The following is a 56,247-nucleotide window of genomic DNA, read 5'->3' on the forward strand; positions in this document are numbered from 1 at the left end:
CCATCCAGCACCGCGCCGGCATGCAGACCTCCAAGACCATCGTCGCCGTCAACAAGGACGCCGAAGCCCCCATCTTCGACCTCGTCGACTACGGCATCGTCGGCGACCTCTTCGACGTCGTCCCCCAACTCACCCAGGAAATCAACACCCGCAAGGGCTGACCTCTCACCGGCGGCAGCGGCAGAACGGCCGGAGGCCCGGGGACCGATTCGGTCCCCGGGCCTCCGGCCTTCGTGCGAAACGCGTCACCCGGCGCGGCGGACCCGCGCCGCCTTGCGGGCCTCGGCGAGCTGGCGGGCCTCGGCGGACTGGCGCGAGCCGCCACCCGCGCGGCCGGGACGCGAGCCCATGCCACGGAACGGGGCGCCGCCGCGCTTGGGCTTCTCCGTGGCCGGCGCGCCGCCCGTGATCGGAACGCCGGACGGCGCCTGCGCGCCGGTGATCCGGCTCAACTCGGCCTCGCCGGAACGGACTTGGGTGATCTTCGGACGGATACCGGCGTCGCGCATCAAGCGGCTCATGTCGCGGCGCTGGTTCGGCAGGACCAGGGTGACGACGCTGCCGGACTCACCGGCACGGGCGGTCCGGCCACCACGGTGCAGGTAGTCCTTGTGGTCGCTCGGCGGGTCGACGTTGACCACGAGGTCGAGGTTGTCGACGTGGATGCCGCGCGCCGCGACGTTCGTGGCGACGAGCACCGAGACCGTACCGGCCTTGAACTGGGCGAGGGTCCGGGTGCGCTGCGGCTGGGACTTCCCGCCGTGCAGTGCGGCCGCCCGCACACCGCTGCCGAGCAGGTGCTTGGTGAACTGGTCGACGGCGTGCTTGGTGTCCAGGAACATGATGACGCGCCCGTCACGGGCCGCGATCTCGGTGGCGGCGCCGAGCTTGTCCGCGCCGTGCACGTGCAGCTCGTGGTGTTCCATCGTGGTGACGGCGCCGGCCGACGGGTCGACCGAGTGGACGACCGGGTCGTTCAGGTAGCGGCGCACCAGCAGGTCGACGTTGCGGTCGAGGGTGGCGGAGAACAGCATCCGCTGCCCCTCCGGGTGCACGAGGTCGAGGAGCTCGGTGACCTGCGGCATGAAGCCCATGTCCGCCATCTGGTCGGCCTCGTCCAGGACCGTGATCCTGACCCGGTCCAGGCGGCAGTCCTTGCGCTCGATGAGGTCCTTGAGGCGTCCGGGCGTCGCGACGACGACCTCGGCGCCACCGCGCAGCGCGCTGGCCTGGCGGCCGATGGACATGCCGCCGACGACGGTGGCCATCCGCAGCCTCAGCGACCGCGCGTACGGGGTGAGGGCCTCGGTGACCTGCTGGGCGAGCTCCCGGGTGGGGACGAGGATCAGTCCGAGCGGCTGCTTGGCGTCGGCACGCTGACCGGCCATGCGCGCGAGGAGCGCCAGGCCGAAGGCGAGGGTCTTGCCCGATCCGGTGCGCCCGCGTCCGAGGACGTCCCGGCCGGCGAGGGAGTTCGGCAGGGTGGCCGCCTGGATGGGGAACGGCACGGTCACGTCGAGGCCGGTGAGTGTCTTGAGGATCTCGGCCGGCAGGTCGAGCTCGTCGAACGTCTCGACGGCGGGGAGCGCGGGGGTGACGGTGACGGGGAGAGCGAACTCACCCTGCGGCGCGGCGGGCCTGCGTCCCGGGCCACGCGATCCCTGGCCGGGTCGTCCCTGGCCCTGGCCCTGCGGGCGGAACCGGGCGCCCCGGTCGCCGCCGGCGGATCCGCGGCGGGGGTTGGAGTAACGGTCGTTCGTGCGAGCTGAACGGTTCAAGAGAACCTTCCTCGATATGGCACGTATCGAGGAATTCCCGGCGGAGGCGCCGGACGAATTGCAAGAACGAGCCGAATAACAGACTGAAAATCAGCCGGCGCGCCGGTGCGGAGAATGGCGGCGCCTGATGGAGGAATACGGGGATTCCGTGCGGCGGCCGGATCTCGGACGGGCCGGGCCAATGAGGTGCGGGTCGTGCGTACCCCGCGGGGGTGGTGTGTCACCCGGTGGACGTGCCTACCCGGGCGGGAAACCCCTCAAACAGCAACGAGCTGGTACCCGCACCACGAGGGTGCGGGTACCAGCTGTGCTCAACGCTTCAGCGTCAGGCGGGAACGATGTTCTCCGCCTGCGGGCCCTTCTGGCCCTGCGTCACATCGAAGTTCACCTTCTGGCCTTCCTGAAGCTCACGGAAGCCCTGGGTGGCGATGTTCGAGTAGTGGGCGAAGACGTCGGGGCCGCCACCCTCCTGCTCGATGAAGCCGAAGCCCTTTTCCGAGTTGAACCACTTCACGGTGCCAGTAGCCATATGCAAATTCTCCTTCGGGGCAGTGCCCGAAGCCCGCACTGTGCGAGCCTCGGCGTCGCCGCAATGATTGCCCCGCCCGGAAAACTGCATCCGGAAATAGAAAAGTGCCCGGCAACGTGAAGTCACCTAAGGCACTTGAAGTATCTATGGGAACCACAACTGCAACTGACATCAACAGTAGCACGGAACGAGCTTCAGGGCACGGTGCGCCGGAATATTTCGCGCGTCGTCATCGGCCTTCACCCGCACCTTCACTCCACATTGAGCAAAATCCAGGGTCTCCGTAGGCGAATATTCAATGATGGATCGGTGTGCGCGAGCCCGTCAGGGGTAGGCCCGTGCCCCCCTGCCTGGCCGCGACGATCTCCGCCGCGATGGACAGGGCCGTCTCCTCGGGCGTGCGGGCGCCGAGGTCGAGGCCGATCGGCGAGCGCAGGCGCGACAGCTCCTCGTCGGTCAGGCCGGCCTCGCGCAGCCGCGCGTCGCGGTCCTCGTGGGTGCGGCGTGAGCCCATCGCCCCGACGAACGCGACGGGCAGCCGCAGCGCGACCTCCAGGAGCGGGATGTCGAACTTCGCGTCGTGGGTGAGCACGCACAGGACCGTGCGGTCGTCTGTCGTGGTGCGCTTCAGATAGCGGTCGGGCCACTCGACCACGATGTCGTCCGCCGACGGGAACCGGGCCCGCGTGGCGAAGACGGGGCGGGCGTCGCACACCGTGACGTGGTAGCCGAGGAACTTGCCGGCGCGCACCAGTGCCGCCGCGAAGTCGACCGCTCCGAAGACGATCATCCGGGGCGGCGGCACGCTCGACTCGACGAAGAGCGTCAGGTCGGTGTCGCAGTGGGTACCGCTCGCCGAGAGGTGGAAGGTGCCGGTCCGGCCGGCGGCGAGCAGGGCGCGCGCCTCGGCGGCCACGGTGCGGTCGAGGCCGGTGTCCCCGTCGAGCTCTCCCTCGTACGATCCGTCCGCGTGGACGAGCAGTGCTCTGCCCAGCAGGTCGGCCGGGCCGCGGGCCACGCGGGCGAGCGCGGCCGTGCCGCCCCGCGCGGCGGCCGCGAGGGCCGCCGCGAGAACGGGACGGTCGGGCGTGTCCGCGCGCACCGGCGTGACCAGGACGTCGATGACCCCGCCGCAGGTGAGCCCCACGGCGAAGGCGTCCTCGTCGCTGTAGCCGAACCGCTCCAGGACGGTGACGCCGTCCTGGAGCGCCTGGGCGCACAGCTCGTAGACCGCCGCCTCGACGCAGCCGCCGGAGACCGAACCGATGACCGTGCCCTCGCTGTCGACGGCGAGGGCGGCGCCGGGCGGGCGGGGTGCGCTGCCGCCCACCGAGACGACGGTGGCGACGGCGAAGTCCCGGCCCTGCCCGGTCCAGCGGTCCAGCTCGTCGGCGATGTCAAGCATCGCTGTCCCCCGCGGCCGGTGCCCCGGCCGACAGGACGCGGTCGGGCCGGATCGGCAGGTGCCGGTGGCGGGCGCCGGTCGCGTGCCAGACCGCGTTGGCGACGGCCGCCGCGGCGCCCACGATGCCGATCTCGCCGATGCCCTTGATCCCGACGGGGTCGTCCGCGTCCGGGTCGTCGACCCAGTCCGCCTCGATGAGCGGTACGTCGGCGTTCGCCGCGAAGTGGTAGCCGGCGAGGTCGGCGCCGACGTGGCCGCCCGTGGCCCGGTCCCTGATGGCCTCCTCGTGCAGCGCCATGGACAGGCCCCAGGTCATGCCGCCCACGAGCTGGCTGCGCGCGGTCAGCGGGTTGACGATCCGGCCCGCGGCGAAGATGCCCAGCATCCTCCGGACGCGCACCTCGCCGCTGGTGATGTCCACGGCGACCTCGGCGAACTGTGCCCCGTAGGAGTGCCGTTCGCGCTCCGCGAGCGTGCCGACGGCGGCGCTGGTGTCGGACCGGACGGTGATGCCCTGTGGCGGGATGTCGCCGCCGAGGGCCAGTTGCTCACGCAGGTCGCGGGCCGCGGCCGTGACGGCCCAGCCCCAGGAGCGGGTGCCCATGGAGCCGCCCGAGATCGCCGCCGGGCCGAAGTCGCTGTCGCCGATGCGTACGTGGACGCGTTCCCCGGGAACGTCGAGGGTCTCCGCCGCGAGCAGGGTCAGCGCGGTGCGCGCGCCCGTACCGACGTCCGACGCGGTGATCCGGACGGTGAAGGTGCCGTCGGCCTCCGCGGTCACGGCCGCCGTGGACGGCATGACGATCACGGGGAAGGTGGCGGCGGCGACGCCGGTGCCGAGCAGCCAGCGCCCGTCGCGCCGCAGGCCGGGGCGCGGGTCCCGGTCCGCCCAGCCGAACCTGCGGGCCCCTTCCTCGAAGCAGGCCAGGAGATTGCGGGAGCCGAACGGCAGCCCGGAGACGGGGCCCACGTCGGGTTCGTTGCGGGCGCGCAGCGCGATCGGGTCGAGGCCGCACCGCTCGGCGAGTTCGTCGAGCGCGGACTCCATGGCGAAGGATCCCGGAGCCTCACCGGGCGCGCGCATGAAGGTGGGGGTCGGCACGTCGAGGCGGACCACGCGGTTGACGCTGCGATGGGCGTCGGAGGCGTACATCGGACGGGCGAACCCGGCGCTGCCCTCGACGAATTCGTGGACCGTCGACGTGAGGGAGTGCGCCTGGTGGTCGAGGGCGCGCAGCCGTCCGTCGGCGTCGGCGCCGAGCCGGACACGCTGGGCGGTGGGGCTGCGGTAGCCGACGAGCGAGAACATCTGGCGCCGGGTCATCACGACCCTGACCGGGCGGTCGAGCGCGGTCGCCGCCATCACGGCGAGGATCTGGGTCACGCGTACGCCCTTGGACCCGAATGCGCCGCCGACGTGCTCGGACCGTACCCGTACCGAGTCCGGGTCGAGGGAGAACAGCTTCGCCAGTTCCTGCGCGACCCAGGTGCTGCCCTGGTTGGAGTCGACGACCTCCAGGCGTCCGTTGTCCCAGCGGGCCATCGCCGCGTGCGGTTCCATCGAGCTGTGGTGCTCTTCGGGGGTGGTGTACTCCTCGTCCACGAGGTGGGCGGACGCGGCGAGTCCGGCCGCGAGGTCACCCTTCTCCACCAGGCTGCCGTCCGGCGTGTAGATGCCGGGGTGCGCGGAGGAGAACTCGACGTCGTGCGGCTCCTCCTCGTAGTGCACCACCAGTGCCTCGGCGGCCTCCCTGGCCTGCTCGGAGGTCTCGGCGACGACCAGGGCCACCGGCCAGCCGACGAACGGCACGTGGTCGTGCTGGAAGACCTCGACGATCGGGTCGGGCCGCCCGAGCATGCCCATGTAGTCCCCGTCGACGCGCGGCGCGTTGCCGTGGTGCAGGACGGTCAGGACTCCCGGCATCGCGCGGACGGTGTCCGACTCGACGGAGAGGACCCGGCCGCGGGCGATGGTGGACAGCACCAGCCAGCCGTGGGCGAGTTCGGCGAAGGGGACGTCTCCCGCGTACCGGGCCGCCCCGGTGACCTTGTCGCGGCCCTCGACGCGCGTGTACGAGGTGCCGACGGCGCCGGTCACCGGGACGTTCGTGGTCGTCGTGGTCATCGTGCGGCCCCCTCGGTCGGCTCGGACGGCTCAGTCGGCTCGGTGAGCTCGGTCAGCATGGCGACGACGAGGTTGCGCATCAGCGTCACCTTGTAGCCGTTGTGCGGCAGTGTCTTCGCGGCGGCCAGTTCGGCGTCCGCTGCGGCGGCGAACGCCTCGGCGGTCGCCGGGCCGCCCGTCAGCACCCGCTCGGCCTCCCTGGCGCGCCAGGGCCGGGACGCCACCGCGCCGAAGGCGAGGCGCACTTCGTGGACGACGCCGTCCCGGACGTCGAGCGCGGCGGCGATCGAGCCGATCGCGAACGCGTAGGACGCGCGCTCGCGCACCTTGCGGTAGCGGGAGTGGGCGGCGACCGGGGCCGGCGGCAGCGTGACGGCGGTGATGAGCGCGCCGGACGGCAGCGCGGTCTCCAGGTGCGGGGTGCTGCCCACGGCCAGGTAGAAGTCGGCGAGCGGCAACTCGCCGGTGCCTTCCGCCGTTTCATAGGAGACGACGGCGTCGAAGGCGGCGAGCGCGACCCCCATGTCGGAGGGATGGACGGCCACGCAGTGTTCGGTGGCGCCGAGGATCGCGCCGTTGTGGTGTTCGCCCTCGACGGCGGGGCAGCCGCTGCCGGGGGTGCGCTTGTTGCAGGCCTTGGTCACGTCGGTGAAGTAGCCGCAGCGGGTGCGCTGGAGCAGGTTCCCGCCGACGGTGGCCATGTTGCGCAGCTGGCCCGAGGCGCCGGCGAGGACGGCCGCGGCCAACGCCGGGTAGCGGCGCCGTACTTCGGGGTGGGCCGCGAGATCGCTGTTGGTGACGGTCGCGCCGATCCGCAGTCCGCCGTCGTCCGACACCTCGATGCGGTCGAGCGGCAACTCCCGTACGTCGATGAGCAGTCCGGGGCGCTCGACGCCGGTCTTCATCAGGTCGACGAGGTTGGTGCCGCCGCCGAGTACCCGCGCCTCGGGCTCGGACCCGAGCAGCGCGACCGTGCCGGGGACGTCGGACGCCCGCCGGTAGCCGAATTCCCTCATGCCATGGCCTCCGTGCCCTCGGTCGAACCCTTGGTGCCGGCCGCCGCCGCGCGGGCGACGGCCTGGACGATCGACACGTACGCGCCGCAGCGGCACAGGTTGCCGCTCATCCGCTCGCGGATCTCGTCGGCGGTCAGCTCCGGGACGCCCGCTTCGGGCCGTACGTCGGTGGTCGCGGCGCTGGGCCAGCCCGCCGCGTGCTCCTCGATCACGGCGATGGCCGAACAGATCTGTCCCGGCGTGCAGTAGCCGCACTGGTATCCGTCGAGGTCGAGGAAGGCCTGCTGCACCGGGTGCAGCCCGTCGCCGTCCGCCACGCCCTCGATGGTGGTGATCGCCCGCCCCTCGGAGGCGACGGCGAGCTGCAGGCAGGAGACGGCGCGGCGGCCGTCGACGAGCACGGTGCAGGCGCCGCACTGGCCCTGGTCGCAGCCCTTCTTGGTGCCCGGCAGTTCGAGGCGCTCGCGCAGGGCGTCGAGCAGGGTGGTGCGGTGGTCGACGGGCAGCGTGTACTTCTCGCCATTGATGTTCAGCGTGATGACGCTGGACGTCGATGGGGCCATGATCAGCCTTCTTTCGCTCATGGGGTGCGAGGGCTGTGCGTAGCGGGAGGAATGTCGGGATTCCGGGTGCGGCGCGTCCTCGTCGGCCGAAAAACCGCTTGCGCCGGCGACCGGCTGTCCACTCGAGCCGGGTCTGCCGCTATGGTGGACCTAAGCGGACAGGTGTCCGCTCCTCAGAAAACCTAACGGACAGCTGTCCGCTTAGCAAGGCGTATCAGTAAGGCCGTATCAGCAAGGCCGTATCAGCGAGGGCGTACCGGTTCGCGATTCCCGGAAGGGGGACGGGTGCAGCAGAAGAAGGGCGCGCCGCTGCGCTCCGACGCGCAGCGCAATCGCGACCGCATCCTGGAAGTGGCGCTGGCCGAGCTGACGCGGTCGGCGGACGCCCCGCTCAGCGCGATCGCGAAGAAGGCGGGCGTCGGGCAGGGCACGTTCTACCGGAACTTCCCGAACCGCGAGTCCCTCGTACTGGAGATCTACCGCCACGAGGTGCAGCAGGTCGCCGACACCGCGTCCCAGCTCCTGGAGACCCGCCCGCCCGAGGAGGCGCTGCGCGCCTGGATGGACCGCCTCGCCCGGTACGCCATGGCGAAGGCGGGCCTCGCCGACGCGCTGCGCAAGGCCACGGCGTGCGGCAGCAGCCTGGCGGGCCTCAGCCACGGCCCGGTGACGTCGGCCGTGACGCTTCTGCTCGAGGCGAACGAGAACGCGGGCACCATCCGCCCGGGGGTGACCCCGGAGGACTTCCTGCTCGCGATCGCCGGCCTCTGGCAGATCGATCCGCACGGCGACTGGCAGACTCGCGCCGGACGGCTGCTCGACCTCGTCATGGACGGCCTGCGCACCGGCGCCCCGGGGTCCTGAGACACGTTCCGTGCGGTCCCGTCGGCTACCTGCCGTGGACGAGTGCGGCGCGAAGGCGGCTCAGGGTGCGGGACAGGATGCGGGACACGTGCATCTGCGAGATCCCGAGCTCCTCGCCGATCGCGCTCTGGGTCATGTCCGCGCCGTAGCGCAGGGCGAGGATCCTGCGCTCGCGGGCCGGGAGCGCCGCCACCAGCGGCTGGAGGGTCTGCAGGTCCTCGACCTTCTCCAGGCCGGGATCCGCGAATCCGATGTGGCCGGAGAGTGTCTCCTCCGGGTCCCCGGTGTCGTTCGGATGCTCCAGGGAGGACGCGCGGTAGCCGTTGGCGGCGACCAGGCCCTCGATGATCTCTTCCTCGGACAGGCCCAGATGCGCGGCGAGTTCGGGCACGGTCGGCGCGTGTCCGCGGGTCTGTTCGAGGTGGGCCGAGGCCCTGGTCAGGTCGATGCGCAGCTCCTGGAGTCTGCGCGGGACGCGTACGGCCCAGGTGCTGTCGCGGAAGTACCGCTTGATCTCTCCGAGGACGGTGGGCAGGGCGAAGGTGGGGAACTCGACGCCCCGTCCGGGGTCGAACCGGTTGATCGCCTTGATCAGCCCGATCGTGCCCACCTGGACGACGTCCTCGTACGACTGACCGCGCACGCCCGTCCTGCCGACGGCGAAGCGGACCAGGGCGAGGTTGAGTTCGACCAGGGAGTTGCGTACGTAGGAGAACTCCGCGGTGCCCTCCTCCAGGGAGTCGAGCCGCGCGAACAGGGTTTTCGACAGTGCCCTCGCGTGCGTGGTGTCGACGCTCGCCGGGTCGGCGGGCAGCGGCGGGAGGTCTCGCGGGGCGGACGGGGCGGCCTTCGTGGTGCGGGGCGTGGTCGCCATCGTCTCTCCCCGAAACGATCAGGGCACCCCTGACACGGAGCGCGTCGTGAACGGGCTGCTACCCGGCCCGTGCCGTGCTACTCCCGTGACATGACGCACCGTCGGGCCCGCGCTCACCGGTGGGCGGGCGTGCGGTAGGTGGGTGTTCGGCAGGCGGGCCTGCGGGGGGGGCGGGTGTTCGGTCACGGTGAGGGCGGCCGCGGCCGCGGAGGTCTGGGGCCGTCGTCCAAGGCTTCGGGACTCGCCGCGGGCGGCCAGACCGGGCGGTGGGACGCGGGGAGCGACAACAGGGCCTGGCCCACGGACCGTTGGGCGGGCAGCAGCTCGACACTGCCGGTCTGGGTGAGCAGTTCGGTCAGCCGCCGCCCCGCCCCCGCCAGCAGCAGTCGGCCGCCCCTGCGGTCCAGCAGCCACCGCATGGCCAGCAGGCAGTACAGGCCCCGCGAGTCGCAGAAGGTGAGCGCGGTGACGTCGAGGACGAGGTACGGGTGACCCGCGTCGACGCAGGCACCGAGCGTGCCCAGGAAGAGTTCCTCGCCACTCTGGTCGAGTTCGCCCCTGACCCGCAGCACCGCGCAGCCGTCGCAGCTCGCCAGTTCGGTGATGATCAAGCGGTGGCTCTGCGTGGACATCGCACCTCCATCGGGCGGGCGTACGAGGGCCCTTGACGTCGGGCCTCGCCCACACCGGCGGCATCGGAGCGCGGGCCGGACGCGTGTTCCCGGGGAGAAGCGATCAGGCCGGGGCGGGCCCCGGTGCACGGTCGGCACGGCTGCCGGGCGGCCGATGCGGCGAGGTGCCTCCCACCATGCCTCGGATCGCGCGGCGCGTCACCGGTCCGGTGGCGAACACGGCGATCGGACGCCCCGCCGTCCACTTCGAGGCCCGACCGGTGGGGCGCCGCCCGAAAACGGCGGCGGCCGGAGGCCTGGGACGGTTCTCGTCCCGGGCCTCCGGCCGCAGTTACGCCAGGAAGGGTCAGGCCGCGGCGGCGGTGGCCTGCTCGCTCAGGCGGCCGAGGACCTCGGTCAGGGCGGTCGCGACCTCGGCGTCGTCGGCGGGGTGCGTCTCGGCGAAGCGCGTCACCGAGCCGGGGATGGACAGCTTGACGTCCTCGAGGACCTTGGCACCGGCGACGCCGGCGGACTTGCGCACGTCGTCCTGCGCCCACACGCCGCCGTACTGGCCGAACGCGGTGCCGACGACGGCGACCGGCGTGCCGGAGATCGCGCCGGCGCCGTAGGGACGGGACAGCCAGTCGATCGCGTTCTTCAGGACGGCCGGCATCGTGCCGTTGTACTCGGGCGAGAAGAGGAGGAAGGCGTCGGCCTGGGCGGCGGCCTCACGCAGGCGCACGGCGGCGGCCGGGACGCTTCCCTCGACGTCGACGTCCTCGTTGTAGAACGGCACGTCGGCGAGGCCCTCGAAGATGTCGATGTCCACGCCGGCGGGGGCGTGCTTGGCGGCGGCCTCGGCGAGCTGACGGTTGTGGGAACCGGCACGGAGGCTGCCGACGAGGGCGAGGATACGAACAGACATGGCGAACTCCAGATAAGTGCGAACGGATCTCATACGCGGCCCAACCGGACCGAAGTCCGTTTAAAGTTGTACCACCAATCCGGACCGCGGTCCACTTATTGATTTCCGGCGCTACGCTGAACCCATGACCGGCCCGATCCCCCCTCTCGACACGACGCCCGGCGCCCTGGGCGGACCGACCGACCTCACCCTCACCCCCGCCGGCGAGGGGCCTGCGCTCCGCGCCGACGCCGCCCGCAACCGCACACGCCTCCTCGAGGCCGCGTCGTGCCTGATGGCGCAGTGCGGGGCCGCGAACCTGACCATGGAGGCGGTGGCGTCCGCCGCCGGCGTCGGCAAGGGGACCGTCTTCCGGCGCTTCGGCGACCGCACCGGGCTGCTCATCGCCCTCCTGGACCACCGTGAGCAGCTGCTTCAGGCCGCGTTCCTGACGGGCCCGCCGCCGCTCGGCCCGGACGCGCCCGCCCTGGAGCGCCTGCACGCCTTCGGGCCCACGCTCGTCCGCCACGAGCGGGACCACCACGAGCTGATCCTCGCCGCCCGCACCGACCCCCGGCGCAACTACGCGGTCCCCGCGGCCCGCCTGCGCCACACCCACGTCATGCTGCTGCTGCGCCAGGCAGGCGTGACGGGTGACACCGATCTCCTCGCCCACACGCTGCTCGCCACGACGGACGCGGCGCTCGTGCACCATCTGACGGTCGGGCGGGGCATGCCGCTGGAGCGCGTGGAGGCGGCTTGGCACGACTTGGTGGACCGGGTGGCGGGAACGACATCCTGACCCGGGCCTGACCCGGGGCAGGCAGCGCCGAGGCGGGGCAGACCGCCGCCGCTCCTCAGCTCAGGTCAGGTCAGGTCACGGAGCCGAATCCGAGCCGTCTGCAGGGCCGTCTCCGGGGCCGTTCTCCGGCCCGTCCGGCCCCCAGTAGTCCGGTCCCGCGCTGTGCCAGTCGATGAGTTCCGGGTCGTCGATGGTCGTGTCGGTCTTGGGAAGGCCCGCGGTGTGCAGGAATTCCAGGACATCGAGCAGGTTGTAGGCGGTGCCCACGTCGGCACCGCGGATCGTCACCCGTCGACCGCCGTCCGGCGAAGGCGGGTACACGCTCACCGGCGCGCCTTTGGCCATACCTCCAGAATGATCCAACCGGTCCGAATGTGCACGCGGAGCACTACCCGGAGTACCGGCCCGCCTACGCCGCCCCCGCCGCCCTGGCCTGCCGCCGGTAGCCGCCCGGGGCGAGCCCGTACTCCCGTTTGAACGCCTTGGCGAAGGCGAACTCCGAGCCGTACCCGGTGCGGGCCGCGACCGTCGTCAGGGGCGCGTCGGACTCCCGCAGGAGGCGGGCCGCCGTCGTCATGCGCCAGCGGGTCAGATAGGCCATCGGCGGCTCGCCCACCAGTGCGGCGAACCGCCGGGCGAACGCCGCGCGGGACAGCCCCGCCCGGCCGGCAAGCGCCTCGACCGTCCACGTGGCCGACGGATCGTCGTGGATCGCCGACAGCGCGGGCGCCACCGCCGAGTCACCGAGGGCCGCGGCCCAGCCGTGGGCGGCGGACGCGGGCTGGTCGTCCAGCCAGGCCCGCAGGATGTAGAGGAGCAGCGAGTCGATCAGCGTGGGCACGATGCCGTCCGATCCGATGCGGGGGTTCTCCAGCTCGGCGCCGAGGAGTTGCACCGCCGCGCTGAGCTCCGGGTGGCGGCCGTTCCTTGTCGGCAGATGGATCACCTCGGGCAGCTGGCGCACCAGGGGGTGCGGGCGGCCCTGGTCCAGGTGGTAGTTGCCGCACAGCAGGCGCGTCTCGGGCCCGTCCCCGCCGAGGCTGACCGAGCCGATCGGCGATCCCTCCCGGACCTGCTCGGCCGTGGGCACCACGGCCGGGCTCGACGGGTGGTCGGCGAGGATGTGTCCCCGCCCGTCGCGCAGGAAGACGACGTCGCCGGCGCCGAGCGGGATCGCCTTCAGGTGCGGGGCGGAGTCCTCCAGCGGGATCAGCCAGCAGCTGCCGTACAGGACCACGTGGAATCCGGCGCCGACGACCGGTGGGAGGCGCAGGCCCCAGGGAGCGCGGCCGTTCGTGCGGACGGACGCGGGGTGTCCCGTGCGCATCGAGGCCAGCGCCTCGGTGAGGATGTCCATCCGGTCCCGCCTCCCTGCTGCGGCCCGCCCCGGTCAGACCGTCAGGACAATCTTGCCCTGTACATGTCCCCCGGCGACGAGTTCGTGGGCCTTGCCCGCGTCCTCCAGCGCGAATGTCTCCTCGACGTGCGGCCGGATCGCGCCCGCGTCGACGAGAGCGGCGATGGCCTCGAGGGACGCGTAGTCCGGCTCGACCGAGATGCCTGCGAAGCGCCGCCCCGCCGCCTCCACCCGCGCGGCGAGTTCCGGGTTGCCGTGTTCCAGGACGCTGATGAGTACGCCGCCCGGCCGCAGCGCCCGGAGCGAAGCGTCTCCCTGCGCAAGCGAGTCGAGGACGATGTCAGCATCGTCGACTACGTCGGTGAAGTCGGTGGTCCGGTAGTCGATGACCTCGTCGGCGCCGAGACCGCGGACGAAGTCGTGCCGCCCTGCACTGGCGACGGCGATCACGTGGGCGCCTCGCGCCTTCGCGATCTGTACGGCGAAGTGGCCGACCCCGCCCGCCGCCCGCTGGATCACGACCCGGTCCCCCGCCTTGACGCCGGCCGCCTGGACGAGGCCCTGCCAGGCGGTGAGAGCGGCCAGGGGGACGGCGGCGGCGTGCACGTGGTCGACCGAGGCGGGCTTACGGGCCAGTTGGCGGGACGGGGCCGCGACGTACTCGGCGTATCCCTGGGCGGCGCGGGGGAAGAACGGCATGCCGTAGACCTCGTCGCCCACGGCGAACCGGCTGCCCGGGGCGGCCTCCTCGACCACACCGGAGATGTCCCAGCCGACGCCGAACGGCGGCTCGCCGAGCAGCGGGAAGGCACCGGCCCTGACGGCCACGTCCACCGGATTGACCGCGGCGGCACGGACCTTGACGAGGACCTCACCGGAGAGCGGCCTGGGCCGTTCGGCCTCGACGACCTCGAGCACCTCGGGACCACCGAAGGACTTCTGAATCACTGCACGCACGATAACTCTCCCTTGTCCGGGCCGGGTTGAAGGGCCAGCCCCTCTCGATGCCTCCACCCTAGGAAGCCGGAACGAGCGCCTGAATAGCCTTCCGTCTCGCCTACATGTCCCAGCGTCTTGATCACGGTGGGCGAGGTCAGCGCGGGCGCCGCTTCCACCTCCGCGGCCGAACCGCACAGACCGGCTCCTCGTCCGGGGAAGCCGAACCGCACAGACCGGCTCCTCGTCCGGGGAATGCGGCACCCCGCCCCCGGAATTCACGCCGGAGCCGTCCACCGAGTTCGGCGACGAACTGAGGAAACGGCGACTGCAGGCCGGGCCGGGCCTCACTCGTGCAGCAGTCGCGCACGGCCGCCAGGACCCGATGCCGGACGCACCTGCAACACCTCATCGGTACGGGCTCCGTCACCACCGCCGAACTCCGCGCCCTGATCTACGCTCTGCGGGACCGGCCACGGACTCGATGCCCCGCCCCGGCACCGTCCACAACGAGATCGACGGCGGGGTCCACCACGCCCCGATCATCCAGTCGGGCCACATCAGCGGACTCCCTGCACGTCCACCGGCCCTAGGCAGGAACCATGCTCCGAGCGGGCGGCCGCCCTGAGCAGGAAACCCGGCGGGTTTGCCGCCGGGTTCCCCGCCTTGGGCCCAAGTGGAGTCGCGTGACGCCTACTTGGCCGAGCCCGTGAGGTGTGCCGCCCACGGGTAGTAGACGTAGTCGAACGCCGCCGGTGCGCCGGTGATCTTGCTGCCGAGCCACACGTCGTTCGTCAGCTGGATGCCGGAGAACATCGGGTTCATCTCGTCGTGCAGCTTCGTCTCCATCTGGACGACCAGCTTGGAGCGGGCGCTCTCGTCCTTCGTGCCGACCGCCTTGGCGTAGAGCCCGTCGATGCCCTTGTAGCCGGACTGGTTGAAGGTGCCGCCGGTCACCGCGGTGAGGCCGAGCCAGTCGAGCGGGTTCGGGATGTTCGGCCAGAACTGCGTGTACAGCAGGTCGGTGCTGCCGCGCGTCGCCGGGTCGTAGAGGTAGTTCGAGTAGCCGGTCGCGGGGACGACGTCGAGCTTGAACTTCAGGCCGATCTTGTCAGCCGCGTCCTTGATCCCGACGCCCAGCTGCTGCGTCTCCGCCTGCTGCGGGACCACGAGGCTGATCTGCTTCGACTTCACGTCGGCCGGGACGCCGGCGAGCAGCTTCTTGGCGGCGTCTATCTTCGCGGTGCCGTCGGTCTTGACCGAGTCGGCGTACGGGGTCAGGCCGTCCTTCGCGAAGCCGTACACGGCGGGAACGGTCTGCAGCGAGGCAGGGGTGCCCTCACCGCCGTACACCTGCTTGCCGATGCCCTTCCAGTCGATGGCCATCTGGAGCGCCTTGCGCACGTCGGCGTTGCCCATCGCGCCCTTGTGGTTCGCGACCACGAGCGTGACGGCCAGGGGTGCGGGGCCCGAGTAGAGCTTGCCCGCCGAGGACGCCCGCAGCTGGGACAGGCCGGCCATCGGCGGACCGTACGTGCCGTCGATCTGGCCCGAGAGCAGGCCTGAGGTGATCGCGGAGTCGTCGGTCAGGAAGGTGAAGTCGATGTTCTTCACCTTCAGGGGCAGCGACTTGTTCCAGTAGCCGTCATAGCGGCTGGCCGTGATCGACTGACCCCGCGTCCACTTGGCGAACTTGTACGGGCCCGTGCACATGACGCCGACGCCGGGCGTGCCGACCTTCTTGCCGTGCTGCTCGTAGAACTTCTTCTGGACGACCACACCGGCGTAGCTCGCCAGTTCGTCGTTGAAGAGGTAGTCGGGCTTCTTGAGCTTGACGGTCACTTCGGCGGTGCCGCTCTTCGTGACCGAGGCGACGTTCGCGTACAGGTAGCCGTAGAAGCTCGACTTGTCCGTCATGTTGTGGCGCATGCTCCACACGACGTCGTCGACCGTCATGGGCGAGCCGTCCCAGAAGGTGACGCCGCTGCGCAGCTTGTAGACCCAGGTCTTCGGGTCGGGGTTCGTGTACGACGTCGCCAGATTGGGCTTGATCTTGAAGTCGGGCGTCTGGGCGAGCAGGGTCTCGCACATGTTCGAGTTGATCATGTTCGGCGTGTAGTCGGCCGACTGGAAGGGGTCGACGGTCTGCGGCTCGCCCTGGAAGACGTTCCAGGTGATCTTGTCGACCGAGCCCGAGCCCTTCGGCGTGAAGGTCGTCAGCGCGTCGGAGGACTTGGCCGCGTCGGTGCCGGTGGTGCCGCCTCCGCCTCCGGAACAGCCGGCCAGCACGAGAGTGGCGGCGACGACGGCGAACGCCGCTGTCCGTCCGCGCGGGTGGGGTGAGTTCATGGCGCAACTCCTGGTCAGTGTCGAGCGGTGAGGGTTTCGGGGTCCCATCCGCCGCGCGGGACGCTGTCGCGCAGCAGGCGGGTGTAGGGGTCCTGGGGGTTGTCGAGCACGTCGGCGGTGGGCCCTTGCTCGACGACTGCGCCGTGCCGCATGACGATCGTGTCGTCGGTGACCTGGCGGATGACGGCGAGATCGTGGCTGATGAACAGGTAGCTCACGCCACGCTTGCGCCGGATGTCCGAGAGCAGATTGAGGATCTGGGCCTGGATCGAGACGTCCAGGGCCGACACGGCCTCGTCGAGGATGAGGACGGCCGGATCGGCGGCGAGCGCGCGGGCGATGGCGACGCGCTGGCGCTGCCCTCCGGACAGTGACCTCGGCAGTGCCGCGAGCTGCCGGTCGTCGAGTCCGACGAGCTCGGCGAGTTCGCTCACGCGCTTCCTGGTCTCGTCGCGGCCGAGCCGGGAGTGCACGCCGACGACCTCCGCGAGGCAGTCGCCGACGCGCTGGCGGCGGTCGAGCGAGGTGTACGGGTCCTGGAAGACGATCTGGATGTCCCGGCCCCGCTCACGGCGGCTGCGGGCGGAACGCGCCGGATGGGTCCGGTCCTCGCCCCGGTACGTGATGCGGCCGCCTGAGGGACGCTCCAGGCCGATGATCATCCGCGCGGTGGTCGTCTTGCCGGAGCCGGACTCGCCGACGATGCCGAGGGATCCGCCCGGCGCGAGGGCGAAGCTCACGTCGGCGACCGCGGTCGCCTGGGCACGCCCGTGGCCGAACGTCTTGGTCAGGTGCTCGACCACGAGCAGCGGTTCGGTCATCGCTGGACCTCCTCGTTCGAAGCGGAGCCGACGTGCTCCTGCGGCACCAACTGGCCGCGCAGTGCGGGCATTCGGACACACCGGGTCTGCGACGGGCCGATCTGCAGCAGGGGCGGCACCCCCGCCCTGCACTCCTCCTCGGCGAAGCGGCAGCGCGGGGCGAACGCGCAGCCGTCCGGCGCCTCGTACGCGGTGGTGGGGTGACCGGCGATGGCGGGCAGCCGCTCGACGCGCCGGTCGATCTCGGGCCGAGCCTGCACCAGTGCGGCGGTGTAGGGGTGGAGCGGGTCCTCGTGCAGCCGCTTCGAATCCTGACGCTCCATCACCTGGCCCGCGTACAGCACGATCGTCTCGTCGCACACGGCGCCGGCGAGTTCCAGGTCGTGCGTGATGAAGAGCATCGCCATGCCGTACTCGCGCTGCATGCGCCGCAGGATCGCCATCACCTCCGCCTGCGTGGTGACGTCGAGCGCGGTCGTCGGCTCGTCCGCGAGGATGAGCCGGGGCCGCGCGGCGACCGCGGCGGCGATCATCACACGTTGCAGCAGACCGCCGGAGAGCTCGTGCGGGAACTGCCGCAGCCGGCGCTCCGGGTCGGAGATCCCGACCTCGGCGAGCAGCTCCTGCGCGCGCTTGCGGGCGGCGGACTTCGGCATCTTGTCGTTGATGCGCATCGCCTCGGTGAGGAAGTCGCCGATCGTGCGGACGGGGTTCGTGTAGGCCCGCGCGTCCTGGAAGATCATCGCGACGTCCTTGGCCCGGTAGGACCGCAGGGCGTCGGTGCGCAGGTCGAACACCTCGGCGCCGTCGAAGCGGACACCGCCCCGGACGTCGGCGCCGTCGGGGAGCAGGCGCGCGATGGTGCGCACCGTCATCGACTTGCCCGAGCCGGACTCGCCGACCAGGCCGAGCGTGCTGCCGCGGTCGAGCGAGAACGAGACGTCGCGCAGTACGGTGCGCAGCTCGCCCCCGACGGGCAACTGGACTGTCAGATCCTCGACTTCGAGAAGTGCGTTCACGAGCGGGCCTCCCAGCGCTCCGTGAGCCGGTCGCCGAGCATGTTGACGGCGCCGACGGTGATGACGATGAGCGCGCTGGCGTACAGGGCCTCCTGCGGGTGCTGCTGCAGCACACCGGCCATGCCGGTGCCGACCATCGCGCCCCAGTCCGAGGTCGGCGGCTGCACCCCGAGGCCGATGAAGGAGAGACCCGCGAGGTCCATCAGGGCGAACCCGAAGGCGAGGGTGGCGTTGGCGACGATCAGGCCGCCCACGTTGGGCAGGATGTGCCGCAGCGCGATCCGCATCCCGTGCACGCCCTGGACCTGCAGCGCCGCGATGTAGGGCAGGTTGCGCTCGCGCAGCGCGGCGCTCCGCACGATCCGTGCGATGTAGGGGATGTAGGCGATGGACAGCGCCACGACGGCGGCCGGCAGGCCGGAACCGAACAGGGCGGTCGCCAGGATCGCGAGGAGCAGGCCGGGGAAGGCGAACACCGCGTCGACGACGCGCACCACCATCTGGTCGAACCATCCGCCGAACCACACGGCCGCGAGCGCGAGGACCGTCCCGAGGAGCGTCGAGATCACCACGACGAGGAACGGCCCGACGAGGGCGGTCCGGGAGCCGTGGACGAGGCGCGCGAGCAGGTCCCGCCCGCTCGCGTCGGTGCCCAACAGGTGCGTACCGCTCGAACTCTGGTAAGCGCCCGAGAGATCGACGGTGTTCGGGTCGTGCGGCGAGAGGAGCGGCGCGAGGAGGGCGCAGCAGACGACGAGTCCGAGGAGCGTGACCGCCACCCAGCCGGACATGCCGATGCCGCTCGTGCGAAGCGTCGTCCGCCGGCCGGCCTTCCGGGCCCCGGTACGGCGTACCGCTGCTGTTGCGCTCATGAGTCCTTCTTCCCGATCGACACGCGCGGGTCGAGCAGTGTGTAGGCGATGTCGATGAGGGTGTTCAGCACGATGAAGGCGGCGACGTACAGCAGACAGATGGCCTGTACGACGGGGAAGTCCTTCTGCTGGACCGAGCTGACGAGGAACTGGCCGAGCCCGCCGAGCTGGAAGACCTGTTCCACGACGACGCTGCCCGCGATGAGGCCCGCGATCGTGAGGCCGGCGACGGTGAGCACCGGCATCGCGGCGTTGCGCATCACGTGTCTGCGCACGACGGCCCCGCGGGGCAGTCCGCGGCTGATCGCCGTCTGCACGTGATCGGCGGACAGCTCCGCGCGGACCGCGGTCTGGGCGAGTCGCGCGACGAACGCGACGGACGCGAGGGCGAGCGCGACCGACGGAAGGACCAGGTGGTAGACCTCGTCGAGGCCCGCGCGGCCGGCGCCGAACACCGGGAACCACTCCAGGTCGACCGCGAACACGACGATCAGCACGACCGCTCCGACGAAGGTCGGTACCGCCATGACCCCCGTCGCGCCGGCCATGGCCGACCGGGACAGCCAGCCGGGCCTGAGGCCGGCGAGCGTGCCGATGGCCAGACCGACCACCAGGACGATCGCCGCGGCCATGATGACGAGCAGTGTGGTCACCGAGGCGCGGCTGCCGACCAGCGACGACACCGGCTGGTTGTAGATGATCGAGGTGCCGAAGTCGCCGTGCAGCACGCCGCCCAGCCACCTCAGGTACTGCTGCCAGATGGAGTCGTCGAGGTGGTACTCGGCCTTGATCGCGGCGATCGCCTCGGGGGTCATGGTGCGGCCGTGCGTGAGATACGTGAGCGGGTTTCCCGGCGCGGCGTAGAGCGCTCCGAAGACGACCAGGCTCGCGATGAACAAGGTCACCACGAGGCCCGCGACGCGAACGGAGACGAACCGCAGGATCGCCCCGCCGTGCCGCCGCTTCGCCTTCGCCTCGGCCTGTCCTGACGGGACGGGTGAGGACGAGGGTGAGGGTGAGGGTGGGGTCATGGTCGCGTCGCTCATCGGGTCACCTCCGGCTGCGTGTGATGGACCGCGCGGCCGCCCACGACGGTTCGCAGCACGCGCGTGTCGAGCAGTTCCTCGAGCGGCCGGGCGAAGATGTCCCGGTCGAGCACGATGAAGTCGGCGTACAGCCCCTCGGCGAGGCGGCCGTGCAGGTGCTCGGAGCGGCTCGCCCAGGCGGCGTCACGCGTGGCGTGCACGATCGCGTCGGCGAGCGGCAGCGCGTAGTGCGCGAGGTTGGCGGGCAGCGACGGATCCAGTGCCGAACGCCGCGTCGCCGCGATGAACATGTTGGGCAGCGGCGCGTGCGGCGAGGTCGGGGAGTCGGTGCCGAGCACGAGGGTGGCCCCGGCGTCGGTCATCTCGGGCCAGGGGAAGCCGCGTTCGACCCGTTCGTCACCGAGTACACGTCGCCAGTTCTCCTGGATGGCCGGATCGGCGTGGACGGGCTGCATGCTCGCCGTGATGCCGAGTGCCGCGAGCCGGCCGATGTCCGCGGGGTCGACGACTTCTAGGTGTTCGATGCGGTGGCGGCGCTCCTTGGGGCCGTTGAGGGCGACGGCGTGCTCGACGGCGCCGATCGCGACGCGGGTCGCCTCGTCGCCGATGGCGTGCATGGCGACCTGGAGGCCGGCCGCGTCGGCGGCGGCCACCACGGGGGCGAGCTCGGCGAGGCTCCAGATCGGGTCGGCGTTCGTGCCGTTCGCGTAGGGCCTGCCGAGGGATGCGGTGCATCCGTCGACGGTTCCGTCGACCATGACCTTGATGCCGGTCACGCGCAGGAACGGGGTCGTCCGGTGGGTGGCGAGTTCGACCACGCGCTCGACCTGGGCGAGGTTCCGGGCCTCGTCGCCGGTGGGCTGGACGCGCCAGAACGCGCTGATGCGGGTGGTCAGTTGCCCCGCCGCGTCGGCACGGCGCATCGCCGCGTAGTCGTCCTCGTTCAGCGCCATCTCGGTCGAGCCGACGACCCCGGACTCGGCGTACGCGGCGAGGGCGACCGCCAGGGCCTCGTCGCGGTCGGAGTCCGTGGTGAAACCGTCGAGCACCGGCCACACGAGGTGGTGCATCGCGGTCTCGTCGACCAGGCCGGTGGCCGCGCCCGTCTCGTCCCGGTGGACCGTTCCCCCGGGCGGTGACGCGGTGGCGCCGTCGATGCCGACGTCGGTGAGGGCCGCCGAGTTCAGCCAGATCGAGTGGAAGTCGTAGGCCTGCGCGTAGACGGGCCGGTCGGCGACGACGGCGTCGAGCATGCCGCGGTCGGGTACGCCGCCAGGTATGTCACCGTGCTTCCACCCGGTGGCGAGCACGCGCGGTGCGTCGGGGTTCTCCCGCGCCCACGTCCCGATGCGCCGCTGGATCTCCTCCACGGTGTTGGCGCCCCAGAGATCGACCTGGGACGCCGCTTCGCCGGTGCCGACGACGTGCGCGTGGCCGTCGACGAATCCGGGGAGGACGGTCGAACCGTCGAGGTCGTGGACCAGGGCGTCCGGTCCGGCCACCCGTGTCGCGGTGGCCTCGTCGCCGACGTAGGCGAGCCTGTCGCCCACCACCACGAGCGACTCGGCCCAGGTGCGCCGGTCGGAGGTGAAGATGCGGGCGTTGCGGTAGAGATGAGCGGTCGTCGTGGTCACGTCGTTGTCCATCGGGTTCCTCTTCGTTCCTCAGAACTGGTCGAGACCCTCGCGGGCCGCGGTGTCGGGGTTGCCCGCCCGGTACTGGAGGGCGAAGCGGGGAAGGTCGAGAGAGGCCGTGAGCAACGTCCCCCACTGTTCGTGGCCCGGCTGGGACGTGTCGGCGTGGACGCACACCACGGCGCCTGCACCCTCGCCCCCGCAGAAGGCTGCCGCGCGCTCCGGCGCGGAGCGGCCCGACATGCCGCCCCGCACACCGCGCGCGTGCTCGTACCGCTCGGCCGACAGCGATTCCGGGGTGCCGGCGTCGCCGTCGGCGAGGGCGGGATCGAGGAAGTGGTTCGTGTGAACGACCCAGCCGTCGGTGCCGGGCCGCACCACGGCGATGCCGGCGGGTGACATCTCGATGGACGCCGCTTCGGCGTGACCGTCCCGGTAGCTCGCGACGGTCAGCACGGTCGACGCGCTCAGAGTGGCGGAGGCGGCGATGTCGCGGGCCTCCGCCACCGTCGTCGCCTCTTCCAAAACCCGACGCGCGACGGCATGGACGGGTACTCCGCCGGTGGCGCTGTCGGAGCGGTGCCTCAGGATGTTGAAGTGCAGGCCGAGGCCGGCGTCGTTGACCCCGATCTTCGTGGCCGTGCCGAACTCGGTGAAGAGCTTCACCCGGCGCCCTGTTCCGGTCGCGAGCGACAGCAGGAGGCCGTCCGGGGTGAGCGCGTCGTGCCAGTCCCACGTCTGGATCGTCTCGGGTGGCCCGCCGTTGGGCGGCGCGTACACGGCGGTCGTGCACTCGCCCTTCCCGGGGGGCGCCGCGGCGAGCACCTCGGTCCGTGCGCCGACCGCGGCCACGTGCCACGGCTCGACCCCGGCCGCCTCGGCGATTCCGTCGGACTCCTCGGCCAGACCCGGGTACCAGTCGCGCAAGGCGTCGTGACTGCGGGCGGCGGTGTCGCGGACGGTCGTCCCCGAGATGCCCAGAACCTCGAAATGCGCGAGGTACCGGGCGCTGACGTCACGCACCTGGTCCGCGTATCGCGTGCCGATCTCGCGTCCACGGGCGTGGGGGTCGGAAGTGGTCGTGCGAAGTGTGTGCAGCTTCATCGTGTTGCCGTTCGACCTTTGCTGTTGCTCTTCGACCTTTGCTTGTGAGGCCAGTCACAGTGAGAAGTGGGCGACACGCTAAGTTGGTAAAACGTTTAATACAACGGTGTGCGTCATGTCACTTTCCGCGCCCGGGCGGTAGCGGAAAGTGCAGATGGAGGAGGTCGTCGTGGCTCGCTCGAAGGGCGTGACCATTCGCGATGTCGCCCAGCGCGCGGGGGTTTCCGTCGCGGCCGTCTCGATGGCGCTCAACGACACCGGGACACTGAGCGCGGCCACGCGACTGCGCATCCGCGCCACAGCCGAGGAGATGGAGTACCAGGCCGACGCGCTCGCGCGAGGTCTGCGGGGTTCGCCGGTGGGGGCGATCGGACTCGTCATGCGATCACTGGACGCGCTGAGCGAGTACGCGCCGCCGGGCGTCGACTTGTTCACCCGCTACATCGGCGCCGCCTCGGCGCAGGCGATGGACCGCGGACTCAGTCTGATGCTCGTGCGTGACCCGACCAAGCGGCCGACACCACCACTCGCGCTGTCGCTCGACGGCTACATCGTGACGATGCCTCACGTGGACGATCCGGTGATCGATCTCCTCGAACGGCGCGGGATCCCGTACGTGACGCTGGGGCGCGATCCCAGCCGCCCCGACTTCACCGACTGGGCCACCGAGGACGAGATCTCCACCTTCCGGCGCATCTACGAGCACTTCGCCGCAGCCGGTGCCCGGTCGATCGTCCTGTTGCGCGGAACCGACCCCAACGCGTGGAACATCGACAGCGAGGCGACGTACCGCGCATGGTGCGAGAGCGTCGGGATCACGCCGCGCGTCTACCTGTCGGCCGAGCGCGCCGGCGAACGCGGCGGCGAGGAGGTGGCGCAGGCGATCGTGGACGACGAGATCCCCGATGCGATCCTGTGCCACACGGGCCGTCAGGCGGCCGGTGTGCTCACGGGCCTCACGGCTCGTGGCGTCGCCGTACCCGACCGGACGCTGCTCGCCACGGCTTCCGACTCCGAGCACACCCGGCACAGCAGGCCCGCCATCTCGGCGGTCGAACTCCACGCCGAGGAAACGACGTTGGCGCTGCTCGACCTCCTCCAGGCGCGCATCGCGGGCGAGCCGAGCGCGGGCCCGATCCTGACGACGGGCCGGTTCCGGGTACGGGCGTCTTCCCGGCGGGCCCACACGAGCGGCTGACACGCCCCCCGTTCACCGGAAGCCCTCCCGTACGACGCATCCACCTGGGTAGCACCCGGAACACCACCTGCGCCGTTCCGGATGGCAGGCGACTCGCCGCCCCGCCACCGTCCCCGGCCAGGGCACACCTCCGAGCCCGACCGTCACGCCCTGACCCGCCCGCGATCTCGCGTACCGACCGGCCGGGGTCTCCGTCAGCTCGTCCCGGCGGCGAGGACGCGGCGGGCGGCGAGCGTGGCCGAGTGGACGGCGGCCTCGCTGTTGGGGCGGAGCGCCACCCAGTCGCCGGCGTAGTCGACACGGCGCAGGGGGCGTTCGAGGAACGCCCGCCGCAGGCGCAGCGCGTCCGGTGTCGCTTCCGGCAGGCCGTTGGGCCAGCGCACCACGATGGCCGTACGCGTAGCCTCGGTCAGGCCCGGCAGATACCGCTCGGCGTGTGCGCTGACTTCGGACACGATCTCGTCGTCGGTACGTTCAAGCAGGCGCGCCGACGCGTACGGCGAGACGAACAGGCTGAGCAGACCGCGGCCGGACGGTACCCGGTCGGGTGCCCTGATGTGGTCGAGGACGACTCCGGCGCACACCTGGTCATCCGCGGCCCGGACATGAAGGGCGTAGGACGGCCGGCGGGTCGGGCTCGGCAGGGGTCGGTCCAGCAAGCACAGAACCTTCAGCATCGGGCGGTAGGTGCTCGCCGCCAGGTAGGGACGCTCGTCGTCCGGGACATCGGCGTGGAGCGTGAGCGCCACCGGCGCGGGCACGGCCAGCACGGCGCGTCCGGCGGTCACCGTCTTGCCATCGGCCAGGTCGAGGCTTACGGTGCGCGGGCCCGGCTTGACCGCGACGACTGCGTTTCCGGTGACGACGTCAAGGCGGTCGGCCAGCGCACGGGTCAGGGTGTCCATGCCGTTCCGGTAGGTCACCCAGCGCGCTCCGGCGCCGCCGACGGCGAGCAGCAGCGCGGCCATCGGACCGATCGCCGACCGCTCCGGTTGCCAGCCGAAGAAGCCACCGGCCATGGGCTGCAACAGGCAGTCGTACACGTCGCGGTGGTAGCGATGGGCGTATTCCGCGATGGTCGCGTCGCCCAGCGGTGTCGCCTCGGGGCGGTCCTGGTCGAAGCCGTTCCTGTGCCGCATGAGCGCCGCGGTGAACCGCAGCCAGGACAGCCGGCCGCGCCAGGACATTCCGGCGCCGGTCAGCAGACCCGCCGGATGACCGAAGTTGGCATGGGCGCGCCCGTCACGCCACAGCGCGATGCGGCCGCCCACCGGAACGACGGCGTCCTCGGCCAGGCCGACCGCCCGGATCAGCTGCCAGGTGTTGTCGTAGCCCCGGACCGCGATGCTCTCCGCGCCCTCGTCGAGGACAAAGCCCTCGTGGCGGCGGCCCGCCATCCGCCCGCCGACCCGGGTGCACGCCTCGTACACGCGCACCGATCTGCCGGTCTCCGCCAGGTGGAAGGCGGTGGCCAGGCCCGAGATCCCGGCCCCCACCACAGCGACGTCGACGTCTGTGTCAGCCATCGGCAGTTCACCTCTCGTGTAGATATATCGATACGAACGCCCCGGGACTCGCGCGGTCCGCCCTCCGGAGCGGCGGTGCGGGTCAGGTCCAGTGCCCGCAGCCGTGCGGCGGGGCCCCGTCGAGCAGCCGGTCCCGCAGCTCCTGCCGCCGCACCTTGCCCGTCGCGGTGAGCGGAAGCTGGTCGAGGCGCAGGAGCGCCGGCTCGCCGAGGGGCGGCAGATCGGCCACGGCCCGCTGCCACGCCTCGCGGGCGAGCGTGCCGTCCCGGGTCACCAGGACCGGCAGCGGCAAACCGCTCGCCCGGCCGAGCACCACCGCCTCGACGACGTCCGGCAGCCGGTCGTGGAGCACGTCCTCGATCTCGACACAGCTGCCGCCCGGGACCGTGTCCACCTCGCGGTCGAGCAGGAGCATCCGGCCGGACCGGGTGGCGACGCCGAGGTCCCCGGTGGCGAACCAGCCACCGGCGGACTTGGCCAGGAGCCGCTCCTGTTCACCTGCGTATCCCGCGCACAGGGCACGGGTACGCGCCATCACCAGGCCGGGCTCACCGCGCGGAACCCGCCGGTAGGTGACCGGGTCCACCACCCGCAGCCTCGTCCGGCCGGGAACCGGACGGCCCAGGTCGCGAGTTGTGGGGTGCCGCTCCCCGGACACGCGCACCGACCTGCGGGTGAAGCAGCGGAAGGTGAGCGGCCCGGTCTCGGACTGCCCCCAGACCTGTACCCACAGCGGCAGGCGGCGGCGTGTGGCGGCGAGGTAGGTGCGCACCGTGGGCGGGTGGATCGCGTCGAAGGTGTTGATGTACAGGCGCACGTCACGGAACGGGTTGTCCGGTGCTGTGGCGAGCGACTGCCAGCGCACGAAGGCCGAGGGGGTGGCCTCCAGGGTGGTCGGGGGGTGGGCGCGCAGGAGGGGTTCGGCATGCTGCGGATCGAAGCTGTCCAGGAGGAGCACCTTGCGCGGGGCGAGCCAGAACGCGCTGAGCGACCAGGTGAGGCCGCGCCCGTGGGCGTACGACGTGGCCTGGGCGACGGTGTCGTCGCGCCGGCTGGCCACCATCGGCCAGCGCCGTGCCTCGGCCGCGGCGAGCCGGTGGACCAGCGAGGTGGTGGTGTGGACGACCAGCTTGGGCGTCCCGGTGGTGCCCGAGGTGTGCATGATGGCCAACGGGGCGTCGTCGGGGCGGCGTTGAGGGGGCGGCGGCCTGTGTCCGCGTACGTCCGCCAGAGGGACGGCGCCGGGGGCGGCGCCGGGCGCGGGGGCGTCGAGCGTGAGGGTGCGGCGGGTGAAGGCGGTCAGGTCGGTCCCGGCGGCGCGGGCGGCCGCGAGTGTGTCCGAGGTGGTGACCAGGGCGGTGGCGTCGAGGCGCTTCAGCAGCAGTTGGAGTGTCTCGGGAGGGAGGTTGCCGGAGATCAGCGCGGGCACCGCGCCGATGCGGGCGGCCGCGCAGGCGAGCAGGACGTAGTCCCAGTGGTTGGGCTTGATCACGGCAACTCTGTCGCCCCGCGCGATGCCCAGACCGGCGAGCCAGCCCGCGGCTTGCGCCACCAGTTCGGCGATGTTCTCGATGCCGTACGTCGTCCGGCCGTCGTGCGCGATGTCCAGCGGGCGGCTCAGGTGCACCTGCGTCCCGGTGCCGCGGTCGGCCAGGATGTCGAAGAACGGACCGGGTTCGAGCGATTTCATCTCACGTCCTTGTCTCACTGGATCAGGGTTCCGCGGATCCGGGTTCCGCGGATCCGGGTTCCGCGGATCCGGGTTCCGCGGATCCGGGTTCCGTGGGTCAGGGTTCCGTGGGTCAAACCGGGGCGGCCATCAGCAGGTTGGCCGCCACCAGCGCGGCGACCAGGACCCGGTGTGCCCGGATCCCGATGAGCCGGCCGCGCAGGATGTCGCCGCGCACGATGCCGACCGTGAACTGCGTGATGCGGGCCGCCGTCACGGGAAGGAGGGCCAGCGGGAACCACCACGGTGCGATCCCCAGGAGGGCCGCCGCGACGATCACCGCGGTCTCCAGGGCGGAGAGCGCGCCGATGAACACGGCGTTGCCGCGGCGGGAGAGCAGACACGCGACGGTGGGCCGCCCCACCGCACGGTCGCCGGCGATGTCGTTCGTGTTCGAGTACACGCCGAAGAGGAGCGGACCCAGGCCGAACAGGAAGGTCTCCACCGCGGCGAGGCCGGCCGCCTCGCCGGTGAGCAGGCCGTACAGCGGCAGCACGAAGAACCAGCCGACGGCGGCGAGGAACAACTCCTGGAACCCCCGGTGGCCGAGTCGCAGGCCCCACGAGTACTGCGGGACGAGGAAACCGGCGGTCACGACGCTGAGCACGGCCCACATCGGCCGGTGGGGCGCGAGATACAGAGCAGCCGCCCAGAACAGCACGCCGGCGGCGAGCACCGTGCCGGCGAAGCGGACGGCGTCCCTCTCGGTCAGGACGCCGGCCAGCAGCGGTTTACGGGCGATTCTGCGCACCGGCGCGTCCGTACCGTAGTTCGCGAGATCGCTGCCGTCGCGGTACCCGGCGATGTCGTCCAGCGCGACCGACGCGCTGACCAGGCACACCTCGCCCAGCAGGAAGGCCGCCAGGGTCGCCACCGACGGTGCGTCGAGGTGGCGGCCGCTGAGGGGAAGCAGCGACACCACGACGAGCAGGCTCAGGTAGTAGTCGTACATGCCGAGCTTGGCCAGCCGCAGATAGGCGGGCAGACGCGCCGTCATGCGCCGGCCGGGCCGGGCGGCGAGCACACGGGGCGGGTGCGCGGTGGCGGTGCCCGTAGTCGTCTCACCGGCCATGGATACTCCCTGCTCGCAGACCGTCGAAGACAATGGCGCCGTCGAAGACCGTGGCGCCGTCGAAGACCGTGGCGCCGTCGAAGACAATGGCGCCGTCGAAGACCGTGGCGCCGTCGGGTCGGGGACCGCAGCGCCGTCGCAGACCGTCGTGCCGTCCCGGTGTCCTCGATCCGCTGAACACCGCTGCCGCTCGCCGGCGCCGGTCACCACGGCATGGGTGCGGTCGCGCTCGCTCATCGGGAGGCTCCCTCGCAGGTCGAGGCGGTACGCGGCACGTCCGGGCCTTGCGTGGCCGCGCGCCGCGCCAGGGTGCTTCGGCAGACCTTTCCGGTCGGACCGAGAGGCAGTTGATCCAGCGTCAGTAGCTGCTCGGGCAGCTTGCGGCGCTCCAGCCCCCGCTCGCGTTCCAGGAACGCCTGGAGCTCTTTGAGGGTGGGAGGTTCGGTGCCGGGGCGCTTCGCCACGCAGGCACACATGCGCTCGCCGAGCTCGGGGTCGGGCACCGGGACGCAGGCCGCGTCGGCGATCCCCGGGTGCGCGCCGATGTGACGCTCGACCTCGGCCGGGCTGATCGTGTAGCCGCCGCGGATGACGGTGCTGCGGAGCCGGTCGAGCACCCACAACTCCCCGTCGCCGTCGACGAGTCCGCGATCCCCCGTCCGCACCCAGCCGTCCGGGGTGCGGTGGGCGGCGTCGAGCTCGGGCGCACCCAGGTAGCACCGGGGTGTCATCGGGCCGCGGGCCTGGATCTCGCCCGCCTCCCCGGAGGGCAGCGGCCGGCCGTCCGGCCCGACGACGCGGATCTCGGCCACGGCGGGGTCGGCACGGCCTGCCCTGCGGGTGTCCGTGGCCGGACAGGCCCATGTCGTATGGCAGTTGACGCCATCGGTCGATCCGTAGATGTTCACCACGGGGCAGCCGAATCTGCCGAGGGCGGCGCGCAGCGTCTCGGGCGGCAGGGGCGCGGCGCTGGAGACGACGGCGCGGAGCGACGAGAGGTCCTCGCCGGGCGTCCACGGCGCCTCCGCCATGCGGCGCAGCATCGTGGGTACGGCGAAGACGTGGCTCGGCCGATGCTCGGTCACGGCACTCAGCGCCAGGGTCGCCTCGAAGCGGTCCAGCAGCACGAGCGTCCCGCCGTGCCGGACGAGTACGACCAGGCCGAGCGAGCCGTACGAGGACGCGAGCGGCATCAGGACCAGGCATCGCAGGGGATCCGCGCCGCGGCGCAGAGCGCTGACGTAGTTGCCGCGGCCGCCGGCCAGGGCGTTGTGCGAGTAGGCGACCATCTTCGGCCGGTCCTCGGAACCGGAGGAGACCAGGATCCGGGCCGGTGTCTCCGCATCGACGGCGACCGGTTCCCACGGCTCACCCTCCGGGCGGCCGACGAGCCACGGATCCAGCGGAACGCAGCCGTCCGGCGACGCGCCGAAGACGGCGACGGTCCGCAGGTACGGGAGGTCGGCTCGCAGGTCGGCCAGGGTCCGCGCGAGCGGGACGCCGTCCCATTCGGCCGTGGTGATCACGGCGCGGGCGCGCGACCTGCCGAGCAGGGCCAGGGAGTCCTGGCGGCCGCGCCCCACCGGATAGGGCAGCGCCACGGCACCGATCGCGGCCAGGGCGAGGTCCGCGGCAAGCGCCCGCCGGCCGCTGGGCAGTTGGACGCCGACCACGTCGCCCGCGCCGATGCCGAGCGCCACGAACCCGGTGGCGAGGCGCCGGGCATGCCGGTCGAGAGTCGCGTAGTCGAGCGTCCCCTCAGGGTCGACGACAGCCGGGCGCTCGGGGTGGGCCACCACGTGCGCGCGGAACAGCGAGTAGAGGTCGCGGTCGGGCACGAGCCCCTGCTCGACGTACCGGCGGCGCAGTCGCGCCGGTACCCGGTCGGGTACGTCGATGCCTTGGGCCGATGCCCAGGTCGCCGTCATGCGGTGAACTCCCAGGGCCTGCCGGGCAGTACACAGTCGTCCCGGATCAGCGCGGCGCTGAAACGCGGGTCGGCGGCCAGCTCGGTGAGGTCGGTGCAGAGCGGGACCGGGGGCGCGGGCTGGCGCGGGTCGGACGCGGCGCCGCGTCCGTGCGCGGTCAGTACCGTCGCGGCGGAGAGCAGGGAGGTGTGCACCCGTCGGCCGTGCCCGGTGGCGGCGCGCGCCAGCAGCGCGGCGAGCACTCCTTCCGCGCAGACCAGGCCGCCGAGCACATCGAGCAGCGTCATCAGTGAGGGGGTCGGTGGCTCGCCGGGCCGCGCGGTCAGCTCGGCAAGGCCGGCGCCGGCCTGCACCACGTAGTCGGTGCCGATCGGCGGGGTGGGGCCCATGGCGTCGCCCCAGCCGGACGCCCAGGCGTGGACGAGGCCGGGCCGGACACCGGCCAGATCGGCGGCGTCGAGCTGCCATGCGGCCGCCTTGCCGGGGGCCCAGTTGTGCAGGAACACGTCCGCGTCGCGGACGAGTTCGCGCACCGTGCCGCGGCCACCGGGGGTGCGCAGGTCCGCCTCGACGGCCTCCTTGCCGCGGTTGAGCGCGAGGAACCGGGCCGAGCAGTCGCCCGCCATCGGTGCGGTTCCGCGCATCGGGTCGCCGCCCGGCGGTTCGACCCGGATCACCCTGGCCCCGAGCAGGGCGAGTGCGTGGCCGGCGAGCGGCCCCTGCACCCGCCCGGTGGACTCGACGACCACCAGCCCGGCGAGCGGTCGGTGCGGCGCGGGAGGCGGCACGGCGGGTGACAGCCCCGGGGTGGCGTGCCGGTCCGCGGGCAGTGGTGTGACGGTCCAGGGAGCCCGAGGCGGGGCGAGAAGCTCCTCCCGGCCGAGGTCGCGCACGCGCAGTACGCTGACGCCCGCTTGAGCGGCCGCGGTACGGATCACGGAGTAGGGAGTCCGCGCGGTGGCGCGGTGGAGTTCGGCGGGGAGCGGGCAGACGCCGGTGGCGTACCGGTGCTGGAACGGCGGCCAGCCTCTGCGGATCGCGGAAAGGTCGGCACCGAGCACGGCCCAGAACCGCTGCCACACCTCGGCGTCGAGCGTCTCGATCTCGAACCTGACCCCGTCGCCGCTGGTGAACGGTGGCGCGGCGGCATCCGGCGCGGTGGGCGGCGCCGGGATGCGCACGTCGTCGGCCGCGGTCGCCACCGCCAGGTACTGACCGACGGCGAGCAGGGCGCCCTGGGCGACGGAGGTGCGGACCTCGTCGATCCGTACGCCGCGCCTGGCGGCATGGAGAGCGGCGAGCGCACCGGTCACGGCGAGCACGCCGGTCACCGCTTCGGCGTAGTCGAGGCGGAGCGGCGTGGGTCGGCCGTACCTGCGCCCGTGCACGTGGGCGATGCCGCAGGCGGCCTGCACGTCGGCCTCGCTCGCCAGCGGCAGCTCGACCGGTCCCGCCCAGTCGATGGCGCAGGTGAGTACGTGCGGTTCGGCACCGGCACCGGCACCGCATGCGATGCCGAGGGTGCCCGCCCCCTCGGCATCGGGCCCCTGCGCGTCCTGGGCGATCTCGCAGCCGAGGCGCGCCAGGTGGTCCGCGGCGACGGCGAGCGCTGTCGAGCTGCCGACGGCCGTCGCCGAGGTCCCGGCCAGTGGCTGGTTCGGCTCGGACGTCCGTGGCGCGTCGGTGCTTACGACTTTGCCTACGGTCATGCGGGCCGCCGCCCCTGGACGGAGTAGATGACGCACGAGCTGGCCCGGAACTCAGGATGCCGCATGACCTGGCGCACCTCGGCCAGTTCCGCGTCGGTCATCCCGGCGGCGACCAGTTGGTCACGTAGCTGGTGGGTGAGGTGGATCAGGAGGTGGACGCCGGGCGAGCCGGCGTGCCAGGGCACCACGTAGGGCACCGGGTCGACATCGACCAGGCCCGCTTCCCGCATGGCCGCCGCCGCGCGCCGCCCCCAGGCGCCGTCCGCTCCCGCGTCCGCGAACAGGCGCGCCTTGGCCGCCAGGAACCGCTCGTACAGTTCACCGGCGGCGCGACTCGGCGCGAGCAGCACCGGACCGTAGTCGATGTCGAACTCGTCGATCTGCAGCCAGCCGCCCGGTCGCAGCGCGCGCATCATCGCGGCGAGCGCCGCGTGCCGCTCGGCCAGGTGCCGCAGCACCAGACGGGAGAGGACGAGGTCGAAAGCCTCCTGGGGCAGCGGGTCGCGCACCACGTCGTGCCGCTGGACTCGCAGGCCGGGAGCCGCGGGGATGTGCACCGGGTTGACGTCCGTTGCCAGCACCTGCCCGGTGGGCGCCACTCGTTCGGCCAGCCAGGAGGCGATGCTGCCGCCGCCGGCGCCCACTTCGAGGCAGTGCCAGCCGTCGGTCACACCGGTGGCGACGAGGCGGGCGGTCGTGATCGGGTCGAGGGACGCCGCGAGGCAGCGGTGGTGCTCGTCCGCGTGGACGTTGTCGTTGTCAAAGACGTATCCCTCGCCGGACGTTGAGGCCGCGACGGCCGGCGTGGGGAAGGGGGTCTTCACCGGGGCTCCTGACGTGGTGGAACGTATGTGACGGGGTGAACCGGTGAGGCCGGGCGGTGGCCGCCCGGCCTCAGGTGCGGCCGGCTGTCCTCACGAGGAGAAGGAGCCGGCGACCTGCCCGGTGTGCATCCCGTATCCGGGCTGGATCGGGATCCCTGGGGTCAGGCAGAGCGGGTCCGCGTGCAGATAGACGGTCCGCGAGGTCTGGTTGTTCAGGACGTGCGAGACCGTGGGAAGGGCCGTGCAGCCGTGCGGGTCGGGGTAGACCGTCAGCGGGAGCAGTTCGCTGCTGAACACGACCACTTGGTCGGTGTCGGCCCGGGATCCCTGGGCGTTCTGTGCGGCTGCGGAGCCCGTGGAAGCGAGGACGAGGCCGGCGGCCAACGTGGCGAGGAGCGCGCTACGACGCATGGATTCACCTCTCGGGAAGGGGGAGCCGCCGGAACACTCCGGCGGCTCCGTGTGGCCTGCTCAGGTCACTTGAACTGAACGTCGACCTTGTAGACGCCGGGCTTCTGGGCCGTGACGGTCGCCTCTCCGTTGACGCCGTTGTAGGCCCCGGTGCCACCCTCCACCACGGCCTTGAACGTGTACGGGTAGTCGAGCGGGTTGACGTCGATCGGGGCCTGGGCGCTCAGGTTGAGCTCGTCACCGTTGGCGAAGATGACGTACGCGCCGCACTGGGCGTCCAGCTTCGTGGGGCTCTCGATGCCGTCGACGCCGCAGGTGTCGAAGGTCTTGCCGATCTGCTTGCCCGAGGCGTCGAGCACCGGGCCGTTGCCGGCGAAGCTTCCGCCCAGGGTGGGAGTCTGGGGGATGGACGTGGCCTTGGTGTAGTCAATGGTGAAGCTCAGCGGCGCGGGAGCATCCGCCAGGGCCGGTGCCGCGCCGGCGAGGCCGAGGCCACCGGCGAGGGACGCGGTGGCGACGGCGGCGGCGATGCGCTTGCCCATAGCAATTTTCTGCATGAAGTCTCCTTGGACGTCTCGGGCCCGGTTGCCCGACGACATCCACAGTTGATCACAGGGCGTAGCCAATCGATCATGAAGTGCGACACGCTCGAATCTCTGAACTATCCGGCGCCATAGGGGCGCTCACCAGCGCTTTTGTCCCAAGCGGCCACACCTGCCAGGCACACCATATTCACTACGGAGAGTGAGTAAGGTACTCCGATCAGACGTCCGGGCCTGTCGCGCCCGGGTGCCCCGGCCGGGCTGCTGACACGATGCGCCGCAGGTGGGGGGCGGCAGTGGGCCGGCCTCCAGTCCTGGCGATAGGAGCCTGGTGAGGAGAGAGGCGCGGATGGTGCGCGAGCTGGTCGTCGTAGGTCTCGGATACGTGGGGCTTCCGCTCGCCAGAACCGCCGGAGCCGCCGGGCTCACGGTCACCGGGCTGGACGTGTCGGACCAGGTCGTCGCCGGCCTTCGCGCAGGGCGCTCACACGTCAAGGACATCGGCGACGCCGACGTGGAGGGGATGCTGGCCGCGGGGTTCACCGCGACCACGGATCCCGCCGTCCTCGCCGGGGCGGAGACGGTGGCGATCTGTGTCCCCACCTCGCTCGGGGCCGACGGGACGCCCGATCTCGGCCCCCTGACGCGGGCGGCCGGCGCGGTGGCCGAGCATCTGCGGCCGGGCACCCTCCTCGTGGTCGAGTCGACCTCCCACCCGGGCACCACCAGTGACGTGATCCGGCCGATCCTGGAGCGCACGGGGCTCGTCGCGGGAACCGACTTCTACCTGGCGTACTCGCCGGAACGGATCGACCCGGGCAATCACGAGTTCGGGATCACCAACACCCCCAAGGTCGTCGGCGGACACACACCGCTGTGCGCCAAGCGCTGCGCCGCGTTCTACGAACGCTTCGTCGACACCGTGGTGATCGCCGGCGGCACGCGCGAGGCGGAGCTCGCCAAGCTGCTGGAGAACACCTACCGGAACGTCAACATCGCCCTGGTCAACGAGTTCGCGATGTACTGCCACGGGCTCGGCGTCGACGTCTGGGACGTCCTGCGCTGCGCGGCGACGAAGCCCTTCGGGTACCAGCCCTTCCGGCCCGGCGCGGGGGTCGGCGGCCACTGCATTCCGGTGGACCCCGTGTATCTGACGCACCAGGCGCGCCGGGAGGGGTTCAGCTTCCGGACGGTCGCCGCCGCACAGGCGGTGAACCACGCGATGCCCGACCATGTGGCGCAGCGGGTGACCGGGCTGCTCGGCGAGGCCGGGCGCCGGATCGAGGGAGCCGAGGTGCTGCTGCTCGGCGTGAGCTACAAGCCGGACATCGACGACCTGCGCGAGACACCCGCGACCGCGGTGGCACGGTGCCTGACCGGGCTCGGCGCCACGGTCCGCTTCCACGACCCGCACGTGGCGCGGTTCCCCGTGGACGGAACGGTCCTTGACCGGGTGGACCGGCCGTACCACGCCGCCATGCGCGCCGACATCAGCGTCCTGCTGCAGGGGCACCGCTCCTACGACCTGGACCGCCTTGCCCGCTCCGCCGCGCTGCTCTTCGACACGACGGGCCGGGCCTGCGGGGAGCGGGTGGTACGGCTGTGACTCATGCGCCGGGGGCCACCGGCGCATGAGTCACCGGTCCGTGCCGGGGCCGCCGGTGGCGAACGCGCAGACCGCGTCGGCGATGTGCTCCACCTGCGCGTCGGTGAGCAGCGGGTGCACGGGGATCGACAGGGTGCACCGGCTCGCCCGCTCGGCCCCCGGCCACCGGCGGCCCGCCGGCGCGTAGGGCGCGAAGGCCGCCTGGGCGGGCAGCGGCCGCGGATAGTACACATGGGCGGCGATGCCGCGCTGGGCCAGATGGTCGCGCAGCGCGTCCCGCCGCTCGGTCAGCAGCGTGTAGACGTAGTAGCAGCGGCCGTTGCGGCCCGGGGGCGGTGCGAGCAGCCCGTGCTCGGCGAGGGGGCCGAACCGCTCGGCGTAGTAGTCGGCGATCCGCGCCCGGCGCTCGAGGCGGGCCGGGAAGCCGGGCAGCCGGTGGAGCAGGAACTCCGCTTGGATCTCGTCGAACCGGCTGTTGTGGCCGATCACGTGGTGCAGGAAGCGGTGGCGTCCGTCCTGACCATGGTTGCGCAACATGCGGACGGTGCGGGCCAGTTCGGAGTCGTCGGTCACAACGGCCCCGCCCTCGCCGGCCGTGCCGAAGCTCTTGACCTGGACGAACGAGTACAGCCCGGCATCGCCCCACAGTCCGGCCGGTCGGCCGTCGAGCACCGCGCCCTGGGCGACCGCGGAGTCCTCGACCACCCGCACGCCGTGCCGCCGCGCGATCTCCAGCAGGCGGGGCATGTCGGCCATCACCGAGTAGATGTGCGCCGGGAGCAGCACCTTGGTGCGTTCGGTGAGACATGCCTCGGCGTCGGACGGGTCGATCACCAGCATCCGCGGGTCGATGTCGGCGAACACCGGCGTGGCGCCCAGGTTGACCACGGTGCTCGCCAGCGGCGCGCATCCGTACGCGGGGACGATGACCTCGTCGCCCTCCCCCACTCCCATCGCGTGCAGGATCAGGGTGAGTGCCGAGGTGCCGCTGGAGCACGCGACGGCGTCCGCGGCGCCGACGCTCGCGGCGAGCTCCTTCTCGAAGCGGGCGGTGGCGTCACCGAGGATGAACCGCTGTTCCGGCCCGGTGCCGACCGCCCGCACGATGTCGAACAGGGTGTCGTGGTCGGCCTCGAAGATGTCGGGCGGAAAGAACTCGATCACGCTGCTTCCTCCTGTGCGAACGCCCGGATCGTCTCGCAGACGTGGTCCACCTGATCCATCGTCAGGTCCGGGTGGAACGGCAGGGCCAGGGTCCGCCGGCACGCGGCCTCGGCGTGCGGGAAGTCCCCTTCGTCGTAGCCGAGTTGGGCGAAACAGGGCTGACGGTGCAGGGGCACCGGGTAGTACGTCTCCGTTCCGATGCCGCGCTGGGCCAGGAACGCGGCCAGTGCGTCCCGGTGCCGGACCTCGATGAGATAGACGTAATACACGGGATTGGTCGCGGAGGTGCGTGCGACGACGGTCGGCAGCCGCAGGATTCCCGGCACCGTGGCGAGGCGTTCGGTGTAGGCGGCGGCGAGCTCCGCGCGCCGCGCGATGTCGGCGTCCAGACGGTCGAGTTTGGCCAGCAGGACGGCCGCCTGGATGTCGTCCGCCTTGCTGTTCTGGCCGGCTTGCGTGGTCTCCGTCGAGATCCGCCGGAAGTCCCCGAGTGTGGGCCCGAACCTGCCGTGGTGCCGCAGCGCGCCGACGGTCTCGGCGATCCGGTCGTCGTCGGTGAGCACCGCGCCGGCGTCGCCGAGCGCCCCGAGTGTCTTGGTCGGGAAGAACGACAGGACGCCGCCGGCGCCGAGCAGCCCCGCGTGCTTCCCGTTCCAGCGCATGCCGATGGCCTCGGCGCTGTCCTCGACGATCGTGAGCCCGTGGTCGGCGGCGACCCCGGCAAGGGCGTCCATGTCGGCCATCTGACAGAACAGGTGGACCGGCATGACGAACCGGGTACGCGGCGTGATCGCGGCCGCGACCGACTCCGGGTCGAGGGCGTAGCTGACCGGGTCGATGTCGGCGAACACCGGCCGGCCGCCGGCCAGGACGACCGAGGAGGCGGAGGCCACGAAGGTGAAGGCCGGGACGACGACCTCGTCGCCGGGACGCAGCCCGGCCGCGCGCAGCAGCAGGACGAGCGCGTCGGTGCCGCTGTTGACGGCGACGGCGTGCCGCGCACCGGTGTACGCGGCCAGCGCCCGCTCGAACTCGGCGACCTTCTGACCGTGGGAGAACTTCCCGCTCCCGGCCACCTCCGTGAGGTGGCGCCGGACCTCCGGCCAGATTCGCTCGAACGATTCCACCTGAGTGAAGAAGGGCACCGGTGGAGACGGCGCCCGTGGCGGTTCGACGAGGCCGCACTCGGTCAGTGAGGTGGGCTGCAAGGGATCTCCCGCGAGGTCGGGTGAAGGGTGCGACAGCCTGGACCGGCGGTGCGTTTCCCCTCGTGAGCAGCCGACCACGATGCCGTCGGCCCGGCTCGGGCCCGGTCACCGGCGCGCCGGTGGGGGCACGTTCACCCGGTCGGCGGCCGGTGTCGGGAGCGTCGCGTTGACATCCCCATTGAAGATCGAAAACCTACGCAAAGCCGACAGTTGATCAATACAGGTACGGCTGAACAGAGGCATGGAAAGTGGCATGGAAAGGGGGAGGCGGGCCCGATGTACCGCACTCTCGTCGTCGGGCTCGGCCGCGCCGGTACCGGTCTGCATCTGCCCACTCTGGACCGGCTGCGCAAGGGGACCCGCGCGGGCACACTGTTCGCCGGAGCACCGATGGTGGCCGTCGATCCAGTGCCCGCGCCCGCCACCCTCCCGCCGGGCACCGTCCGGTTGCCGACCCTGGAACTGGCGCGCGCCGAACTCGACCCGCAGCGAACCGTCGTCCACGTGTGCACGCCGCCGGACGGCCGCGACGCCGTGATCGAACGCCTTGCCCGGCTCGGGTTCGTCAACCTGCTCGTGGAGAAGCCGCTGACGGCGGACACCGCCCAGCTCACCCGGATCGAAGACCTCCGCCGGCAGTACGGGTTGCGGCTTGTCGTGGTCGCGCAGTGGCTGGTCAGCAGCCTGACCGGGCGGCTCAAGGACCACGTGGCCACCGGCGAGTTCGGTGCGCTCCGCGCGATCCGCGTCGTCCAGCGCAAACCGCGCTTCAGTCGCAGCCTGGCCACTTCGGGCCATCCGACCGCCTTCGACGTCGAGATCCCGCACGCGCTGGGCGTGGCCCTGGACCTGGCCGGGCCCGCCCGGTTGACCGACGCCGCCTGGTCGGACCTGAGGACGGACGTTGCCGTACGTCCCCGCCTGGGCACCGCGACGCTGCGCCTGACCCACGAGGGGGGTGCCTCGACCCGTATCGCCTCGGACCTGACGGCGCCGGTCCGCGAGCGGCGGATCACCTGCGAGTTCACCGAAGCGACCGTCGTGGGCCACTACCCGATCAGCCAGGACGACGGGTTTGCCCAACTCGCCGTCGAAGGGCGCGAGTTCACGAAGCGTGAGGTGTTCCCCGACGACGCGCTGCCCGAGTTCTTCCGCCATGCCTACCAACGCTTCGCCGACGGCGGGGAGTTCGGCATCGACCTGGCGGCGCGGACGGTACGCCTTGTGGACGAGGCCAAGCAGCTCTGCCTCCTGCGCGAGCGGCCGACTCCCCTCCCGGCCGGAGCGGTGCGCGATGCCGGCTGACGCCCCGCATGCCCTCGCCCCCGCCCCCGCCTGCGCCCCCGCCCTCGCCCCCGCCCTCGCCCTCGCCGGAATCGGCGACGAGGCGGGGTACGGGATCCACGCCCAGGTGGCCGCGGTCCGGGCCCTCGGCTGGGACACGATCGAGCTGCGCACCGTCGACGGAATCCCCCTGGCCGACCTCACCGAACCGGCGTTCGCACAGGTGGTCGCCGCGGTCGAGGACGCCGGGCTGCGGGTGGTCGCGGTCTGCTCGCGGATCGGCGGGTGGTCGAGGTCGGCGGACCAGGACGTCACCGCCGACCTTGCCGAACTCCGCGTCCTGAGCCGACGCTGCCGCACCCTTGGGACCCGTCATGTCCGGATCATGTCCTACCCGAGCGGGGGGCTCGCCGAGCCCCTGTGGCGCGCGGCCGTGATCGAGCGGACCAAGGCACTCGCGGACCACGCGGAGCGCACCGGCCTGAGCCTGCTGCACGAGAACTGCGCCGGCTGGGCCGGAACCAGCGCCTTGCGCATGCGCGACCTGCTGGACGCCGTGAACAGCCCCGCGCTCGGCCTGCTGTTCGACACCGGCAACGGCATCGCCTATGACTACTCCGCCTATGACCTGCTCGGCGAGATCATCGAGTGGGTCCGGCACGTCCACATCAAGGACGCCATCACGGACGCCATCACGGACGCAGAATGCCCGGCCGAGGCTCCGCGGTACTGCCTGCCGGGCCACGGCCAGTCACGGGTCGCGGACTGCCTGCGCCTGCTGCTCGACGCCGGCTACACCGGCGCACTGTCGATCGAGCCGCACCTGGCCGTGGTCCCGCACGAAGGCCGACGGGCCCCCGACGCCGAGTGCGCCGCCGCGTTCACCGCCCACGGGCGGGCGCTCACCGACCTGCTGGCAGGGCTCACCGCCGAGCGCCCCCGCAGCGCCGCTGCCACGGGAGGGGCTCGATGACCGCTCCCCTCGTCGGCCGCGCCGACCACGAACTGCTCCTGGATCTGCTGCATCTGCCCACGGCGGGACCGCTCGAGACCGGCGCCGACCTGCCCGCGCCGGAACTGTGGGCGGCGCAGCGCCGGTACGCCGAGCACGCCGCTGCCCTCGGTTTCGCGGTGCGCCACCACGCACCCTCGCGTCCCGAGGACATCGAGGCGGACGATGTGCCGCTCGCGGTGCGCGAGGCCGTGCAGGCCGGCCCCGGATTCCTCGCCTGCCAGCCCAGCCTGGTCCTTGAGCTGGGCGCGGCACATACGCGAGACCGGACCGTCATGTTCAACGTGCACCTGGACACCGTGGCCGGCATGGAACAAGTCGGCTTCGACGGACGGCGGTTCACCGGCCGGGGCGCGGTCGACGCCAAGGGACCCGCCGTCGGCCTGCTCGCCGGGATCAGGGCTGCGCTGGCCGAACGGCCCGGCCTCGCCCGCGACATCCGCATCCTCGTCCAGGCGGTCGCCGGCGAGGAGGGCGGCGCGCTGGGCACGATCGGCACCCGGCCGCTGGTCGAGCGGGGCTGGTACGGCCGCCTCAACGTGTTCTGCGAACCGACCGGCCTGCGCTATCTCCCCCGGGCCAGCGCGGCGATGACCGCCTGTGTGCGCGTCGAAGGTGACGACGCCATCGACGACCGGCCCGAGCACGGACACAACGCCACGGTGCTCCTGGGCTACTTGGCGCAGCACCTGGGCCTGGTCCTGCCACCGCTGGCCGCCGAGGGGCGCGTGTGCGTCGCCGGACTGACGACCGGCCCCCTGCACAACCGCGTGTACGGCCGCGGCGCGCTGCTGCTCAACCTCTCGTACACGAACGCCGAGACGGCGCGCCGCCTCGAAAGCGCCACAACTGACGCCCTGCACGAGGGACTCGCGGCCTTCCGCGCCCGCTTCGGCGCCGTGCGCGAGCTCGCCCGTACCGCTCGGGACGCCGCCGCGATCACCCGCCTGCACTGGCGGAAGAGGGGAATTCCCGCGCTCACGGGCACCTCGCCCTGGGCCGAGCGGCTGCTCGGCGAGGCGGCCGGCATCGGCCGCTGGCCCGACGACGAAGCCGCGTTCACCTGCGACGCGATCTGGCTGGCCGACCGCGAGGACGCGGCGACGGTGGTGTACGGGCCCGGATCGCTGGAGGGCAACCACGCGCACGCGCAGGGGGAGTACGTCGATCTGGCCGACCTGGAGTCGTTCGCCGCCGGCATCGCGAGGATCCTGCTCGCGTTCCACGACGACTGTGCCAACGACAACTGTGTCGAGGACAGCTGCGTCAATGACGGCCGCGTCAACGACAGCTGCGTCGACGACACCGAAAGCACCTGTATCAGCAGCGCCGGAAGCAAGGAGCCGTCACGGTGATCGGAACGAGCGCACCCACCGAAGTGCGCATCCCCTACGAGCAGTTGCTCGACCTCGTCACCGCCGTCTTCGCCGCGCGCGGCCTGCCTCAGGACAGAGCGCGACAGGCGTCCGAAGCGCTCTGCTACGGCGACCTGGCCGGCTTCGGCTCGCACGGCACCGCCAACCTGTCCCGGCTCTATCTGCCGCTGCTCGACGACGGACGCGCCGACCCGGCCGGCTCCCCCGTCGTCCTGGCCGATCATGGCGCGGCCCTCCTCGTCGACGCGCGGCGCGCACTGGGCCTGTGGCAGGCGAGCGAGGCCATGGACCTGGCGATCGAGCGGGCGGCGCGGTTCGGGGTCGGCCTGGTCTCCGTCCGGAACGGGACACACTTCGGCTGCGCCGGCTACCACGCCCGGCGCGCCGCCGAGCAGGGCATGGTGGGCCTGGTGGCGTCCAACTGCGGCGGGCAGCGCATCGCCCGCCCGCCCGGCGGCCGGGTGACGTTGCTGGGCACCAACCCGCTGAGCATCGCCGCGCCCGCCGGCCCGCACCCGCCGTTCGTCCTCGACATGAGCACCACCGCGGTACCGACCGGGCGGGTGCGGGCGGCGGCCCGTGCCGGCCGGACGGTCCCGCCGGGGTGGCTCGCCGACGAGGAGGGCCGGCCGGTGACCGACCCGGCGGCCTTCGACCGTGGTGAGGCGCACCTGCTCTGGCTCGGCGCGTCGAGCGGCGGCGACCACAAGGGGTTCGGACTCGGCCTGATGGTGGAGGTGCTCGCCGCCCTGGTCTCCGGCTCCGGTGCCGGTCCCGCCACCGAGGCACTGTCCGGCGACGGCCGCCCGTCGGGCCGGGACGACGACATCGGCATGCTGATGGTGGCGATCGCGCCCGGCCTGCTGCGCGGGCCGGAGGCCGTGATCCGGGACGCGGAGCAGCTGTTCGGCACCGTACTGGCCTGCCCCCCGGTCGACGAGAGCGCCCCCGTCGGCTACCCCGGCCGGCCGGAGGCGGAGCGGGCCCGGCTCCACCGCGAGCACGGCGTCCCGGTGGAGCCGGTGGTCCACCACGAACTGGCCGGGCTCGCCGCGACGCTCGGCCTGCCGTTCCCGGCAGATACGTCCGACCCGTTCCCGGCAGAAACGTCCGACCCGTTCCCGGCGGATACATCCGACCTGCCGCGCCCATCCGACACCTCCGACCAGCCGTTGCCAACCGACACCTCCGACCTGCCGTTCCCGGCGCGAGCGGGGCAGCGGTGAGGGGGCCGCGGCGGATCGCCGTCGTCGGACTCGGGGCGATCTCCCGGTTCTACCTGGCCGCGATCGAGGCATCGCCCGCCTGGCAACTGGCCGCGGTGTGCGACGTGTCGCCCGAGAGGCTGCGCCCCCACGGAGAGAGCCTGCCGGTCTACACGGACCACCGCGCGATGCTCGCCGGGGCAGAGTTGGACGCGGTGGTGGTCACCGTCCCCAACGACGTGCACGCGTCGATCGCGGCGGATGTGATCGCCGCGGGTGTCCCGGTGTGCGTGGAGAAGCCGCTGGCCACCCGGCTTGAGGACGCCGAGTCGCTGGTGGCGGCGGCCAGGGCGCGTGGGGTGTGCCTGTTCACCGCGTTCCACCGCCGCTACAACCACGAAATCACGGCCCTGCACCGCGAGTTGCGCACCGCGGCGGCACCGGTCGAGGTCACCATCCGCTACCTGGAACGGATCGAGGAACACATCGGCGGTGACGCCTGGTACCTGGACCCCACGCGGTGCGGCGGCGGCTGTGTCGCCGACAACGGGCCGAACGCCTACGACCTCGCCCGGCTGCTGACCGGCGACGTGAGCGTCGAGCACGCGCAGGTGACGTGGGACGCGCAGGGCGTGGACCGGCGCGCCACGGTGCGGCTGCGTTCCGGCAGCGGAGTACCGGTGCGCGTCGAGCTCGACTGGTCCTACCCGGGCGAGGTGAAGGACGCCACGGTCCGGCTGGCGGACGGCTCGGTGCGCACGGCGGACATGCTGCGCGGGTTCCCCGAGTTCAAGGGCTCGCTGTGGCACGAGTACGTCGGTGTGCTCGACGACTTCGAGCAGGCGATCCGGGAGCGCGGCGACCGCGGCGGCGACGGTTTCGCCGCGCTCGCGCTGACCGAGCGGACGTACCAACTCGCGCACCCCGGTGCGGTGTCGGGATCCCCGACGGCTCAGGAGGTGCCTGCGCGGTGACCGTGGAAAGCGGCGGCAAGCGAGCGGTCCACGGGATCCTGGTCAAGGTCCTGATCCATCGCAGGGACGATCGCGGCATGCGCATGGAGGAGTTCGCCGGCCGGTGCGTGCGCCGCGGTGAGGTCCACGAGCTGGTGACCACGGACCAGCAGGACACCGCGCCCGGAGCCCGGGTGGACCGGGTCGGTTTCCTCGGCTTCGCGGAAATCGGCTGCGCCGGTGTCCTCGACCGGGGCGACGAGGTCTGGATCGACGGCCAACTGGTGGGCACCGTCCTCGGCTTCGACTCCTGCCACTTCCCCAACCACTACAACATCCTGATCTCCGTCCCGGAACCGGTGACCGGGCGCGACCTCGCGCTGCGGCCGGAGACCGAGGTGCGGTTCGTGCCCACCGACGTGACCCCGGAGCCGCGCCCGGACCACCACACCGCCGCCATGCCCCTACTCATGCCCGTGCCCATGCCCACGACCCGCTCGGTCGACGACCTCGAGGAGACACCATGACCCCCGACCTCACCAACGCCCCGGTCGTCGACCGGGTGGACGCGGTGGCCGCCGCGCCCGACGTCTACCAGGCCATGGTCGCCTTCCAGCAGGTGGCCGGGAAGGGGCTCGACCCGCTCCTCGCCGAGCTGGTGCGCCTCCGCGTTTCGCAGATCAACGGCTGCACCTTCTGCATGGACCTGCACACACGCGCGGCGCGGGAGGCCGGCGAGAGCGAGCAGCGTCTCGACGCACTCCCGGCCTGGCGCGAGTCGACGCTGTTCGCCCCCGCGGACCGGGCCGCGCTCGCCCTCTGCGAGGCCCTGACCCTGTTGCCCGAGGCCGGGGTCCCCGACGCCGTGTACAAGGAGGCGGCCGCCTGCTTCGACGAGACCAGCCTCACCCACCTGCTGTGGACGGCCGCGGCGACCAACGTCTGGAACCGGATCGGCGTCGCCACGGCCATGGGCAGGCGCACGACGCAGCGCCCGGAAGCACAGGGAACCTGAGGGACGACGCCCTGGCCGCGTCGCTGCCGTGAGTCGCATCGTTTGCCCCGGGTCACGTGCCTGCGCACGGGGACCCGGGGCGAGCGAGGTCAGTCCGCCGTGGTCTCCCACCCGTAGTCCGGCAGCTCGAAGAAGTCGTCCCCGTCGACCCGGTCGGCGCTGCCGGTGGCCAGGCCCGTCAGCAGGGACTCCACTCCGGTCCGTACGGACTGCACGAACATGCCGCGCTGCCGCTGCCCCAAGTCGTCCTGCTGCCCTCGGACTTCGAAGAGGACCGTGCCGGTTCCGTTGAGGGCGAAGGCGGAGCGGCCCTGGCCGGCGTATTCGCGCGCGTCGGGATGGAGGTAGCGGCCGGTCGCGGCGAGCCTCGACTGCTCGCCGTAGGCGGCGGCGATGCCATTGGCCACGGTGAGCGCGTAGCGGCGGGACTTGTCCTGGTCCAGCTTCGGCCACTGCTTCTTGTACTTGGCCCCGTCGTTCACGCCGAGCGGCGGATAGTCCAGCGAGACCGTGATCAGCTTGCCGTCCTGAGGGCCGCCCGTGATGCGCTCGCAGGGACCCATGTGGTGCAGGTCGATGAACGCGTCGACCGACCCCTTCTCGGTGCGCATCTTCACGTACGTGTCACGGATCGCGCGCGACTCTGGGGAGAGGAAGAAGCCGGCGTCGGTCTGCTTGCCGGGGAGGTCGGAGGCCCGCGGGACGTAGTTCAGATCGGGGTTGAAGTCCCGGTTGAGGTCGTAGCCGGGCTGGTCGATGCCGTCGCCGCTGAGGCTGTGGTACCAGGCGCGCGGCGCCCCGGCCAGCTGCGGGAACTGCGCGACGGTCTGGTCCCAGGAGCGTACGTCGATACGGCGGTTGAGCTCGCCGCCGTCCGGGTTCACCATCGGCATGGCAACCAGGGTGACTTTGCTGAGGAGTTCGGCGGTCTTCGGATCAGAGCTCGAACCGAGGTCCTTGAGGATGCCGATGAGGGCCTCCGTGCCGGTGCGCTCGTTGCCGTGAATGGCGCTGGTGACCATCAGGACGCGCGGGCCGGTGCCCACGCGCGCGGCCCAGAGTTCGCGGCCCTGGGTGGTGCGCCCGGCGACGTCGACCCGCACCCGGCCCTTGCTGGTCTGCTCGATCTGCCGCAGTGTGGCGCCGAGTTGATCGTGGTCGGTCCAGCCGGACCAGGACGGATCGCCGGAAGTCTTGCAGTTGCCGGGTTCGCTTCCGGCGGCCGTGACGGTGGCCGCGGCCGGTGAGGTGACCAGCACGGTGCCTAAGGCGGCGGAGGCCGCGACGGTGGCAACGGCTGTGCGTAGCGCTCGCGTACGGGTCGTGCGGGTCGTGCGGGTCGTACGGGTGTTGCGCGTGCTGCGGTCGGTGCGCATCGGGGCGGGCTCCTCACGACGTTACGGGTGGGACTGGCGTGGGGGGCGTTCCGGACGATGCTGACCCGCGGGTCAAGGAATGGTCAATGGGGCGTACATGAATGCCCATGCCGGCGAACAGCCCGCCGTCGAGCCCGCCTGTCCCCGACCGCGGCCGGACTTCCCCTACGACCGCGGCCGGGCTTCTCCTACGACCGCGGCCCGCGGTCCCCTACGCCCGCAACGTCTCCGAAGGAGACTCCCCGAACTGCCGGCGGTACGCGAGAGAGAAGCGGCCCGGGTGCAGGAAGCCCCAGCGGGATGCGACGGCCGTGACGGTCGTGGTGCCCGGGTCGGAGGTCAGGAGTTCCTTGCGTACGCGGTCCAGGCGGACCTCGCGCAGGTACGCGAGCGGTGTCGTGTCGAGGTGGCGGCGGAAGCCCTCCTGGAGGGCCCGTACGCCGACGCCGACGCATTCCGCGATCTCGACGACGGTGAGCGGCTCGGCGGCGTGTCCCTCGATGACCTCCATCGCGCGGCGGACCGCGGGCGGTGCGACGCGTGGCTGCTCGCCCAGCAGCGCCGGCGTGTAGTTGCTGGGCTGGGCCATCAACAGCTGGGTCATGAGGAGGGATTCGAGCTGCTTGGTCACGACGGGCCGGCTTGTCATGCCGTCAGGCCCCTCCGCCTCCCGGCGCATGAGGTCGACGATGTTGAGCCAGGAGCGGGAGTCCGGCGCGGTGAGGTCCATACCGAGCGAGAAGCGGATCGGGCGGCGCACTGTGCGGCCGAGCAGACCGCCCAGGTGCGCTTCCAGGGCTGACCGGTCGAACCACACGATCAGTTGCGGATTGCCGGCACCCCAGCGCATGTCAAGGCGTCCGGCCGGAGAGGGGACGGAAGCAAGTTCGGGGGACGAGATGATCTCCTCCCGGCCGCAGGTGATCTCGGCGTGACCGGCGAGCGGTATCTGGACGAGGAAGAAGCTCTCCAGGTCACCCGGAGTGATCCGGACCTCGGCTCCGTAATCGAGGTAATACAGACCTGTCCGGTCGAAGGGTGCGCCGTGCAGCCGGGCGTCGAGCGTCGCCGAGCGCTGCACGATGCGCAGCTCATGCGGACAGAAGGCGCGGCCGACCTCGGCCCGCGCCTCCCAAATGTCCGCTGTATGAAACCGCTGGTGATTTGCGAGGGGTGGCTCTTCAGCGGGCATGTGGACCTCCACCGCCGAGTTGCGCGATCAGGACAGCGATCCGCGTGATCCGGATAGCAAAGATGATCTTTTCATACCAAGGTTGAACCCCGGCCGGGCGCCCCGCGCCCCCTCCCCCGGTCCTACGGGTGCCCCGGCTTCCCGCGACTGCCCGTCGGCCCCCTCCGGCAGGCAGCCGTGTTCCACGCATACGAACCCCCCACTCGTTGAAGCCGCCAGTCGTCAGTCGCCACGTCACCAAAACGCTGCACCGGTGCACGTCACCGCACTGCACGGCACCGCAGGCACTGCGCGGCACTGCACCGCTCACCACCGCACATACCGACCGACCCCCGGAGGTCCCCCCATGCGCAAGATCACCATCGTCGGAGCAGGCCAGGCCGGCCTCCAGCTCGGTATCGGCCTGCTCGGCCACGGCTACGACGTCACCATCGCGTCCAACCGCACCGGAGACGAGATCCGTGACGGTCGGGTCATGTCCAGCCAGGCCATGTTCGGCACCGCGCTGGCCCACGAGCGCGGCCTCGGGCTCGACTTCTGGGGCGACGCCTGCCCGCCGATCGCCGGGCTCGGCGTGAACATCGCCGACGGCCAGGGCGGCCGGGCGCTCGCCTTCGACGCCCGCCTCGACGCCACCGCCCGCTCGGTCGACCAGCGCGTCAAGATGCCGATCTGGATGGGCGAGTTCGCGCGCCGCGGCGGACGTCTTGTCATCCACGAGGCCGGCGTCGAGGACCTGGAGCGCTACGCCGCCGAGTCCGATCTGGTGATCGTCGCGGCAGGCAAGGGCGAGATCGCCGGACTGTTCGAGCGGGACGCCGAGCGTTCCCCGTACGACGCTCCGCAGCGCGCGCTGGCCCTGGCGTACGTCACCGGCATGGCACCACTCCCCCACCGCACCGGCGTCAGCTTCAACGTCATCCCGGGTGTGGGCGAGTACTTCACCATGCCCAGCCTCACCACCAGCGGCCCCTGCGACATCATGTTCTTCGAGGGCGTCCCGGGCGGCCCGCTCGACTGCTTCGACGGGCTCACCCCCGACGAGCAGCTGGCGAAGTTCCAGGAGCTGCTGCGGGCGTACGTCCCGTGGGAGGCCGAGCGCTGCACCGACATCGCGCTCACCGACCAGAACGGCACCCTCGCGGGCCGCTTCGCGCCGACCGTCCGCAAGCCCGTCGCCACGCTGCCCTCGGGCGCGCAGGTGCTCGGCCTCGCCGACGTCGTCGTCCTCAACGACCCGATCACCGGCCAGGGTTCGAACAACGCCGGCAAGTGCGCCGCCGCCTACCTCGCCGCCATCCTGGACCACGGCGAGCGCCCGTACGACGCCGCGTTCATGGAGCTGGCCTTCGGCCGCTTCTGGGACAACGCGCAGTCCGCCACGGCCTGGACGAACGCGATGCTCGGCGCCCCGCCGCAGCACATCCTGGAGCTCTTCGGCGCGGCGAGCGTCAACCCCCGGATCGCCGCCCGCTTCGTCAACGGCTTCGACGACCCGCGTGACTTCTTCCACTGGTTCATGGACCCGGTCGCCGCGAAGAACTACCTGGCTGACGTCAGCGCCTGAGGGTGCGTCAGGCTCCACCATCAGCAGCCTGATGGAACGTCAGTGATGCGCACCACACGTAACGAGAGCAGGACAGCAGGACCATGAGAAGGATCGCGGTGATCGGCGCCGGGCAGGCGGGTGCCCAACTCGCCCTGGGGCTCCAGGCGCACGGCTACGACGTCACCCTGGTCTCCGACCGCGGCCCCGACGAGATGCGTCGCGGCCCGGTCATGTCCAGCCAGTGCATGTTCGACACCGCGCTGCAGAGCGAGCGCGAACTCGGCCTGCACCGCTGGGAGGGCCAGGTCCCGGACATCACCGGCATCGCGCTCTCTCTCATCGGTCCGCACGGCACTCCTGAAGTCTCCTGGCGCGCACCGCTGGAGGGCCCCGCCCACTCCGTCGACCAGCGCGTCAAGTGTGCCGCCTGGATCGAACAGTTCGCGGAGGGCGGCCGCGGCGAGATCGTGCTGCACGAGGCGGGCGTGGCCGACCTCGAGTGGTACGCCCGTACGCACGATCTCGTCGTGGTCTCCACGGGCAAGGGCGAGCTGAGCAGCCTCTTCCCGCGCAACGCCGAGCTCTCCCCGTACGACAAGCCACGGCGCGCGCTGGCTCTGACCTACGTCACGGGAACGGCACCGCGCGAGGGGGAGGCCTCCGTTCACTACCGCATGGTCCCGGGCGTCGGCGAGTACTTCACCTTCCCCGCCCTCACCACCACCGGCCCCTGCGACATCATGGTCTTCGAGGGCGTCCCCGGCGGCCCGATGGACTGCTGGGACGACATCGTCACCCCCGAGGCCCACCTCGTCCGCTCGCTGGAGATCCTCCACCGGTTCTTCCCCGACGAGTACGAACGCTGCCGGCACGCCCGACTCACGGACAGCGGCGGTGTGTTGCGCGGCCGGGTCACCCCCACCGTCCGGCACCCCGTCGCCCGCCTGGCCTCCGGCCGGCACGTCCTCGGCATGGCCGACGCTGTCGTCCTCAACGACCCGATCACCGGCCAGGGTTCGAACAACGCTGCCCAGGCCGCGAGCCACTACCTCGACAGCACCCTGCGCCACGGCGCCGCCGAGTTCACCCCGCAGTGGATGCAGCGCACCTTCGACAGCTTCTGGCGCGGCTGGGCCCAATGGGCCGTCGGCTGGACCAACTCCCTCCTCACCGACCTGCGTCCGCACCACCACGACCTGCTCACGGCGGCTGCCGAGGTCCCCTCGGTCGCGAGCGCCCTGGCCACCGGATTCGACGACCCGCGCACGCTCTACCGCTGGTGGTTCGAGGAAGGCGAAGCGCAGCGCTTCCTCGCCGACAAGCGCGCCCAGCACGCCGCCCGCTTCGACGGCCGCGAACTGCGCCGCGCGCTGGGCCAGTACGCCACCGGCGTGACCGTGGTGACGGCCCGCACCCCCGACGGCCGCAACGTCGGCATGACCGCGAACTCCTTCACCTCCGTCTCCCTGGACCCGCCCCTCGTCCTGTGGTGCCCTGGCAAGAACGCGCCGAGCCTCCCGGACTTCACCGACGCCTCGCACTTCGCCGTCCACGTACTGGCCGCCGACCAGCACCACCTCTCCCGTCAGTTCGCCACCCCGGCCGAGGACAAGTTCCACGGCACCCCCGCCACCCACGGCATCGCCGGCACCCCCCTCCTGGACGGCGCGGTGGCACGCTTCCAGTGCCGCACCGTCCAGCGCCTCGACGCCGGCGACCACATCATCTTCCTCGGCGAGGTCGAACAGTACGAGTCCGACGGCGGCGCCCCACTGGTGTTCCACTCGGGGTACTACCACGTGGCGACGAAGCATCCGGATCTCTGACAGATCTCTGACGGATCCCTGATGGATCCCTGAGGGACACCGGCGGACAGGCGGGTCACAGTCCCAGGTCAGCCCAGGAAGCGGAGGCGGACCTGCCGGTCCCCCTCCGCAGGGCCAGTCCCAGGCCACGTACCAGGCATACCGCGTCGACCCCCTCTTCGCCCCCGGCACAGAGCCGCCGACGGCACCGGCCTGATCATCACCGAGGCCACCGCCATCAGCCCCGAGGGCCGGATCAGCCCATACGATCTGGGCATCCGGGCGCCTGCCGCACATGGGCGTACCCCTAGGACTCGTCCCGTCGTCCACCGTGTTCGCCCTGCAGTCGTTCCGCCACCATGGCAGGGCCATCGCCCTGCCCGTCGGCCTGCCACGCAGCGCGCTCCTCACCGGCATGCTCATCGCGGCCGCGGCCGAAGCGGCCACCGTCCCCCTCTTCGGCGCCCTGTCCGACCGGCTTGGCCGGCCGCCCGGTGCTCCTGGCCGCAGCCGCGTGCACCGTCCTGCTCGCGTTCCCGTTCTTCCGGGAGACGCGGGGCTGCGACCTGGCGACCGGCCACGACCGAGGGGCCCACTGAGCGGCGTGACCGAACCCGAGGGACCCGAGGGACCCGAGGGACCCGAGGGACCCACCGCACCCCTCAAATAACACCTGTTTGCATTAACCAGCGCATGCAAGTATTGTCTTCGCTTGTAAGGCGCTAACGCACTCAAAGTGCGGGCGCACCCCCCCACCCCGCAAGAGGCACTTTCATGTCGCTCAAGAAGATCCTTCCCGGCCGGCTCGGCTTCGGCACCGCCCCGCTCGGCAACATGTTCCGCGCGATCCCCGACGAGGAGGCCCGCGCCACCGTCGAGGCCGCCTGGGACCAGGGCACCCGCTACTTCGACACCGCCCCCTTCTACGGTGCGGGCCTGTCCGAGGAGCGTCTGGGCGAGGTCCTGTCCGCCAAGCCCCGTGGCGAGTACGTCCTGTCCACAAAGGTCGGTCGGGTCGTCCTCGACGAGCTGGAGGAGGGTGCCCGCGACCTCGGTGAGAAGGGTGGCCTGTTCGAGCACGGCAACCCGAACAAGATGCTCCACGTGTGGACCGCCGAGGCCACCGAGCGGTCCATCGAGGACAGTCTCAAGCGCCTGGGCACCGACCGCCTGGACATCGTCTGGGTCCACGACATCGCCCAGGACTTCCACGGCGACCTGTGGCTGCAGAAGTTCGAGGAGGCCCGTACCGGCGCCTTCCGCGTCCTGTCCCGCCTGCGTGACGAGGGCGTGATCAAGGCCTGGGGCCTGGGCGTGAACAAGACCGAGCCCATCGAGCTGACCCTCGCCCTGGACGAGCCGAAGCCCGACGGATTCCTCCTCGCCGGCCGCTACACCCTCCTGGACCACGAGCACGCCCTGCAGCGGCTGCTCCCCATGGCGCAGGAGCACAACGTCGACATGGTCGTCGGCGGCCCCTACAGCTCCGGCATCCTCGCCGGCGGCGCCCACTTCGAGTACCAGCAGGCCCCGCCGGAGATCATCGAGAAGGTCTCGCGCCTGAAGGCCCTGGCCCACAAGCACGGCGTCTCCATCAAGGCCGCCGCCCTCCAGTTCTCCCTGGCCCACCCCGTCTCCGCCGCCGTCGTCGCCGGCGCCACCCGGCCCAGCCGCATCGCCGAGGACATCGCCGCCCTGAACGAGACCGTCCCGGCCGCGTTCTGGGACGAGCTGCGCGCCGCCGGCCTCGTCAGCCCGGCCGCCCCGCTGCCCAACAACGCCTGACACCCACCACCCCCCACGCACGTCCGCACAGGAGAAAGATCATGGCTTCCACGTCCGTCTCCCGCACCGTCCCCGCCTCCCCCGACAAGGTCTGGAGCCTCATCGGCGGCTTCGACGCCCTGCCCGACTGGCTCCCCTACATCCCCGAGAGCACGCCGCTCGAGGGCGGTCGGGTCCGCCGCCTGGCCAACGCCGAGGGCGAGGTCATCATCGAACGCCTCGTCGACTTCAACGAGGCCGAGCGCCACTACAGCTATGCCATCCTCCAGGCCCCGTTCCCCGTCAACGGCTACGTCTCCACCCTGCGCGTCCACGCGATCCCCGGCCACGACGACATCGCCGAGGTCCAGTGGTCCGGCCGCTTCAACCCCGACCACGCCACCGAGCAGGAAGTCGTCGACCTCTTCACCGGCATCTACGCCGACGGCCTCGACGCACTCCACAAGACCCTCACCGCCTGACACCACAGGCGCAGGCACAGACCGCACCACCGACCCGCCCGGCCCGGACACGCCCCACGCGTGCCCGGGCCGCGGGCGAGGACCTGCCCGGGTGTTCGACGGCGAGGAGGCGATCACTCTGATCCCCGACCCTGAGTCCGGAGCCCAGGGCACCATGTGCAGCGGGCCGGCCCCCCGACCAACTGAGGCAGGTCGTCCGGGACTTCCACGACGGGCCTCGCCGGGCCCGCTGATCGACCCGGCGAAGCGCGACGACCGCTCGCGCTGCGCTGGGCATGACCGTTGCGTCCGGGCGGATCCAGCCGGACCGCCCGGACGAACTGATGGCTGCCGGTGCTCGCCTCTGCGAGGCTCGATTCAGCGCAGAGGGTCGTACGGCGACAGGTCGATCTCAGGGTCGGCCTGCCGGGCCAGGCGGGCCGCGATCGCGCCCGCGTAAGGGCCGACCATCAGACCCGACGCCCCGAGACCGTTCACCACGACAAGTCCGGGCACCTGCGGGACCTCGCCCAGCAAGGGGCGGATGTCAGGTCCGACCGGACGGAAGCCGATGCGGGTCTCCACGTGCGTCGCGTCGGCCAGTCCGGGCGCGACCGACAGCGCTTCGCCGAGCACTTCCGCGATCCCGGCCGCGGTGATCCGGTGATCGAAGCCCACGTCGTCCTCGCGCGTGGCGCCGACGACGACCCGTGAGTCGTCGAAGGACAGGAGGTAGTGCCGCGACCGCGGCAGCACCACAGGCCAGTTCGCCGTGTCGGCGCCCGGCATCCGCAAATGCGCGATCTGCCCGCGCTGAGGCGCGATCCGTATGTGGACGCCCAGCGGTTCGAGCAACTGCGGCGCCCAGGCGCCGGCCGCCACGATCACCGAGTCCGCAGCGACGAAGACATCGTCGATCCGTACCCCTTGCACCGCTCCGTCGGCGACGATCGTGGCCGTTCCCTCGACGATCCGTGCGCCGTGCCGCACTGCCGCGCGACACATGGCATCACGGACCGAGCGGCCGTCCAGCCGTGCTCCCCCTGGAACATGGATCGCCGGGCCGTCGTGGGCAAGTGGCGGGAACAGCTCCCGCGCCCGGCGCGCGCCGATCAGTTCCACCTTGCCGGCCGACGGAGACTCCTCCGCGCGCGCGGACACACGTTTCAGCACCTCGGTGGACTCGGTCTCTTCCACGAGGCGCAGCGAGCCGACCTGCCGGTAGCCGAACTCGGTCTCACCGTCCGTCGCCAGCGCCGCCCGGAGCTCCCGGTAGTACTCCGCGCCGGCCACCGCGATCCGGTACCAGTCCTCGTCGTCCACCTCGGACGACCACGGGCAGATGATGCCCGCGCCGGCCGACGTCGCGCGCCCCGGGACCCGGGAGTCCACCAGCACCACGTCCGCCCCGGTCCGCGCCAGGTCGTAGCCTGCCGCCGCACCGGCGATGCCGCACCCGACCACCACTACGCGCATCTTCCGCCTCTCCTGCCTCGACCTCTCCTGCCTCGACTCTGTTCCGCTCACTACTTCACGCCTCCCATGTGTCGTCGCACCCATGGCGTCAACAGGTGCATGACAATCCCTGCCCCCATGACCGCAGCTCCGACCCCTGCGAAGTAGGCGACCTCGGTCTCGGGCCTGTAGAGCTGCACCAGCTGCGCGTTGATACCTCCCGCCGCCGCGGAGGCCAGGAACCACAAACTCATCATCTGCGCCAGGAAGGCTCGCGGCGCGAGTTTGGTGGTGGCGGAGAGCCCGACCGGCGAGAGGCACATCGAACCGCAGATCACGATGAAGTAGCTCGCGACGAGCCACCACGGACTGGCGGTCTCGTGCACGCCGTTCAACAGTCCTGGGCCCGCCATCAGGATGAACGAGGCTCCGCCGAGCAGCAGTCCGACGGCGAACTTGCGCGGCGTGGCCGGCTGTCTGTCCCCCAGCTTGATCCACAGCCAGGCGAAGGCCGGAGCCAGGAGAAGAGTGGCGACCGGGTTCAGCGACTGGAACCAGGAGGACGGGACCGCCATCCCGAAGATCCGGAGGTCGGTCCGTGTGTCGGCGAACTGTGCGAGCACCGAACCCGACTGTTCGTTGACCACCCAGTAGAACACCGCGCCGATGAAGAGCGGCACATAGGCGATCAGCCGGGACCGCTCCACGGGATCGGTGTGCGAGCTGCGCAGCATCATGATCAGATAGCCCGCCGGCACCAGCACGGCGAGCACCGACACGACGTTGATCAGCGTCTGCACCGTCAGCGAATCCACAACGCCGAGCAACACCACCGCGACAACCACCACGACGGCACCCACGGTCGAGCGCCTCACCACCTGGCGCAGTTCACCGGGCTGAAGCGCCTGCGTCGGCGCGTCTCCGGCCTGTCCCAGGCTCTTCCGGCCCCGGGTGTACACGGCCAGCCCCGCCGCCATGCCGACCGCGGCGAGGCCGAAGCCGAGGTGGTAGTCGACCTGCTGCCCGAGCGTGCCCACCAGATACGGCGCCACGAAGGCACCCAGGTTGATGCCCATGTAGAAGAGGGAGAACCCGGCATCACGGCGATGGTCGGCGGGCGCGTACAACTCACCCACCATGCTGGACACGTTGGGCTTGAGGAGCCCTGTGCCGAGCACGATCAACAGCATCGACACGAGCAGCGCGGGCAGGCCGCCGGGAACCGCCAGCGCCAGGTGACCGCCCATGATCAGAAATCCGCCCAGCAGAACCGCGCGGCGCATGCCCAGCAGTCGGTCGGCCGTCCAGCCTCCGAGGACGCCCGACATGTAGACCAGGGCGCCGTAGACGGACACGAGCGCGGCCGCGGTGGGCTTGTCGAGGCCGAGCCCACCGTCCGAGGTGCGGTCGTACAGGTAGTACAGCAGGATCGCGGACATCCCGTAGTAGGAGAACCGCTCCCACGCCTCGAGGAAGAACAGCGTGGCGAGGCTGCGTGGATGCCCGAAGAAGCCTCGCTCGTCGGATGGAACCTTCGTCAGTTCGAGTTCGCTCATTGCCGCCTCTCAGTGGTGGTGTGCACCGCGGAGGTGAACCGCGGTCAGCAGAGAGTTCCGTCGGGGCGCCGCAGCAGAGGACGGTCGACCGCCCAGAGCACCTCTGCCGCTTCGATGCCGCGGTTGTGAATGGCGTGTGGAATCCGGGACTTGAAGTGGATCGAGTCGCCCCCGGCGAGCACAGCGGTCTCGTCCGGCAGCAGAAACGTCAGCTCGCCGCGCAGCACGTAGCAGAACTCCTCGCCGTCGTGCTGTGTGAACGGTGACGGCTCGTCCGTCGGGCGCACCTTGGTGACCAGTGCTTCGATGCGCTGCTCCACCAGGTCCGCGGTCAGGACGCGGTGCTCGCGCTCCCCCATCACCACCCGCTCGACGAGCGGGTCGTCGTGCCGAGCGATCGCGTAGGCGTGCCTGCCTCGACGGCCGGCGGCGCCCAGCAGGTCGGAGGCGTCCACCTCCAGCGCGTCGGCCAGCGCGAAGAGCGAGGTCAGTGAGATCGAGTTGATGCCTCGCTCGGCCAGCGAGAGGAAGCCGGCCGACAGCCCGCAGCGTTCCGCCAGGTCCCGAAGTGTCAGACCATGCCGCGTGCGGAGCCGTTTGATCTCCGCCCCCACCAGGCGAGCGGGCTCTCGGGCCGCCCGGTCGGCCGGATTCACGCTGTCGACCACAGCTCCTGCCCCTTCCCCCGCCCGCGTGGCACCGTTCGGCCGTTCGG

The 56,247-nt window shown here is 71.7% G+C and carries 50 protein-coding genes and 1 pseudogene; 16 read left to right on the forward strand and 35 right to left on the reverse strand.

What is annotated here, in order from left to right; genetic code table 11:
- Positions 1-161: pseudogene (locus tag EOT10_RS16315) on the forward strand (electron transfer flavoprotein subunit alpha/FixB family protein); the annotation flags it as partial.
- A gap of 84 nt (positions 162-245) precedes the next feature.
- Here the strand turns inward: EOT10_RS16315 and EOT10_RS16320 are convergent.
- The 6 genes from EOT10_RS16320 to EOT10_RS16345 form a co-directional block, all read right to left on the reverse strand.
- Positions 246-1,778 carry a DEAD/DEAH box helicase gene (locus tag EOT10_RS16320; protein WP_127828947.1) on the reverse strand — a complete coding sequence of 511 codons (1,533 nt, stop codon included), beginning with the start codon at positions 1,776-1,778 and terminating at the stop codon, positions 246-248.
- Between the two features lie 325 nt (positions 1,779-2,103).
- Positions 2,104-2,307 (reverse strand): cold-shock protein, encoded by a 204-nt coding sequence (locus tag EOT10_RS16325; protein WP_100598391.1) that lies wholly within the window; start codon positions 2,305-2,307, stop codon positions 2,104-2,106.
- A 295-nt stretch (positions 2,308-2,602) separates the two neighbouring features.
- A complete protein-coding gene (locus EOT10_RS16330; protein WP_127828948.1) occupies positions 2,603-3,712 on the reverse strand; it encodes an XdhC family protein in 1,110 nt (369 codons plus the stop codon).
- Positions 3,705-5,837 (reverse strand): xanthine dehydrogenase family protein molybdopterin-binding subunit, encoded by a 2,133-nt coding sequence (locus EOT10_RS16335; RefSeq protein WP_127828949.1) that lies wholly within the window; start codon positions 5,835-5,837, stop codon positions 3,705-3,707. The genes EOT10_RS16330 and EOT10_RS16335 overlap by 8 nt, the downstream gene beginning before the upstream one ends.
- On the reverse strand, positions 5,834-6,853 hold the full coding sequence (locus EOT10_RS16340) for an FAD binding domain-containing protein (RefSeq protein ID WP_127828950.1): 1,020 nt from the start codon (positions 6,851-6,853) through the stop codon (positions 5,834-5,836). The genes EOT10_RS16335 and EOT10_RS16340 overlap by 4 nt, the downstream gene beginning before the upstream one ends.
- Positions 6,850-7,416, reverse strand: coding sequence for a 2Fe-2S iron-sulfur cluster-binding protein (locus EOT10_RS16345; protein WP_127828951.1), 567 nt, complete (start codon positions 7,414-7,416; stop codon positions 6,850-6,852). Before EOT10_RS16345 ends, EOT10_RS16340 begins: the two co-directional genes overlap by 4 nt.
- A 285-nt stretch (positions 7,417-7,701) precedes the next feature.
- On the opposite strand from EOT10_RS16345, the gene EOT10_RS16350 reads away from it, so the two are divergent.
- A complete protein-coding gene (locus EOT10_RS16350; RefSeq protein ID WP_127828952.1) occupies positions 7,702-8,280 on the forward strand; it encodes a TetR/AcrR family transcriptional regulator in 579 nt (192 codons plus the stop codon).
- A 25-nt stretch (positions 8,281-8,305) separates the two neighbouring features.
- Here the strand turns inward: EOT10_RS16350 and EOT10_RS16355 are convergent, their stop codons facing one another.
- From EOT10_RS16355 to EOT10_RS16365, 3 genes are all read right to left on the reverse strand, one after another.
- On the reverse strand, positions 8,306-9,154 hold the full coding sequence (locus tag EOT10_RS16355) for a SigB/SigF/SigG family RNA polymerase sigma factor (RefSeq protein ID WP_127828953.1): 849 nt from the start codon (positions 9,152-9,154) through the stop codon (positions 8,306-8,308).
- 182 nt (positions 9,155-9,336) lie between these two features.
- The gene (locus EOT10_RS16360; RefSeq protein WP_127828954.1) at positions 9,337-9,786 is read right to left on the reverse strand and encodes an STAS domain-containing protein; all 450 of its coding nucleotides are present in this window, start codon (positions 9,784-9,786) and stop codon (positions 9,337-9,339) included.
- Between the two features lie 346 nt (positions 9,787-10,132).
- The gene (locus EOT10_RS16365; RefSeq protein ID WP_127828955.1) at positions 10,133-10,693 is read right to left on the reverse strand and encodes an NAD(P)H-dependent oxidoreductase; all 561 of its coding nucleotides are present in this window, start codon (positions 10,691-10,693) and stop codon (positions 10,133-10,135) included.
- Between the two features lie 124 nt (positions 10,694-10,817).
- Here EOT10_RS16365 and EOT10_RS16370 point away from each other — a divergent pair, with 124 nt between their 5' ends.
- A complete protein-coding gene (locus EOT10_RS16370) occupies positions 10,818-11,474 on the forward strand; it encodes a TetR/AcrR family transcriptional regulator (protein WP_127828956.1) in 657 nt (218 codons plus the stop codon).
- A 75-nt stretch (positions 11,475-11,549) separates the two neighbouring features.
- Here the strand turns inward: EOT10_RS16370 and EOT10_RS16375 are convergent, their stop codons facing one another.
- From EOT10_RS16375 to EOT10_RS16420, 10 genes are all read right to left on the reverse strand, one after another.
- Positions 11,550-11,819 carry a hypothetical protein gene (locus EOT10_RS16375; RefSeq protein ID WP_127828957.1) on the reverse strand — a complete coding sequence of 90 codons (270 nt, stop codon included), beginning with the start codon at positions 11,817-11,819 and terminating at the stop codon, positions 11,550-11,552.
- A 64-nt stretch (positions 11,820-11,883) separates the two neighbouring features.
- Positions 11,884-12,831 carry an AraC family transcriptional regulator gene (locus EOT10_RS16380; RefSeq protein WP_127828958.1) on the reverse strand — a complete coding sequence of 316 codons (948 nt, stop codon included), beginning with the start codon at positions 12,829-12,831 and terminating at the stop codon, positions 11,884-11,886.
- Positions 12,832-12,864: 33 nt separating this feature from the next.
- A complete protein-coding gene (locus EOT10_RS16385) occupies positions 12,865-13,788 on the reverse strand; it encodes an NADP-dependent oxidoreductase (protein ID WP_127828959.1) in 924 nt (307 codons plus the stop codon).
- A 672-nt stretch (positions 13,789-14,460) separates the two neighbouring features.
- Positions 14,461-16,116, reverse strand: a complete 1,656-nt coding sequence (locus tag EOT10_RS16390) for an ABC transporter substrate-binding protein (protein ID WP_189491650.1) — start codon at positions 16,114-16,116, stop codon at positions 14,461-14,463.
- A gap of 14 nt (positions 16,117-16,130) precedes the next feature.
- Positions 16,131-16,937, reverse strand: a complete 807-nt coding sequence (locus EOT10_RS16395) for an ABC transporter ATP-binding protein (protein WP_127828961.1) — start codon at positions 16,935-16,937, stop codon at positions 16,131-16,133.
- Complete coding sequence (locus EOT10_RS16400; protein ID WP_127828962.1) at positions 16,934-17,956, reverse strand: ABC transporter ATP-binding protein; 1,023 nt, start codon at positions 17,954-17,956, stop codon at positions 16,934-16,936. The genes EOT10_RS16395 and EOT10_RS16400 overlap by 4 nt, the downstream gene beginning before the upstream one ends.
- On the reverse strand, positions 17,953-18,828 hold the full coding sequence (locus tag EOT10_RS16405) for an ABC transporter permease (RefSeq protein ID WP_127828963.1): 876 nt from the start codon (positions 18,826-18,828) through the stop codon (positions 17,953-17,955). Before EOT10_RS16405 ends, EOT10_RS16400 begins: the two co-directional genes overlap by 4 nt.
- On the reverse strand, positions 18,825-19,874 hold the full coding sequence (locus tag EOT10_RS16410; RefSeq protein ID WP_223281003.1) for an ABC transporter permease: 1,050 nt from the start codon (positions 19,872-19,874) through the stop codon (positions 18,825-18,827). The genes EOT10_RS16405 and EOT10_RS16410 overlap by 4 nt, the downstream gene beginning before the upstream one ends.
- Positions 19,871-21,520, reverse strand: a complete 1,650-nt coding sequence (locus tag EOT10_RS16415) for an amidohydrolase (protein ID WP_127828964.1) — start codon at positions 21,518-21,520, stop codon at positions 19,871-19,873. Before EOT10_RS16415 ends, EOT10_RS16410 begins: the two co-directional genes overlap by 4 nt.
- Positions 21,521-21,538: 18 nt before the next feature.
- On the reverse strand, positions 21,539-22,612 hold the full coding sequence (locus EOT10_RS16420) for a C45 family autoproteolytic acyltransferase/hydrolase (RefSeq protein WP_127828965.1): 1,074 nt from the start codon (positions 22,610-22,612) through the stop codon (positions 21,539-21,541).
- A gap of 169 nt (positions 22,613-22,781) precedes the next feature.
- On the opposite strand from EOT10_RS16420, the gene EOT10_RS16425 reads away from it, so the two are divergent.
- Positions 22,782-23,810 (forward strand): LacI family DNA-binding transcriptional regulator, encoded by a 1,029-nt coding sequence (locus EOT10_RS16425; protein ID WP_223281004.1) that lies wholly within the window; start codon positions 22,782-22,784, stop codon positions 23,808-23,810.
- Between the two features lie 194 nt (positions 23,811-24,004).
- On the opposite strand, the gene EOT10_RS16430 is transcribed toward EOT10_RS16425, so the two are convergent.
- The 9 genes from EOT10_RS16430 to EOT10_RS16470 form a co-directional block, all read right to left on the reverse strand.
- Complete coding sequence (locus EOT10_RS16430; protein ID WP_127828967.1) at positions 24,005-25,336, reverse strand: protoporphyrinogen/coproporphyrinogen oxidase; 1,332 nt, start codon at positions 25,334-25,336, stop codon at positions 24,005-24,007.
- Between the two features lie 82 nt (positions 25,337-25,418).
- Positions 25,419-27,026: a class I adenylate-forming enzyme family protein gene (locus EOT10_RS16435; RefSeq protein ID WP_127828968.1), complete on the reverse strand. Its 1,608-nt coding sequence runs from the start codon at positions 27,024-27,026 to the stop codon at positions 25,419-25,421.
- A gap of 112 nt (positions 27,027-27,138) precedes the next feature.
- The gene (locus EOT10_RS16440) at positions 27,139-28,137 is read right to left on the reverse strand and encodes a UbiA family prenyltransferase (protein ID WP_223281005.1); all 999 of its coding nucleotides are present in this window, start codon (positions 28,135-28,137) and stop codon (positions 27,139-27,141) included.
- On the reverse strand, positions 28,127-28,318 hold the full coding sequence (locus EOT10_RS16445; RefSeq protein ID WP_127828969.1) for a hypothetical protein: 192 nt from the start codon (positions 28,316-28,318) through the stop codon (positions 28,127-28,129). The genes EOT10_RS16440 and EOT10_RS16445 overlap by 11 nt, the downstream gene beginning before the upstream one ends.
- 52 nt (positions 28,319-28,370) lie before the next feature.
- Positions 28,371-30,065 carry a class I adenylate-forming enzyme family protein gene (locus EOT10_RS16450; RefSeq protein WP_127828970.1) on the reverse strand — a complete coding sequence of 565 codons (1,695 nt, stop codon included), beginning with the start codon at positions 30,063-30,065 and terminating at the stop codon, positions 28,371-28,373.
- Positions 30,062-31,774: a CoA transferase gene (locus EOT10_RS16455; protein ID WP_127828971.1), complete on the reverse strand. Its 1,713-nt coding sequence runs from the start codon at positions 31,772-31,774 to the stop codon at positions 30,062-30,064. Before EOT10_RS16455 ends, EOT10_RS16450 begins: the two co-directional genes overlap by 4 nt.
- On the reverse strand, positions 31,771-32,598 hold the full coding sequence (locus EOT10_RS16460) for a class I SAM-dependent methyltransferase (protein WP_127828972.1): 828 nt from the start codon (positions 32,596-32,598) through the stop codon (positions 31,771-31,773). The genes EOT10_RS16455 and EOT10_RS16460 overlap by 4 nt, the downstream gene beginning before the upstream one ends.
- A gap of 90 nt (positions 32,599-32,688) precedes the next feature.
- The gene (locus EOT10_RS16465; RefSeq protein ID WP_127828973.1) at positions 32,689-33,009 is read right to left on the reverse strand and encodes a hypothetical protein; all 321 of its coding nucleotides are present in this window, start codon (positions 33,007-33,009) and stop codon (positions 32,689-32,691) included.
- 65 nt (positions 33,010-33,074) lie between these two features.
- Positions 33,075-33,566 carry a hypothetical protein gene (locus EOT10_RS16470; RefSeq protein ID WP_127828974.1) on the reverse strand — a complete coding sequence of 164 codons (492 nt, stop codon included), beginning with the start codon at positions 33,564-33,566 and terminating at the stop codon, positions 33,075-33,077.
- Between the two features lie 334 nt (positions 33,567-33,900).
- Between EOT10_RS16470 and EOT10_RS16475 the strand changes: the two genes are divergently transcribed.
- Positions 33,901-35,157 (forward strand): nucleotide sugar dehydrogenase, encoded by a 1,257-nt coding sequence (locus EOT10_RS16475; protein ID WP_127828975.1) that lies wholly within the window; start codon positions 33,901-33,903, stop codon positions 35,155-35,157.
- Positions 35,158-35,187: 30 nt separating this feature from the next.
- Here EOT10_RS16475 and EOT10_RS16480 read toward each other — a convergent pair whose 3' ends face one another.
- Both EOT10_RS16480 and EOT10_RS16485 read right to left on the reverse strand, forming a co-directional pair.
- Positions 35,188-36,321, reverse strand: a complete 1,134-nt coding sequence (locus tag EOT10_RS16480) for a DegT/DnrJ/EryC1/StrS family aminotransferase (protein WP_127828976.1) — start codon at positions 36,319-36,321, stop codon at positions 35,188-35,190.
- Entirely contained in the window at positions 36,318-37,448 is a 1,131-nt protein-coding gene (locus tag EOT10_RS16485) for a DegT/DnrJ/EryC1/StrS family aminotransferase (RefSeq protein ID WP_223281006.1), read from the reverse strand. Before EOT10_RS16485 ends, EOT10_RS16480 begins: the two co-directional genes overlap by 4 nt.
- Positions 37,449-37,805: 357 nt before the next feature.
- On the opposite strand from EOT10_RS16485, the gene EOT10_RS16490 reads away from it, so the two are divergent.
- Genes EOT10_RS16490 through EOT10_RS16520 form a run of 7 tightly spaced genes read left to right on the forward strand, consistent with a single transcriptional unit; the run spans position 37,806 to position 44,374 of the window.
- Positions 37,806-38,834 (forward strand): Gfo/Idh/MocA family oxidoreductase, encoded by a 1,029-nt coding sequence (locus tag EOT10_RS16490; RefSeq protein WP_127828977.1) that lies wholly within the window; start codon positions 37,806-37,808, stop codon positions 38,832-38,834.
- Complete coding sequence (locus EOT10_RS16495) at positions 38,824-39,786, forward strand: sugar phosphate isomerase/epimerase family protein (RefSeq protein WP_127828978.1); 963 nt, start codon at positions 38,824-38,826, stop codon at positions 39,784-39,786. The genes EOT10_RS16490 and EOT10_RS16495 overlap by 11 nt, the downstream gene beginning before the upstream one ends.
- Complete coding sequence (locus EOT10_RS16500; RefSeq protein ID WP_127828979.1) at positions 39,783-41,180, forward strand: M20/M25/M40 family metallo-hydrolase; 1,398 nt, start codon at positions 39,783-39,785, stop codon at positions 41,178-41,180. Before EOT10_RS16495 ends, EOT10_RS16500 begins: the two co-directional genes overlap by 4 nt.
- On the forward strand, positions 41,177-42,427 hold the full coding sequence (locus EOT10_RS16505; protein ID WP_127828980.1) for an Ldh family oxidoreductase: 1,251 nt from the start codon (positions 41,177-41,179) through the stop codon (positions 42,425-42,427). Before EOT10_RS16500 ends, EOT10_RS16505 begins: the two co-directional genes overlap by 4 nt.
- The gene (locus tag EOT10_RS16510) at positions 42,424-43,380 is read left to right on the forward strand and encodes a Gfo/Idh/MocA family protein (protein ID WP_127828981.1); all 957 of its coding nucleotides are present in this window, start codon (positions 42,424-42,426) and stop codon (positions 43,378-43,380) included. The genes EOT10_RS16505 and EOT10_RS16510 overlap by 4 nt, the downstream gene beginning before the upstream one ends.
- Entirely contained in the window at positions 43,377-43,886 is a 510-nt protein-coding gene (locus EOT10_RS16515; RefSeq protein ID WP_223281007.1) for a DUF6917 domain-containing protein, read from the forward strand. Before EOT10_RS16510 ends, EOT10_RS16515 begins: the two co-directional genes overlap by 4 nt.
- Positions 43,883-44,374 (forward strand): carboxymuconolactone decarboxylase family protein, encoded by a 492-nt coding sequence (locus EOT10_RS16520; protein ID WP_127828982.1) that lies wholly within the window; start codon positions 43,883-43,885, stop codon positions 44,372-44,374. The genes EOT10_RS16515 and EOT10_RS16520 overlap by 4 nt, the downstream gene beginning before the upstream one ends.
- An 89-nt stretch (positions 44,375-44,463) precedes the next feature.
- Here the strand turns inward: EOT10_RS16520 and EOT10_RS16525 are convergent, their stop codons facing one another.
- Together EOT10_RS16525 and EOT10_RS16530 are read right to left on the reverse strand one after the other, a co-directional pair.
- Entirely contained in the window at positions 44,464-45,750 is a 1,287-nt protein-coding gene (locus EOT10_RS16525) for a M14 family metallopeptidase (protein WP_127828983.1), read from the reverse strand.
- Between the two features lie 211 nt (positions 45,751-45,961).
- Complete coding sequence (locus EOT10_RS16530) at positions 45,962-46,942, reverse strand: AraC family transcriptional regulator (RefSeq protein ID WP_127828984.1); 981 nt, start codon at positions 46,940-46,942, stop codon at positions 45,962-45,964.
- Between the two features lie 346 nt (positions 46,943-47,288).
- On the opposite strand from EOT10_RS16530, the gene EOT10_RS16535 reads away from it, so the two are divergent.
- From EOT10_RS16535 to EOT10_RS16555, 4 genes are all read left to right on the forward strand, one after another.
- Positions 47,289-48,509, forward strand: a complete 1,221-nt coding sequence (locus tag EOT10_RS16535) for a styrene monooxygenase/indole monooxygenase family protein (protein ID WP_127828985.1) — start codon at positions 47,289-47,291, stop codon at positions 48,507-48,509.
- 83 nt (positions 48,510-48,592) lie between these two features.
- Positions 48,593-50,317 (forward strand): flavin reductase, encoded by a 1,725-nt coding sequence (locus tag EOT10_RS16540; RefSeq protein WP_127828986.1) that lies wholly within the window; start codon positions 48,593-48,595, stop codon positions 50,315-50,317.
- Between the two features lie 753 nt (positions 50,318-51,070).
- The gene (locus EOT10_RS16550) at positions 51,071-52,081 is read left to right on the forward strand and encodes an aldo/keto reductase (RefSeq protein WP_127828987.1); all 1,011 of its coding nucleotides are present in this window, start codon (positions 51,071-51,073) and stop codon (positions 52,079-52,081) included.
- A 41-nt stretch (positions 52,082-52,122) separates the two neighbouring features.
- Positions 52,123-52,542, forward strand: a complete 420-nt coding sequence (locus tag EOT10_RS16555; RefSeq protein ID WP_127828988.1) for an SRPBCC family protein — start codon at positions 52,123-52,125, stop codon at positions 52,540-52,542.
- 357 nt (positions 52,543-52,899) lie between these two features.
- Here the strand turns inward: EOT10_RS16555 and EOT10_RS16560 are convergent, their stop codons facing one another.
- From EOT10_RS16560 to EOT10_RS16570, 3 genes are read right to left on the reverse strand one after another with little or no spacing between them, the layout of a single operon-like run.
- Positions 52,900-53,997: an NAD(P)/FAD-dependent oxidoreductase gene (locus EOT10_RS16560; RefSeq protein WP_127828989.1), complete on the reverse strand. Its 1,098-nt coding sequence runs from the start codon at positions 53,995-53,997 to the stop codon at positions 52,900-52,902.
- 50 nt (positions 53,998-54,047) lie between these two features.
- Entirely contained in the window at positions 54,048-55,532 is a 1,485-nt protein-coding gene (locus EOT10_RS16565) for a peptide MFS transporter (RefSeq protein WP_127828990.1), read from the reverse strand.
- 44 nt (positions 55,533-55,576) lie between these two features.
- The gene (locus EOT10_RS16570) at positions 55,577-56,200 is read right to left on the reverse strand and encodes a helix-turn-helix domain-containing protein (protein WP_127828991.1); all 624 of its coding nucleotides are present in this window, start codon (positions 56,198-56,200) and stop codon (positions 55,577-55,579) included.
- Between the last annotated feature and the right edge of the window lie 47 nt (positions 56,201-56,247).

The sequence above is a fragment of the Streptomyces antnestii genome (assembly GCF_004005495.1).
In the GTDB taxonomy this organism is placed as follows: domain Bacteria; phylum Actinomycetota; class Actinomycetes; order Streptomycetales; family Streptomycetaceae; genus Streptomyces; species Streptomyces antnestii.

What these genes read in the sequence shown, in the direction of transcription:
- EOT10_RS16325 (WP_100598391.1), bottom strand. Translation starts at nt 2,307, where the DNA reads ATGGCTACTGGCACCGTGAAGTGGTTCAACTCGGAAAAGGGCTTCGGC.
- EOT10_RS16330 (WP_127828948.1), bottom strand. Translation starts at nt 3,712, where the DNA reads ATGCTTGACATCGCCGACGAGCTGGACCGCTGGACCGGGCAGGGCCGG.
- EOT10_RS16335 (WP_127828949.1), bottom strand. Translation starts at nt 5,837, where the DNA reads ATGACCACGACGACCACGAACGTCCCGGTGACCGGCGCCGTCGGCACC.
- EOT10_RS16340 (WP_127828950.1), bottom strand. Translation starts at nt 6,853, where the DNA reads ATGAGGGAATTCGGCTACCGGCGGGCGTCCGACGTCCCCGGCACGGTC.
- EOT10_RS16345 (WP_127828951.1), bottom strand. Translation starts at nt 7,416, where the DNA reads ATGGCCCCATCGACGTCCAGCGTCATCACGCTGAACATCAATGGCGAG.
- EOT10_RS16355 (WP_127828953.1), bottom strand. Translation starts at nt 9,154, where the DNA reads ATGGCGACCACGCCCCGCACCACGAAGGCCGCCCCGTCCGCCCCGCGA.
- EOT10_RS16360 (WP_127828954.1), bottom strand. Translation starts at nt 9,786, where the DNA reads ATGTCCACGCAGAGCCACCGCTTGATCATCACCGAACTGGCGAGCTGC.
- EOT10_RS16365 (WP_127828955.1), bottom strand. Translation starts at nt 10,693, where the DNA reads ATGTCTGTTCGTATCCTCGCCCTCGTCGGCAGCCTCCGTGCCGGTTCC.
- EOT10_RS16370 (WP_127828956.1), top strand. Translation starts at nt 10,818, where the DNA reads ATGACCGGCCCGATCCCCCCTCTCGACACGACGCCCGGCGCCCTGGGC.
- EOT10_RS16375 (WP_127828957.1), bottom strand. Translation starts at nt 11,819, where the DNA reads ATGGCCAAAGGCGCGCCGGTGAGCGTGTACCCGCCTTCGCCGGACGGC.
- EOT10_RS16380 (WP_127828958.1), bottom strand. Translation starts at nt 12,831, where the DNA reads ATGGACATCCTCACCGAGGCGCTGGCCTCGATGCGCACGGGACACCCC.
- EOT10_RS16390 (WP_189491650.1), bottom strand. Translation starts at nt 16,116, where the DNA reads ATGAACTCACCCCACCCGCGCGGACGGACAGCGGCGTTCGCCGTCGTC.
- EOT10_RS16395 (WP_127828961.1), bottom strand. Translation starts at nt 16,937, where the DNA reads ATGACCGAACCGCTGCTCGTGGTCGAGCACCTGACCAAGACGTTCGGC.
- EOT10_RS16405 (WP_127828963.1), bottom strand. Translation starts at nt 18,828, where the DNA reads ATGAGCGCAACAGCAGCGGTACGCCGTACCGGGGCCCGGAAGGCCGGC.
- EOT10_RS16410 (WP_223281003.1), bottom strand. Translation starts at nt 19,874, where the DNA reads ATGAGCGACGCGACCATGACCCCACCCTCACCCTCACCCTCGTCCTCA.
- EOT10_RS16415 (WP_127828964.1), bottom strand. Translation starts at nt 21,520, where the DNA reads ATGGACAACGACGTGACCACGACGACCGCTCATCTCTACCGCAACGCC.
- EOT10_RS16420 (WP_127828965.1), bottom strand. Translation starts at nt 22,612, where the DNA reads ATGAAGCTGCACACACTTCGCACGACCACTTCCGACCCCCACGCCCGT.
- EOT10_RS16430 (WP_127828967.1), bottom strand. Translation starts at nt 25,336, where the DNA reads ATGGCTGACACAGACGTCGACGTCGCTGTGGTGGGGGCCGGGATCTCG.
- EOT10_RS16435 (WP_127828968.1), bottom strand. Translation starts at nt 27,026, where the DNA reads ATGAAATCGCTCGAACCCGGTCCGTTCTTCGACATCCTGGCCGACCGC.
- EOT10_RS16440 (WP_223281005.1), bottom strand. Translation starts at nt 28,137, where the DNA reads ATGGCCGGTGAGACGACTACGGGCACCGCCACCGCGCACCCGCCCCGT.
- EOT10_RS16450 (WP_127828970.1), bottom strand. Translation starts at nt 30,065, where the DNA reads ATGACGGCGACCTGGGCATCGGCCCAAGGCATCGACGTACCCGACCGG.
- EOT10_RS16455 (WP_127828971.1), bottom strand. Translation starts at nt 31,774, where the DNA reads ATGACCGTAGGCAAAGTCGTAAGCACCGACGCGCCACGGACGTCCGAG.
- EOT10_RS16465 (WP_127828973.1), bottom strand. Translation starts at nt 33,009, where the DNA reads ATGCGTCGTAGCGCGCTCCTCGCCACGTTGGCCGCCGGCCTCGTCCTC.
- EOT10_RS16470 (WP_127828974.1), bottom strand. Translation starts at nt 33,566, where the DNA reads ATGCAGAAAATTGCTATGGGCAAGCGCATCGCCGCCGCCGTCGCCACC.
- EOT10_RS16475 (WP_127828975.1), top strand. Translation starts at nt 33,901, where the DNA reads ATGGTGCGCGAGCTGGTCGTCGTAGGTCTCGGATACGTGGGGCTTCCG.
- EOT10_RS16490 (WP_127828977.1), top strand. Translation starts at nt 37,806, where the DNA reads ATGTACCGCACTCTCGTCGTCGGGCTCGGCCGCGCCGGTACCGGTCTG.
- EOT10_RS16495 (WP_127828978.1), top strand. Translation starts at nt 38,824, where the DNA reads ATGCCGGCTGACGCCCCGCATGCCCTCGCCCCCGCCCCCGCCTGCGCC.
- EOT10_RS16500 (WP_127828979.1), top strand. Translation starts at nt 39,783, where the DNA reads ATGACCGCTCCCCTCGTCGGCCGCGCCGACCACGAACTGCTCCTGGAT.
- EOT10_RS16520 (WP_127828982.1), top strand. Translation starts at nt 43,883, where the DNA reads ATGACCCCCGACCTCACCAACGCCCCGGTCGTCGACCGGGTGGACGCG.
- EOT10_RS16525 (WP_127828983.1), bottom strand. Translation starts at nt 45,750, where the DNA reads ATGCGCACCGACCGCAGCACGCGCAACACCCGTACGACCCGCACGACC.
- EOT10_RS16530 (WP_127828984.1), bottom strand. Translation starts at nt 46,942, where the DNA reads ATGCCCGCTGAAGAGCCACCCCTCGCAAATCACCAGCGGTTTCATACA.
- EOT10_RS16535 (WP_127828985.1), top strand. Translation starts at nt 47,289, where the DNA reads ATGCGCAAGATCACCATCGTCGGAGCAGGCCAGGCCGGCCTCCAGCTC.
- EOT10_RS16540 (WP_127828986.1), top strand. Translation starts at nt 48,593, where the DNA reads ATGAGAAGGATCGCGGTGATCGGCGCCGGGCAGGCGGGTGCCCAACTC.
- EOT10_RS16550 (WP_127828987.1), top strand. Translation starts at nt 51,071, where the DNA reads ATGTCGCTCAAGAAGATCCTTCCCGGCCGGCTCGGCTTCGGCACCGCC.
- EOT10_RS16555 (WP_127828988.1), top strand. Translation starts at nt 52,123, where the DNA reads ATGGCTTCCACGTCCGTCTCCCGCACCGTCCCCGCCTCCCCCGACAAG.
- EOT10_RS16560 (WP_127828989.1), bottom strand. Translation starts at nt 53,997, where the DNA reads ATGCGCGTAGTGGTGGTCGGGTGCGGCATCGCCGGTGCGGCGGCAGGC.
- EOT10_RS16565 (WP_127828990.1), bottom strand. Translation starts at nt 55,532, where the DNA reads ATGAGCGAACTCGAACTGACGAAGGTTCCATCCGACGAGCGAGGCTTC.